The organism is Streptomyces sp. NPDC047453 (assembly GCF_040643155.1).
GTDB lineage: Bacteria > Actinomycetota > Actinomycetes > Streptomycetales > Streptomycetaceae > Streptomyces.
The window spans coordinates 1-44,708 of record NZ_JBEYTS010000057.1 but is presented as its reverse complement, the minus strand read 5'-3'; the positions used below and the strand labels follow the sequence as shown (position 1 = coordinate 44,708).

The window sequence follows — 44,708 nt, the reverse complement described above, 5'->3', positions numbered from 1 at the left end:
ATGCACCCCCGTCTGCAGGCCCGCGGCCCCTGGCTCGACCACTGCGGAGAACTCCCCCTGATCCACGGCACGTTGATCCGGCTGAAGGTCGACCAAAACCCTCACCGAACACGTCCGCCTGAAACAGCAGCGGGGATAAAAATCAAGCTTAGAAGCTGTTGTCTTTCCGATCTTGAGAGATGTGCGTCGAACGGCAGTCCCGTTCGGGTGGTCGCGGGGCGCTTGACGCATGCGAGCGGGGCCTCCTGAACAGCTCATTGGTGTCGAATCACCGAGCTGTTCAGGAGCCCCTGACGCCGCAGTGTTCCCGTGTCGATGGCCCGCCCGTCCAGTTCAGTCGCCCTGGAGTGTGACTGCCTGGCCGCGCTCGCTCTGGTCATTTGCGGCGGTGTGCTCGCGGCACGATCAGGCCGTTGGCATCATCACCGCGTTGGAAGGAGCGAGCGGCTTCGGAAAGACGACGCTCATAGAGGTCGTGTGTGCCAACCGACGGGCCGCCAAGCAGCGCAGACCCTGGCGGGACGCCCCGCCGCCGAACACCAACTGACCACCACCGTCTACCGCAACGGCGCCCGGGACCCGGTCAGGGCGTGGGCCAAGACCGCGACGTTGACGAAGTCGGCGGTGACCTACAACGCCGGCGCCCTCGACCTTGCCCACGAAGCCGGGGCGCACATGGTGGAGGTCTTCGATGGCGGAGATTGCGGCTGGACCGGACACCGAGACCCCGACAAGGCCGCCCGCACCCTGCGGACGACCGAGGACGCCGCCCGCTGGCCGATCTCCACCCCCGGTGCGGCAGAGCGTTCGGGCCGCGCCCAGACCTGATCGCCTAGTCGGTTTCCCCGACCAGGGACGCGAGGTGATCGAGGAGCCGGTCGAACTCAGGGGTACTGGTGAACTCCTGGTCCTCCTCGGCCTCGGCGAGTTCGTGCCGGATGTCGCGGACCCGTTTGCGTACGTCCTTGGTCTTGTCCTTCCCTTTCCGTCCGCCCTCAGCCAGCTTGTCCTGGGCTTGGGAGACCTTGTGTTCCAGATCGTCGGCGAGGTGCGGGTCGAGCCGACCCTCGCCGGCGGCAGTGCTCAGTTCCTGAGACACCTGGGCGAGCAGCACCCCGGGGTCGTTCGACAACGCTGCGGGTGTGTCGACGGCAGCGGACGGGCTCGGCGAAGGCGAAGCAGAAGGCGACGAGGAAGCAGAGGCGGTGGTTGACGACGTCGCTCCCTGGGTCGCGGAAGGGGAGTCGGCAGCGGAGTCCGGCTGGAAGAGGAGGTATCCCACGGTCGCGAGGGCAGCCGCTGCGAGTCCCGAGATCGCTGCCGTGCGCGAGCGGGAGTCACGCCTGCTGGATCGTCGTGTGGCAGGAGCCGGCAGCACGGCCGTGCGTCCCACCGCGGCGGCCGGTCGTGAGGACGGCGGTGGTGTGGGCTGCGCCATCGCGGCCGCGCTCGACCTTCCCGCAGCGGACAGCCAGTCCGCGACCTGTTCGGCGCCGGGGCGCGCTTCCGGTTCCTTGGCGAGCAGCGCCAGGACGAGTTGTTCGAGCTCCACCGGAAGCTCTGCCCCCATACTGCGCGGCGGTGCGGGCAGCTCCTGGACGTGCTGGTAGAGCAGTGCGGTCGGGGTGTCCGCGCGGAAGGGCGGGTGCCCCACAAGGAGCTCGTACAGGACGCAGCCGAGCGCGTACATGTCGGAGGCCGGGCCGGCGTCGGTTCCGAGGGCTCGTTCCGGAGCGAGGTAGGAGACGGTTCCCACGATCATGCCCGCGCTGGTGAGCCCTGCCGCCGTGTCGTCGGCGAGGCGGGCGATACCGAAGTCCACCACCTTGACCGTGCCGTCGGGGGCAATCAGAAGGTTGGCGGGCTTGATGTCGCGGTGGATGACGTTCTGCCGGTGTGCGGCGGCCAGGCCTGAGGCGGTCTGGCCCCCGATGGCGGCCACCTCGCGGGGCGTGAGCGCACCCGCCGAAGCCAACTGGTCGGCCAGGCTGCGCCCCTGGACCATTTCCATGACCAGGTACAGACGGTCGTCGGCCTGGCCGAAGTCGTAAATGGCGACGATGTTGGGGTGGCTCAGGCGAGCGGTCGTCTGCGCCTCCTGCCGGAAGCGGGCCGCGGCCGACGGGTCGATGCCGCCGGCCAGGAGCAGCTTGACCGCGACCGGACGGCCAAGGACCTCGTCTCGCGCGCGCCAGACCTCCCCCATCCCCCCTCGGCCGAGAAGCTCCTCGATCTGGTACCGAGCCGCCAACAGCACGCCGAACGCCCTCCAAGTGGACTGCCAGGACCGAACCCTGCCAGGCCGGTGGGCACCAGGGTTCCTCTCGCTCGCGACGAGATACCGCCCCGTCAAGGGCAGCGACCGCGCGGTAGCCGGACCGCCAGCGGACACCGACGGGGTCCCATTTCCAAGATCGCAGCAGGCTATCAGAACCCCCGCCCACCAGTTCGACGAAGCGAGCACAGAGAGTGACGTCTGGCTCACGTGCCAAGAGTGCGGACGCCTGCATCCGGGCGCCCGTGCGGTGCCCTTCATCGCGGCTTCCCGAGGTCAGGCTCTGCGACGGCGAGGCGCGCTGGGGGCGCTATCGTTCCTCATCAACATCGAACATGACGCGCCGCCGACGCCTCCCAATCTCGTGTACAGGTGCTGTCGGTTCTCGTGAACAAAGCCAGGTCTGCGCATGGTGACGCAACTGGGCAGAATCAAGGCCTTGTTCGGCCGACGGCTCGACGAACTGGACTACCGAACCATCGCCGAGCTCATGCGAGCAGGCCGTCCAAAGACGTTCTGCGCTACCCCAGGCGCGGCGGCGGCAGAACCGAGTGGCTGGCCGGAACCGACGTCGCCACCGCCTACAGGGCACGGTTCACCGCAGCCGCCGAGCGGGAGCAGCACCTCGCCGATATCGAAGAGGACCTGGTCGACGCCCTGGCGGCTCGCACCACACCGCATCTGATCGTCACCGTGGTCCCTGAGCAGGCCGGCGACATGGTGATCGATTCCGCGCCGGGCTGATACGGGCCAGGCTCGCCCTCACCGCGTGGCGGCTGTCAACGACTGAGGCAGATGAGTCCGAGCTCTGGCTCCACGCATGTCCGGAAATCACTCTACTCAGCAGGCGTCACGTTCTCTTTACTGTTGCGGACACGTCATCCGGGACCGGCCCGGACGACACATACGAACCCCAGTAGCACAAACCCCCCACGTGGTCTGAGACATCCCTGGTTTGCCTCGGCAAGGAGGAAATGTCCCATGCGACGTACACGACGAAGAACGCTACGAGCGGGACTGGTGGCAGTCCTGGCCATGTTGGCCCTGCTCGTCGGTGGCCTACCAGCCACGGCGAAGCCCGACGACACCGCGCCCACCGCACCCGCAGCCAAGCCGGCCGCGAAGGCGGACGTACGCGACGCGCTGCAACACGACCTCTCCCCCAAGCTGCGTGACATCTCCGCGAAGCCTGGCGGTACCAAGCGCAGCAGCGCCAAGCCCTCCGCGCAGCCGGCCCGTTCGCTGGAGCGCGCCGCCGTCAACCCGTCCGCGAAGGAGGGCAGCAGCAAGGTCCAGGGTGGCTTCACCGCCAGCCAGGTACCCGAGTTCAAGGCCAACTTCGAGGGCGTCGGCAACGTCGACGGGGTGCTTCCGCCGGACACCAACGGCGATGTCGGCCCCAACCACTACGTCCAGATGGTCAACCTGCACTACGCCGTGTTCGACAAGAACGGCAACAAACTGCTCGGGCCACTACCGGGCAATGCGGTCTTCGCCGGCTTCGGCGGACCGTGCGAGACCAGGAACGACGGCGACCCGGTGGTCCTCTACGACGAGACCGCCGATCGTTGGATGATCACCCAGTTCGCCCTGCCGGGCGGATCCGCCGGCAACCACCAGTGCATGGCGATCTCGCAGACTCCGGACCCGACCGGGGCCTTCTACCGGTACGACTTCCTCTACCACCAGACCCGCATGAACGACTACCCGAAGTACGGGATCTGGCCGGACGCCTACTACATGACCACCAACGAGTTCGCGCCGTCCTTTGTCGGCGCCGGAGCGGTGGCCTTCGAACGGGAGAAGATGCTCGCCGGCCAGCCGGCCCGGATGGTGTACTACCACCTCGGTCCGGACTTCGGCGGCCTGCTGCCCGCAGACGCAGAGGGTCAGGCGCCGCCGGCCGGGGCACCCAACCCGTTCGTCATGTTCGACGACGACGCCTGGGGCACCTCGCCCACCGACCGGCTGCTGATGTGGGACTTCCACGTCGACTGGACCAACCCGGCGAACTCCACCTTCGGCAACAACCTGGCCCCGAACCGGTTCCTGGAGACCGCACCGTTCGACTCGAACATGTGCAACGGCGCCCGGTCCTGCATTCCGCAGAAGGACACCTCGGCGCGGCTGGACGCGATCTCCGACCGGATGATGTACCGGGCGGCCTACCGCAACTTCGGCGACCACGCCTCCATGGTGCTCAACCACACCGTGGATGTCGGCGGCGACCACGCCGGCCTACGGTGGTACGAACTGCGCAGCAACTCGCCCACCAATTGGGCCATCCATCAGCAGGGCACCTATGCGCCGGACGGCGAGCACCGGTGGATGGGCAGCGCGGCCATGGACGTCAGCGGCAACATGGCCATCGGCTACTCGTCATCGGGCAGCACGTCCTTCCCATCGATCCGGGTGGCCGGGCGACTCTCCGGTGACCCGCTGGGCGAACTGGGGCAGAGCGAGCGGACCCTGATCGCCGGGACCGGCTCACAGACCCACTCGGCGGCCCGCTGGGGCGACTACAGCTCGATGTCGGTGGACCCGACGGACGGTTGCACGTTCTGGTTCACCTCCGAGTACCTGTCCCAGACCAGCTCCGCCAACTGGCAGACCCGCATCGGTGCGATGAAGTTCCCCAACTGCGTGAACGGCCCGCGGGGTGAGGTGACCGGCAAGGTCACCAAGTCCGGCGGCGGCGCGATCGCCGGTGCGACGGTGCGCGTCGGCGGTAGCGGCACCATTACCGACGACCAGGGCGCGTACAAGCTGACCCTGCCCGCTGGTCAGCACGAGGTGACCGCTTCGGCATTCGGCTACGCGTCGAAGACCGAGACGGTGACCGTGCCGGACGGTGGAGCGGTGACGGCGAACTTCACGCTCGACCCGGTTCCGCTGCGCAAGGTAAGCGGCGTGGTGAAGGACGGCTCCGGGCATGGCTGGCCGCTCTACGCGCGCATCGACGTGGCCGGCAAGCCAGGCGGCCCGGTCTTCACCGACCCGGCGACCGGCGCGTACAGCATCGATCTGCCGCAGGGGGCCGAGTACGGCCTGACGGTCAAGCCGATGTACCCGTCTTACCAACAAGGCACGGCACAGGTCACCGTCAGTGGCAGCGACCTGGTGCGGAACTTCGACCTGGCGGTCGAGACCTCCTGCGACGCCACCGGGTACAAGACCGGCTACGGCGATCCGGTCGTCGCCGAGCAGTTCGAGTCCGGGGACACTCCGGCCGGCTGGAGCGTGGAGAACACCACCCCCAACGGCGGCTGGAGCTTCGCCGACCCGAGGAACCGGGGCAACCTCACCGGCGGCAGCGGCAAGTACGCCATCGCGGACAGTGACAACGCTGGTTCCGGCAAGCCGGTGGACACCGCGCTGATCACCCCGGCGATGGACCTGTCCGCCGTACCGGCACCGGTGCTGCGGTTCAACAGCGACTACCGGGCACTCGGCGGGTTCGCCGACGTCGACGTGAGCGTTGACGACGGCACGACCTGGAAGAACGTGTCGCACTGGACCAGCACCAGCCGGCGTGGTCCGGTGCTGGAGGAGATCCCGGTGCCGCAGGCGGCCGGGAAGTCCGACGTGCGGATCCGGTTCCACTACCAGGCCACCTACGCATGGTGGTGGGAGCTGGACAACGTGTCGATCGTCAACCGGTCCTGCGACCCGATCCCGGGTGGTCTGGTGGTCGGCCGGGTGCTGGACGGCAACACCAGCGCCGGGGTCAACGATGCGACAGTGACCAGTGAGGACAAGCCGGCGGAGAAGGCGGTGACCGGACCGACTCCGGACGACGCCAAACTCGGCGACGGCTTCTACTGGATGTTCTCGACCCTGACCGGAAACCACCCGTTCACCGCAGCGAAAGCACAGTACAAATCGGTCACATCCACGATAGATGTGGCGGCTGACCGGGCCACGCGGGCGGACTTCGCGCTCAAGGCGGGCCGGCTGACCATCACCACGCCATCGGTGGAGGGCAGCCTGACGCTGGGCCAGACCAAGACGGCGACGACGACAATCCGCAACGACGGCACCGCACCGGCCACGTTCGAGCTGTCCGAGCGGGCCGGCAACTCCGACATCCTCGGTACGCATGGCGCGCGCCTGCAGAACCTCCGGGTCAAGGGGGGCGGCGTATCGCCCGCCTGGCGGGGTGACAGCCAGCCCGGTGACGTCCTGGAGCCGACCCCGTACGCGCCGCCGTGGATCAACACGGCCAACTACCCCATCAAGGTCATGGACAACGCCGTGGCCGCCTACGACGGAAAGGTGTACTCGGTCGGCGGAACCGACGGCGCCGCCAACCTCGCCAACAGCTACGTGTACGACCCACCGGCGAACACCTGGACGAAGATCGCCGACATGCCGGCGGCCCTGGAGAAGCCGGCAGCGACGTTCGTCGACGGCAAGCTCTACGTCTTCGGTGGCTGGAACTCGGCGGGCAACACGTCGGCAAAGGTCTATGCCTACGACCCCGGTACCAACGCGTGGGAGACCCGGGCCAGCACCAACCCCGCTCCGCGGGCCGCGCCCGGCATCGGGGTGGTCGACGGCCAGATCTACCTGGTCGGCGGCTGCGTGGACGGAAACTGCAACAAGTCCAACGTGACCGTCCGGTACAACCCGGGGGCCGACACGTTCACCACGGTCGCCGCGTACCCGGTCGCGGTCGCGTGGCAGGGCTGCGGCGGGATCGACGGCACGCTCTACTGCGCCGGCGGCAACGGGTCGACGACGCTGAAGAGCACGTACGCCTACAACCCGGGCGCGAACGCCTGGACCCAGATGGCCGACCTGCCCGTCGACTTCTGGGGGGTGGCCGCGGACAGCGCGAACGGCCTGCTGTTGGTCTCCACCGGTGTCATCAACAACTCCACCACGGTCACCAACCAGGGCTGGGCGTACGACCCGGCGGCCAACACCTGGTCGGCGCTGCCCAACGCCAACTTCGCCCGCTACCGGGCGGGTGCGGCGTGCGGGTTCGTCAAGGTCGGTGGCTCGACCGGCGGCTTCACCCCGACGCCGGACAGCGAACTGCTGCCCGGTTTCGACCAGTGCGCCACTGTCACCGACGTCCCGTGGCTGTCCGTGTCCCCGACCTCGGCGACGCTGCAGCCCGGGCAGAGCATCACGGTGAACGTGACGTTTGAGGCCTCCACGGCGGCGGGCGTGCAGCAGCCCGGCAAGTACACCGCCCAGCTGGGCATCAAGGCGGACACCCCGCCCGTGGCACCGATCGACGTGACGATGACCGTGCAACCGCCCAAGGACTGGGGCAAGTACACCGGCACCGTGCTCGGCGAGGACGGCAAGGGGGGCACCGCTCCGCTGGCCGGAGCGACCATCCAGATCAACTCCGCCGGGACAAGCCACACCCTGCGGACGGCCAAGGACGGCACCTACGCCCTGTGGTTCGACACCCGTCTCAACCCGGTCACCGTGATCGTGTCGAAGGACGACTACAAGCCGGTGACCACCACGGTGAAGCTCAAGAAGGGAGAGACGACGATCGGCAACTTCACGCTGAAGAAGAGCTCGTGACCCCGTCAGCGTGAAGACCACACGGGCCGGTCCCTCGGGACCGGCCCGTGTGCCACGGCCGGATGCTCCCCGGCGACCACCCCCCTTCCCCTCCGGCGCCCACTTGATCACTGCCGAGCTGGCGTGGGTGCGACCCACCGGCAGAATGATCCTCTACCACCTGTCCGACCTGCGACCACGGGTCGGCAGCGCCACCGATCCACCCGTCATCGCCATCACCCGCGGCATCCAACTCCACCCGCTCGACCTCCTCGGCCTGGAACCCACACACCCCCGCCGGCCAGAGACCTGAGCTGATTTCACCCTCCGTCAACGTTGAAAGACGGGGTGACTGAGACGATGCCCCGGTGAACTACTTCTCGAATTCCAGCATCGGTCCTGGTCATGATCGGCAGCGTCTCCCGGAGCCCAGGCCGGCCGAGCCCGGTCAGTGGCCGAAGTTGGAGGCCGCACTCGCTGTGGTCAATCGCGACGTGATGGCGACCCTGCCGGATCAGGAAGCACTGATTCTGATGGTTGACCCGCCCTGGCAGCCTTTGCCCCCGAGCGGAATCGACAGGGGTCAGGTCTACGTGGCGATGCCCGACGGCCGTTGGCACGGCAATTCGGTGAATGCGCGCGACCTGGAGGAGGGTGACCCGCCAGAGCCGGACGATGCGACGACGGTCCTGACTGTGGTCGCAGATGCGGCGCAGTCGACCATCATGGAGTTGCTCTGGCGGGTCTGGCCGATCTGCTCGGAACACAAGATCGGAATGCACCCTCGTCCCGCAGGGACCACTGACAACTGGGACCAGGGCGAAACGGACGCGGCCGGCCCACCGGTGTGGTGGTGCCGGGGCAGCCGGGACCGCGATTGCCACGCCGTCTCCCTGGTGGGCGAGTTGGCCTCCACCCTGCCAGGAAAGCAGCGTCGCGCACTGCGGCGCAGGGAGCGTAAACGAGATGGCCTCCGATAGCCGCGGGGCCAGACACTGCGCATTGCCGCCGGAATCCATGGCCAAGGGCGAGCGCGGCGGCCACACCTACGGCGCGCGGGTTGAGGTGCTGCGGGAGTCAGAATGCTCAGGCAGCGGCGGTGCTGGGCGACGCTTCGCTCAGCGGCCTCGGTCAGGTTGTGCCAGAGATGCCACCGCTCCGCGACCTGGACCGCCTGCGGCGCTCCGGCTGTGGCGCCTTCAGCGAAGAATGGCGCTCGGTCCCGGCAGACGACCTCGACGCCTTGCCGCTGGGCGAGCCAGGCAGCCAGGCTGGATGCCGCCCTGAGAGGCTCAGTCGTCACTCAGAGTGACCGCTGCACGGAAGCTGTGCCACAACCCGTTCTCGCGTGAACAGCCAGACATATCGCGCCGACGGCGACTGCGATCCCGGTGCCGATCAAGTCTGTCAGCGCAGAGCCGCGAGGAGGGTGTTGAGTTCAGCTTCCTGTTGTGCCGGCGACATCGGCGGGTTCGGGTGGTCGATGCCGAAGGTCTTCAGGACGCGGTCCATCTGGGCGTCGACGGACGTCCAGCCGGTGTTGTCCAGCGGCTGCAGCGAGGCCTGGTCGGCATCCCAGAGATCACGCAGGGACTGGGCAGCGGCGTGGGCCCCGGTCGCGTTCCCCGACCGTGTGTCCTTGAGCGAAGTCGATGCGAGTGCCCTCAGTGCGTCGACCTTCGCGGGCGGGAAGTTCTTCACGGCCTGGCCAGGGGCGAGTTGAACGGTGGAGGTGGTGTCGGTCTCCGGCGCCGGGCCGACGTGCGGTTGGCTGTGAGCCCAGACCAGCAGGCCTCCGGTGGCGACGGCGAGAAGGCCGAAGCCGGCCAGCGCGATGCGCTCCCGGCGCGGGCTGGCGGTGACCTGCGGGGCGTGCGTGGCCTCGTAGGTCTCGGTCACGTCGGAGCGCGTCACCGTCAGGTAGATGACAGTCGCCAGGATCAGGCCGAGGAAGATCAGACTGGTGGTGAAGGTGCCCAGCGCAAGACCGGTGGGGTCGCCCGGGTTCTGAGCGACCTTCGGGGAGGCGAGCCAGTCGCCGATGTTGGCGCCCAGCGGGCGGGTCAAGATGTAGGTGAGCCAGAAGGACAGCACCGGGTTCGCGCCGAACTTCCACAACAGCGTGATCGCCACGATGAGGCCGAGCGGCAACAGGACTGAGACTCCCGGGCTCCAGCCGGTGAGTTCGAGGGTCCAGTCGCCGGTCGCGGTGCCGAGCGCGAAGGTGACGAGGACGGTGAGCCAGTAGAACGACTCACGCGGCAGCGTCGTGACCGAGTGGATCGAGAGGGTGCGCTCGCGCAGCCACCACACGCCGAAGACCACAGCGAGCAGGACCGAGAACACGGCGGAGCTGATCCACAGCGGCACGTTGAGCTGGTCGGTCAAGATGTCGGTGTACAGCGTGCCCGTGACGCTGACAACGACCACGGTGAGCCAGTACGGGAATGGGACGTACCGCTTCAGCCGCAGCTGGACGCCCAGAACCACCACGAAGACCGCGGTGAAGATCCAGGCCGTGTTCACCAGGCCGACGCCCAGCTGCGTATTGATCCAGTCGGCGAAACTCTCACCGACGGTCGTGCACAGGATCTTGATCACCCAGAACCAGATGGTGACCTCGGGAACCTTGTTCAGCAGGAGCCGCCGGCTGCGCGTGCGTACCTCGCTTGTCGTTGTCATGCAACGAGGTTGGCTCGACCAACCTGTACACAACCTGACTGCGTAGTCGCCTGTGGCGTGGGGAATGTCACCTCGACGTGACCGTGACCATCCGCGATCGCACGGGCTTCCACTCCAGCGGACGCGGCGAGACGCCCGGCTCCGTCCGGGTCATCAACTAAACAAATCCTTGACTACTCAAGCTCCTGATATGCTTGAGCAGTCAAGGAGGTGGCAATGAGTGATGCGTTGGACGCGTCGCTGCGTCTCGTGAGGGCCCAGACGGCCCTGGTGAAGCGGTTCGACGCGAGTCTGGGAGGGCTGCACGGGGTGAGCCTGGCCGACTTCACGATGCTGCTGCGTCTGGGGCAGGCGCCCGGCGGCCGGATGCGCCGGGTGGACCTGGCCGAGGCGCTGGGTCTGACTGCCTCCGGGGTGACCCGGGGGCTGGCGCCGCTGGAGCGGATCGGGCTGGTGACGCGCGAGACGGACGCCCGTGACGGCCGGGTGGCCTACGCCACGCTGACCGACACCGGCCGCGCACGTCTGACCGACATGCTCGCCACGGCGGAGCAGATCGCCGCCGAGATCTTCGCCGCGCCCCCGTGGAGCAAGGAGGACATCGGCCGGCTGTCCGCGCTGCTGACCCACCTGGGCGGCACCGGCCTGCCCGGCCACACCCTCGCCCCATAACCCCCGGCACGCCTCCCGACGGATGTCTCATCCGCACCTTGGAGCAACCACATGAATCCAACCCCCGCCCCCGCACCGCCCCTCGCCCCGGCCGCCCCCACGGCCCACGCCCCGACAGCCATCCGTACGGAGGGCCTGCGTAAGGTCTATCCGCGCGCGCAGGGCGGCCTTGTCGCCGTGGACGGCCTGGACCTCACGGTCCACCAGGGAGAGTTCTTCGGCCTGCTCGGCACCAACGGCGCCGGCAAGTCCACCACCATCGGCATGCTCACCACCCTGGTCGCGCCCAGCGCCGGAAAGGCGTGGGTCGCCGGGTACGAGGTGAGTGCCGACCCGGTCGGCGTGAAGTCCCGCATCGGTGTGGTCTCCCAGGCCAACACCCTGGACCGCGCGCTCACCGTCGCGGACAACCTCGCCTTCCGCGGCCGCTACTTCGGCATGCCCGCCCCAGCTGCCCGCCGCCGCGCGCTCGAACTGCTGGAGCAGTTCGGCCTCGCCGACAAGGCCGGCGCCAAAACCCACCAGCTCTCCGGCGGCCAGGCCCGCCGCGTCATGATCGGCCGGGCCCTGATGCACCTGCCGGAGGTGCTCTTCCTCGACGAACCCACCGCGGGCGTCGACCCGCAGGCGCGCGAGGACCTCTGGCGGATCATCGCAAGCCTCCACGAGACCGGCCAGACCGTGGTGCTGACCACCCACTACCTCGACGAGGCCGAGGCCCTGTGCCAGCGCCTGGCCGTCATCGACCACGGGCACCTACTCGCCTGCGACACCCCCGGGGCGATCAAGGCGTCCAGCGGAGCGCAGACGGTCATCACCGTCCACTACGACGGCGATGCGACCCCGGCCACCGACACTCTCCACAGCATCCCCGGCGGCGCCCACGACGTGGCCGTCGACGGCCCGACCGTACGGGTTCGCACCACGCATCCCGACGGCGTCCTGGGCCAGCTGCTGCGAATCGGCAGCGCGGCCGGCCTCACCGTCCGCGACGCCACCACCACACCCCCCAGCCTGCAGACCGCCTTCCTCACCCTGACCGGACGTGACTACACGCCATGACCACCGCGAACCCCCTCGCCGCCACCCCCGGCCCTCTGTCGTCCCGCCGGGCCGCCTGGCACGCCTACCGCGCGCTGACCACGCGCGACCTCCACGTCCTGGGCCGCAGCCTGCCCGCAGTGCTCATCCAGGTCGGCCTCCAGCCGCTGCTGTTCACCTTCGCCTTCGCCTACGTCATGCCCAGCATCGGCAGCGGGCTGGGCGGCGCGACCTCGTTCTCCACGATCCTGCTGCCCGGCCTGATCGCCAGCACCCTCACCCTGCAGAGCATCATGTCCGTCACCGGGCCCCTGGCCGCCGAACTCGGCCCCGGCCGCGAGATCACCGACCGCGCCCTGGCGCCCCTGCCCGTCTGGGCCCTGGGCCTGCAGAAGATCACCTCATCCGCGATCTTCGGCCTCGTCTCGACCCTCGTCGTCGTCCCGATCGTCTGGCTCGTCCACGCCCCCGGCAACGCGCCCCGAGCCCACATCGACAACTGGCCCCTGCTGCTGACCACACTGGTACTCAGCGCGCTGCTCGCCTCCGCCCTCGGGCTGCTGCTCGGAACCGCGGTCGACGCCTCCGCCTTCGGGCCGCTTCTCGGCCTGCTCCTGGCTGCCGCCACCATGCTGGGCTGCGTCTACTACCCGTGGACCGCTCTGCACCCGATCCGCTGGGTCCAGGTCCTGACCCTGGCCAACCCGCTCGTCTACATGAGCGAGGGCCTCCGCGACAACCTCACGCCCTCCACCGGCCACATGCCCACCTGGGCCTACCTCACCGCCCTCACCCTCGGCACCGCCGCTCTGAGCTACCTCGCCCTGCGCCGCTTCACGCGGCGAGTGCAGACCTGACTCCGCTGCTGCCGCAGTGAATACCGGAATTACCGCGGCAGCGCCGGAAGGGCCCTGGGGGACGACGACCGGATCCACGAACTGCGCCGCTCGATATTCCAGCACCTGATGGACGACCGCTGGCATCACGGAGCAGAGACTGCGGTAGACGTCACCCTGCTCGGCCGCTCCGACGAACGGCTCGCCGACCACGCCGTCTCCGTCACCCGCCACGTGGTCTTCCCGATCACCGGCGAACACGCCGACGATTGGGAATACCGCGCACCTCAAACCGGAAGGCCAGCGTCTCCCTCCCGCCTGACGTCGCCGCTACCAGCAACGCGGCGGCCCCGGCCGACACGCAACCAGGCGAGGTGCCCCGGTCCCCCGCTGCGTCCGCGCCACCCATCCCGCCCCCTCCTCTTCACACCAGCGAGGGCCAGGGCGTGGCCCGGGTGTACTGGAGGCACCCGGACCTCGCACTCGCTCTCGCTGAAGGCCGGCGGCGCGACAACGGCCAGTAAGCGCCCTGACAGCAGCAACCGCCGGGGGCCAGGCACGACCAGACCCATGCTGTACGTCGACGATCAGGCCTCGTCCGGTGTCCTGTGACAGCAAAGGTTGAGCGTGTGCCATCGATTCCTCACGCCGTTTGTCAAGCAACGTGCGTCACAGCGATGTTGGACCAAGCGGGTGATGGAGGGCGGGAGCCGACCTCACCAGTGTGACTGCCTCCAGTAGTCGCGTTGGGGCAGCTGGACCCACAGATCGTGGGGCCCAATGACCGCGCGCGCATCAGTCAGGCGTAGCCCTACGAAGGAGCAGGAGAAAGCCACCGGGTTGTACAGGTAGAGGTAGGAGGCCAGGACCTCTTCGGAGGTGGCGCCCCCGTACAGCCCACCGCCCGGGTTCAGATCCCAGTCCTCAATGGACCCGTCGCGGGCGACGCTACCCTGGTTGCCGCTCTTGGGGTTGGCGTACAGGCCGTAGCAGACGGTCCCGGCGGACAGCCGGGTCAGCACGCCCGGCATTGTCGGCGCGTACCCCCATGGCTGGCTCACGACGCAGCCGCCCGGCACGGATGTCACACCGACGACATGCAGGCTCTCGTCCATCTCGCACGCATACGGATCCTCCAGCACCTCATCGACAACCTCGTCCTGCACCGGCGTCGCCTTCAGGCGGCGTACCGCTTCGGCCGCGTCGATCCCAGCCACGCAGGCTAGACCCGTGCCCTCGTAGTGGAGGCTGCCCAGCGCCCCGATGAGTCGCATGGCCTCCTCAGCCGCCGCGCGCTCCGCATCGGTCAGGTGCTCACCGGCCGGCACGGCGAACAGGCCCGGTGTCGGCCCAGCCAGGCTCAGCCGCCCCGGCGACCAGCCACCGATGGACTGCCGCCACGGATTGGCCCCGGCGGCAGCGAGAGCCCGTGCGTTGTCCGGTTTCCTGGACACGACTGCCTCCCACAACGCCGTCACTCCGTTCTCCAGCGCGTCCACGTCTTCAACCCGCCGTGCCAGCTCCGCGACAACCTCCGGAGAGCCGAACACCGCCGCACGGTGCAGGGGCCGCCCCCCGCTCCATGCCTCTGGGTCGGCACCCTGGTCGAGGCGCCGACGGATGTCGTCATAGTCCTTCCAGTCCCAGCCGATACCGGCCCAGCCGTCATCCTGTGCTGTCACCATGCCGCCTCCAACAACGATCCGAATGGCTCCAGACGAGCCCCCATGCCCACAGGCTCGCACTCAGGTCTGACAACAACCCCGCCACACCGAAAGACTTCAGATCAAACGACACGAGATCAGGATCCGCCTACGCGCGCGATCACACGGCCCCCAGCAGCCCCGACGCTGCTCAAGCTTCGATGGCACGAACTTAGTGATCACCAAGGGATCCGGTCACTGCCCGCGGGCATCGCCCCGAGCCGACTTGGTCTTCGTCCCACGGGCGGGCGCCACTCAGCGGCCCGGAACGCGGGGTCGGCACGGCATCGCGCGCCGACCAAGTCACCGTCTGTCGAGGGGTGTCCGTTTCCTTCAAGACCCGATGCCCGTCCCCTGCCTACGCTGCCGGCCATGAACACCGAGCTGTCACCCCAATTCGATGTCATCGGCATCGTCGTCTCCGATCTGGCCGCGTCGCTCGCCTTTTACCGGCGCCTTGGGATCGCGTTCCCCAAAGGCTCCGAGGACCAGCCGCACGTCGAGGGCGCACTGCCGGGCGGGCTACGCCTTGCTCTCGACACCGAGGACACCGTCCGCTCGTTCCACCCGTCGTGGCGTCCGCCGACGAGCGGCGGCCGGGTGGGGCTGGCGTTCCGGTGCGCAAGCCCCGCACACGTTGACGCCATGTACGAGGACCTGGTCGGCGCCGGGTACCACGGCGAGCTGAAGCCGTGGGACGCCGTCTGGGGCCAGCGGTACGCCGTGGTGAACGACCCGGACGGCAACGGCATCGACTTGTTCGTGCCGCTCGCGGACGACAGCGCTTGAGCTACCGTCCCACCAGCTCCGTCAGCGGCGCTCCCGCCAGCTCCCGCACCTCGCGCGACAGATGAGCCTGGTCCGCGAAGCCCGCCAGTGCCGCCGTCTCCGCGAAGGGGACGCCGGCGCGGGCCAGGGCAAGGGCGCGCTGCAGACGGAGGATCCGGGCCAGGGTCTTGGGGCCGTAGCCGAAAGCGGTCAGGGAACGCCGGTGGAGGTGACGCGCGCCCAGGCCCACCGATTCGGCGGTCGCCGTGACGGAGCGGCCGGCCGTCAGCGACGCCACGACCGCCCGCAGGAGCGGGTCGAAGGGATCCGCGTCGGCCGCGAGACGCAGCGCCAGATCTTCGAGGGCAGCGGCCGGGTCCGGTGCCTCGTCGACGCGTTCCGTAAGGCGGCGCGTCTCGGCACCGGGCCATAGGTCTACAAGGTCCACACGTCGGTCCCGCAGCTCGTATGCGGGCACACCGAGCAGGGCGGGGGCGGTGCCGGGGAAGAAGCGGACGCCCGCCCACGGACCCTGCTCACCGGGGCCAGGGCGGTACGCGCGGGTGTCGGGCCCGGCAACAAGGAGCCTGCCCTCGGTCCACAGCAGATCCATGCAGCCATCGGGCAGGACAGCCGCCCCCTCGTCGACTCCCGGACGCCTGACGGCTCCCCGCGTCCACACGACCGCCCCCGGCAGCCGGGACGCACGCTCTCCATACTCGGCGGACACGTCACGAAGGCTACGCCAGACGGGTGCGATACCCAGGGAGCCGAACTCGGACATCAGCCCGCAGGCGGTGGTATCGCTTCACACCGCAAGAGCCAGACCACATCATTCGAGACGCGGACCGGCAATCACGCGCGACGGACCACATCTACCGGAAAACCAGGCGCCGACGACAACCGTTGGTACTGCTTCTATCAGTAATCGAACTGCGGATACTCGAAACGTTGCGCGGGTCGCCGGTTACTGAGACAGGCTCCTAGCCTCTTGCTTCGCACTATCTGCACCTTGGGCGCCCGCCGTAGCGAGCTACAGCCGATGGAGAGGAGACATAGACGGCGACGGTCGCCGCTAGAACAAGCCTCCACGCTTGGGATGGGCAGGGCGCGGATCACGAACGACAGGCTGTTCCTCAGGCAAACGCAGACCGAGCGACGACCTGAGAGCCCCGTGAGCCCCGTGCAGCGGGCGGGTCATCATCGGCTGAGCCGCACGTCCTTTCCGGTCAGCTGGGCCCGGATTCCGTCCTTCGCCACCGAGATGTCGCGCAGCCGGATATCGCCCGGGAGGTCGTCCGGCAGCTGCGCCGAGAACTCCATCTGTTGCGCGACCTTCGGCTCCTGGAGCTTCTGCAGTCCCTGGATCAGCGACGGATCGATGCCGGTGGGCTTCAGCACCGACGGATGGTGCACAAGCGCGTCCAGCACCAGGCCCTTCATCTTCTGCTGCGGGCGGACGTCCTTCCCGGCCGCCTGTCGCAGTTCGTCCTCGTCCATCCGGTCGGCGGCCGCCGCGGTCAGCTGCAGGCCGCCGCCCTTGCCCGGCACGTACGTGAGCAGGCCGGGCACCACCACGCGCAGGTCCCGCACGCTCATGGCGAGGCCGCGGTCACCGACCCGCCGCAGCTGCGCCCGCCCGCGGACCTGGGCCTGCCGGCCGCCCACCGGCAGTTCGCCGCGGGCCAGCACCGTGTTCTTCCCCGGACCGGGGCTCAAGTGGACCTGCGACGCGCCGACTTCGCGGTTCAGGTCCTTGAAGTCCAGCAGGATGTCGCCGCGCACCCGGCCCAGCACCACACCCTTGACCGAGGACGGCAGGCTGCCGACGATCCGGATGTCGTCGACGTTCACCCGCACCTGCGCGACGGAGACCGGCCCGGCGTCGACGTGCGGCACGCTGACCTCGACGTGGTCGACGCCGCCCGCGAGTACCTGCCCGAGGAACGGGAAGCTGTCGATGTGCACCTCCGGCGCGGCATGCAGCCTCAGCGCCTTCTGCACCTGCTGTGCCGCCAGATCCTGGGCGTAGAGCACGGCCCACCGGTCGCCGAGCGCGAGGAACGCGAGCACGACGACGAGCACGGCGAGCGTCTTGACGGCCCGCCGGACGATGCGGCGGGGCTTGCGCCCGGCGCGCGGGCGGTCCTTCCTGCCGTCCTTGCCGTACTCGCCGTACTCGGGGGCGGGGGCGGCGGTGTCCGTGCCGCCGGTGTCGTCGGTGGCGGTGGCGGCCTTGGCTTCGGTTTTGGCGCCAGCCTCGGCCGCGGGGCCGGCCTCGGCGTCGTCGCGGGTGTCCGCGCCTGCATCCGTATCCGAGTCGGCGCCGGGACCGGCCTCGTCGTCGTGTGCCGATGGCTGGTCCGGTGTGTCGCCGTCGTCGGCACCGGCCTCAACGTCGGTCACGGGGGCCGTGCCGTCCTGGGCAGCACGGCTCACCGGTACTCGTGCTGCGGAGACTGCGGAAGGTCTGGAGGTCATCGCCCCCATGCGACCACAGCGCGAGCGTTCCGCTCAAGTCGCGCGCTGGCCCGGGTCGTCGCCTGGATCGCCCGTGGACGGCACCGGGAAGCCGAGCGGCGCCGCGGCGAGCAGCCCTCTACGCCGCCGATGCCGCCCTGGACAATCGAGCTGGGCATCGGCCAAGGCCGACCGCCGACCATAGTGCACGTCGGCCGATGCCACATGGCCGGCACCCGGCAACGGCCGTCTCCCGCGAGCAAGCACTCCGGGTCTCCGCCCCGGCGGGGGCGGCCCACGGCCGCTGCGCGACCCGGCTACCGCCCGCGAGGAGGAAAGCGTTTCGCGACCCTTGAAGAAGGGCCCGGCCGGCGCCGTCAGGATTCCCGCCGGGCCCCACTCGGACACCCCATTCCACTTCCGGCAAAGCGGACCGCGCTCCGACGCCGGATCTCGGTTGGTTTCTGTCGCTCGTATCCCCGGGGATGTCACTCCCGTTACGGGAGCGTGACCAAGGCCCCTTGTCGCACCCGCTGGGCCTGCCACAGGGTGACGTATGCGCTTATGGACAACGCGTACGTCCCGGGAACTGACCCCCGATGGGAGGCCCACTGTGTCCCTGTTCAGACGACTGGTCAGCCGCCGCAGACGGCGGATCGGTCTCACCACCGCGCTGGTCGTCGCCGCGGCGACGCTCCTCGCGGCGGGGCCCGCGGCCGACGGCGGCCAGGACCGTCTCGCCGTCACCTCCGTCTCCACTCACCCCGGATTCGTCACCGGCGGGGACGTACTCGTCCACGTGCACGTGCCCGGTGGTACCCGGCCCGGCGAGGTCCGTGTCTCCCGCAACGGCACCGATGTCACCGGACAGTTCACCCCCGACGCCGACGGTCACGGGCTCACCGGCCTGGTCACCGGGCTCGCGGACGGCCGCAACCGCATCGCCGCCACGGTCGGCGACGCGCCGGGCGCGCGGGCCGTGCGCGACGTCCTCGAGGTGCGCAACCATCCGATCACCGGACCGGTCATCAGCGGTCCGCACGAGCGCCCGTACCTGTGCGCCACGGAGTCGTTCAAGCTCGTCGACGGGTCCACCCTGGGCCCTGCCCTCGACAAGGACTGCTCCGCGAAGACACGGGTCGACTACGCGTACCGTTCGACCGACGGCTCCATCAAACCGCTCCCGGACCGCGACGTCCGGCCCGCGGACCTCGCGCACACCACGACGACGACCGGCGCCACGGTTCCGTTCCTCATCCGCATCGAGACCGGCACCGTCAACCGGGCCATCTACCAGATCGCCATGCTGCACGACCCCGCGCGGCCCGAGCCCGACCCGGTCACGCCCAGCGAGGGCTGGAACAGCCGCCTGATCTACACCTTCGGCGGCGGCTGCCGCGCCGGCTGGTACACCCAGGGCGACGCCACCGGTGGCGTACTGGACCCGGAGATGCTGCGCCGCGGCTATGCCGTCGCGTCGTCCTCACTCAACGTCTTCGGCCAGAACTGCAACGACCTGCTGGCCGCCGAGTCCACGATGATGGTCAAGGAGCGCTTCATCGAGCGGTACGGGACGCCGCGGTTCACCATCGGCTGGGGCTGCTCCGGAGGCTCGTACCAGAGCCACCAGATCGCCGACAACTACCCGGGCCTGCTGAACGGCATCGTCGTCGGCTGCAGTTTCCCCGACGTCGCCTCCGCGACCAACTTCACACTGCTCGACTCGCGGCTGCTCGACCACTACTTCACCGACACCGCACCCGGCAGCTTCAGCGCCGAGCAACAGCGGGCCGTCTCCGGCTTCGGCGTGCGGGAATCCATCCCGAACCTCAGCGACGGGGCCAAGCGGCTCGACCCCGACGCCGAGTTCCCCGCCGGCATGCCGACCGACCAGCGCTACGACGCGGAGCACAACCCCGGCGGCGCGCGGGCCACGGTCTACGACCACACGGTCAACGTCTACGGGCGGGAGCCCCGCACCGGCTTCGCGCTGCGCCCCCTGGACAACGTCGGCGTGCAGTACGGCCTCGACGCCCTCAACAAAGGCACGATCACCAAGGAGCAGTTCCTCGACCTCAACGCCGACATCGGCGGCATCGACCGCGACGCCCGGCACACCGCAGAGCGGACCCGGGCCGACATCACGGCCACCATGGCGGCGTACAGGACCGGGCGCATCCTGTCGGGCGGCGGCGGTCTTGCGAGCACGCCGATCATCGACTATCGCGCCTACACCGACCACGCGTCCGGCGGCGACATCCACATGGTGGTGCACGGCTTCTCCACCAGGGCGCGGCTCATCGCAGCGAACGGGAACGCCGACAACCACGTGATGCTCGAAGAGGACGACCGCTACGGCTACTTCAGCCTCGAGAGCCCGGTGCTGCGGCAGGCGCTCACCGCGATGGACGCCTGGCTGACGTCGGTCACCGCCGACCACTCCGACCGGCCGCTCGCACGGAAGGTGGCTGTCGGCAAGCCCGCCGACCTGAACGACGCCTGCTGGACCCGCGACACGCAGCCGCGGAAGATCACCGAGCGGCTGACGTACGACAACCGGGGACGGTGCGGCAAGCTGTACCCCGCGTACCCGACGCCGCGGCTGGTCGCTGGAGCGCCGCTGACCGACGACGTCGTCGCCTGCCACCGCAAGCCGGTGAACGCCGCCGACTACGCGGTCGACTTCAGCACCGCGGAACTGCGCCGGCTGCGAGAGATCTTCCCGACCGGCGTCTGCGACTGGTCCAAGGCCGGATACGGGCAGCGCCCGCTGAACGGCACCTGGCAGGCCCTGAGCGGCACGCCCTGAGGACAACGCCGGTCGCTCACTTTTGAAGCGCTCTCCCCCGTGAACGGGGGAGATTCCGCCCTATCTTGCGGTGGGAGGCTTGGCGCGACGAGCGCGGCTGGCGACCGCTCTTCCAGCAGCCGGGATCGCCACGAGGTGGATCCGGTACAGGTGCAAGATGTTCCGGACTGCGTTGTGGTCGGCGTTGCCCGACCACAACGCAGCCCGGGTTCTTGCACACGAACACGGCCTGGGACTCCCGGCTGCCCGCAGGGGTGGAACTGCAGGCCGAGCAGCGCTGGGAGGTGCCGGGGGCGGGCACCTTGACCAGGATGCCGCCCTCGCAGGCGAGTCCCGCCTCCTGGGCCAGGGCGTCGTTGGGGACGACGTCGATGGCCACGAGCACGGTGTCACAGGCGAGCACCCGGCCGTCGCCCAGTTCCACGCCGCTGACCCGTCCTGCGGTCCCGTGCGGTCGCGTCACCTGTGCGCCGGTGTGCAGCACGACGCCGTTCTCCCGGTGCAGGCGTGCCACGGCTTCCGAGACGAGGGCCAAGGCGGCGCGGGAGAGCAGCCGCTCGCTCCCCTCGACCAAGGATGCCGGTACGCGGCGGAAGGCCGATGAGGTGGTGCGGGGCCCGTGACTCCTCGTCGGCGCCCCGCACCACGGCTCAGCTCTCGGGCACGGCCTCCTACTTCTGGGGCGCGAGGTCCGGGCCCAGGGAGGAGAACTTCTCCTGGGAGACGATCCGCTGGGGCGGCCAGGTGATGTTCTTCGGGGGCCACTTCTGGCCGGTCTTCTTCAGGAACCACTCCGGGGGCTCGTACATCGGCGGCTCGTACCCGTCGGGCAGTGCCGTCTTCCACTGCACCCCGCGCGTACGCTCCTTGAACTCGTCCTTGATCTCCTTGAGCCGGTCGGGCTGGGTGACGAGGTCGACGGCGGTGGCCGCCAGATAACGCGCGGCCGCGAGCACGGCGGCCTGGCCGGGGGCAGCAGCGGCGCAGGCCGCGGTGGACCAGGTGTGCATCTTGGTGCCGATGGGGGCGAGCGCGGCGCCCATCGAGACGGTCGGCACGTTCCAGCTGATGTCGGCGACGTCCGTGGAACCGCCGCCCAGGAAGGCCGGGTTGGGCGGAGCGAGGTCGCCTATCGTGTCGTGCATGCCCTTCTGCGGCAGCCCCAGGGATGCCTGGAGGTCCTTGGCGAGCTTATGCGCTTCGTCGGTGAACTGGGGCGGTCCGATCTGCCGCATGTTCTCGTGCAGCAGCTCCGCGAACGACTTGGAGGGCAGCTGGTTCCAGCAGGCCGAGGTGATGCGGTGGCGCACGCTGGTCTGGCTGGCCTTGGCGGCGGCCTCGGAGACCGCGATGACCTTGTCCAGGAGCACCTGCACGCGCGCGGGGCTGCCCTCGCGTACGTAGTAGGAGATCTCGGCTATCTCAGGGGTGACGTTGGGGATGTCGCCGCCGTTGTTGATCACCCAGTGGAGCCGTCCCGAGGGGGCCAGGTTCTCCTCGCGCAGGAACTCCGACATGGTCGCCATCATCACGGCCGCGTCCAGCGCGCTCTTGTTGCCCAGCGGGGTGCCGCCGTGGCCTGCGACGCCGAGGAAGGTGAAGGTGACTGCGGTCATCGCGGTGGTGGAGCCCCACCCGGTGGCGTTGGCGGTCGACGGGTGCCAGTCGAGGAAGGCGTCCAGGCCGTCGTACACGCCCTTGCTGACGGCGTAGGTCTTGCCGATCAGCGCCTCCTCGGCTGTTGAGCCGAAGAACTTCACGGTCACTGGGAGCTTGTGCTTCTTCGCCGCCTGCGCGACGGCGGCCGCCGCGGCGGCTGCGGCCGTGCCGAGCGCGCTGTGCCCGCAGCCGTGACCGGGGCCATAGCTGGGCGCGAAGGGGTCATGGATGTACTCGCGCGGGTCGTGGTGGCCGACGCCCTTGTTCTGTGAGAGGCCGGGCAGCGCGTCGTACTCACCGCTGAAGCCGAGCACTGGTCCGCCGCCGCCGGAGGTGAAGGTCGCGGTGAACGCGGTCGGGAAACCCGCGGTGCCGAACTCGACGCGGAATCCGGCCTTCTCCAGGAACGCCGCCTCGGCGAGCGAGGAATTCCACTCGCGCAGCGAGAGTTCGGAGTTCTCCCAGATCTCGGAGTTGAGCCCGGTGACCTGGTCGGCGTTGGCGGTGATCCAGGCGAGCGCGGAGGCCTTGGCGGGGCTGTCCTGGGCGAGTCCCGTGGGGGCGTGGTAGCCGGCGGCCGGGCTGTCGTCCGCGGCGGCTGCCATTGCGGGGTCGGCTTCCGCGGTCATCGCGGCGGCTGTCACGCCGGCAGCGCCGAGGAGTTGCATGATGCGTCGTCTGCTGAGCGTGGGGCCGCTCGAGTTCAGAGGTTCGTGCTCGTGCTCATGCTGATCGTGCAGGTCACACACAAGGACCTCCGGAGGTGAGGTTAGGTGTAAGCGGCAAACGTTCAGCAACATTGGCCCCAGAACTTTGCTTCGTCAACATCCCAGGACCACAAAGTTGTTACTCAGAGGACACGAACGACCGCGTGGAGCTGTGGGACGGGGGTGCACGGCAGCCGGGAAGGGTGAACAGCGAGCGGGCCTGCCACGCCTGGCGGGGAAGCTTCCCAGGCGCGTGGGCAGGGGTGAAAGAGGGCTGGGGACCGCACCCGGGCGAGCTCAGCCGACTCCAGCGCGCGGATGATCGGCCGGGTACCGCACACGCGGTACCTTCGCGACTCCCGCAGCGTCCGCGGTAGCCGGATGCGGCATCGGCGGCAGCGCGAATTGTCTGCGCCCGCCGGACGACCAGATGCGGGTCCGGCAGACATGATCGGGCGACGTCCAGTCGTAGGAGGAGCACCCTATGTCAGTCCGATTTGCGCTTGCCGCGGCGGCGGCGCATGGCTCGGCCCAGTTGGCCGCGGCTTACAGCGTGACCACCGGGCGACTCGTGGGCGGCACGGCCGCTCTGGTGGCGCTGGCCGGCGTGGTCATCGGTGGCCTGGCTCTGACCCGCCCCGCCGGTCGTGCCGGCGCCGGCAACAGGCGAAGCAGGGCCCTTGTGGCCATGGTGGCGGGGCTGTTCGGCATGGTCGTCGGCGCGCTGAATCTTGCCGTCGCCGATGGTGGTCCCGGCACCGGCAACGGAGTAGTCGGTGGCGCGATGGCCCTGTTGCTGGGGCTGATCGCCGCGGTCCTCGGCCGGCTGGCTCTGGCCCGCTCCCGCCGCACCGCCCAACCGGTTGACCGGTTGACCGGCTGACCGGCTGACCGGCTGACCGGCTGACCGGCTGACCGCAACGAACGCAAGCACGCGTCCAGGTCTGCCTGTCAGGCACCGGCTACCCGGCTGCCGTACCGGTGGGGTACTCATCCCAAGTCCCGCCGTCCAGCAGGGGGCCGCGGGCCTTCGAGGTGAGTCCGCTGAACTGCTTGAAGCCCTGGACCCGTCCGCCCGGTGACGGTGTCTCACAGGCGTGCCTATGAAACACCGTCACCGACAACAGCCCCGCTACCGGGGCCTCTGTACGGAGAACTCGTTGCCGTCGGGGTCGAGCATCAGCGCCCGGCTGCCGTCGCCCTCGCCGGTGTCGGTGCGCGTCGCGCCGAGCGAGATCAGGCGGTCGACCTCCGCCTCCCAGTCGGCGTCGGTGGGGAGCGCCAACTCGAAGTAAAGCCTGTTCGTACCCGTCTTCGGCGCCACCGGAGGACCACCCCACGTGATCTTCGTACCGCCGTTCGGCGATTGGATGGCGGTCTCCTGGTCCTGGTCCCAGACCAGCGGCCACCGCAGCGCCTCGCTCCAGAAGTAACCGACCTCCTGCGTACCGTCGCAGGCCAGCGCTCCGATGAAGCCGGTGTCGGCGAGGAACTTGTTGCCCGCCTCGATGACGCAGAACTCGTTGCCGTCTGGATCGGCGAGCACTACATGTCCCTCTTCCGGGAGTTGGCCCACGTCGATGTGTTTCCCGCCGAACTCCAGGGCCCTGGCCACCGTCTGCTGCTGATCCTCCGGGGAGGTGCTGGTCAGGTCGAAGTGCGCTCGGTTCTGACCGATCTTCGGCTCCTGGCTCGGCAGGAAGCGGATGCGGAACCCGGCGGTATCAGGGGGCAGGATCGCGATGTCGTCGTCCGGACCGTCAGCCAACTCCCAGCCCAGGAGCCCGGACCAGAACCGCGCCAGGCCCGACGGCCGGGTCGCATTGAAGCAGATCGCGAACAGTTGACTGGTCATACCCTGTGCATCTCCGATCCACTGACGGCCGATACGGTTCCTCGCCCTCCACGCGAGCGCAGCCTAGGGTGGCCGTGCGGCACCCGCATCCGAGTTTCCGTCGCGGGGGAGCCCGGTCCTCCACAAGATGACGATCGTCCGGATCTCGCCCAGCATGTCCTTCTCCGGCCCGGTCACCGTCAGCTCGTAGGTCGCCTTCACCGAGACCCAGGAGCGGGCGTAGGGGACCGGGTTCGGTGCTCGGTCCGGTGGTGAGCGCGAGCGGGGCTGGTGATCTGCGCGACACGCGGGACCGGGTCGGCGCGCCCTGGCTCGCGGCCGCCGCCCGCCTGGGGCAGCGACCGCGAGACGAGAGGAGCCGACGGCACTCAGCCGCAGCAGCCTCCTTCCTGGGCCGCTGCTTGTTTCCATGTGCATCTCACCGATGCGGTCGACCTGGTCCTACGACTCCGCGCTCACCGTCTTCCGAGGCGAGACCACCCACAAGCCGCTGGTGGACTGGCAGCCGTCCGTGCTCCATCCACAGCTGACGCAGGGCCAGTCGCTGGAGACCGGCCACGCGAAGTCGCCGGACGTCGTGGTGGTCGACCGCAACGGGAAGCAACTCGACGCCGGCAACTACCCGTCCCTGAAGGCCGTCCTGCCGCAACTGCGCGAGCGCTACGCCAGCAAAGTGAGCGGCGGCAAGCCGAGCATCGAGACCTGGATCAACGATCCTGACGGCGGCCTCGGCGAGAGCCTGCACGTCATCGCCCGTGGCACGCCTGCCGACCTTGCCACGACTCTGGACTCGCGCCTTCAGGCCGCGGCCGAGCAGGCGGTCACCCAGCGCGCCCAGTCGTCGGTCGCAGCGGTGGACACCACCACCGGCGGCATCACATCGACGGCACTGCTCGAGGCCGGGGTGCGGCCCTCCCAGCCGGCACCATGCCCGGCGACCACGAACTTCGATAACCGCAAGATGTTCCGCAACGTCGAGAACTCCTCAGACCTCTCGGCAACCTTCCAGTGGGACTTCGCGATCTCCTGCAACACCGGCTTCATCAAACTGGCAGGCACCCTCGCCGAGTCATCGGTCCCCGCCGCGGCGAAGACGTACTACGGCTTCGGCCGGACCTGGAACGTGGGCGTGCCGGCGTACGACGGCAGCGTGCCGGGCGGCAGCGGCGACGAGATGACGAGGAGATGATCGGGCAGGGCCAGATCCAGATGAGCCCGCTCAACATGGCCGCTGTCGCGGCGACCGTGCAAAATGGCACGTTCCATCAGCCGAGGATCGTCGCGGCGAAGCTGATCGACAGCCCGCTCGCCGCGGCCGGCGCCGGCCTCCCGTCCGGCATCCGCGCCGACCTGAAGTCGATGATGAGCCTCACCGCCCGCTCGGGCACCGCCTCGGGCGCCATGGGTGGCGTCTCCGGCTCCGACGTCGGCGCGAAGACCGGCTCCGCCGAGATCGACGGCCAGGCAAAGCCCAACGGCTGGTTCACCGCCTACCGCGGCGACGTGGCAGCCGCCGGCCTGGTCCTGCAGGGTGGCCACGGCGGCGACTCGGCGGGGCCCATCGTGACCGCGGTGCTCAAGGCGTCGTGAGGCGTCGCGGAGCCCGCGCGACGAGGACCAGGCGGTGAAGACCGTGCAGGACGTCGTTCGCCCACACGAGCACCGTCTTATCGGCGAGCATCGTGTACAGCTCGTCTCCACGTGAAATGTGACAGCGTGTACGAGGTCACAGCAATTGGGCCCCACAGGTACGGCTGTCGAGGAGAAGCACGATGTCGAAGCCTCCGCTTGCCCCCGATGCGATCGCCATGATCAAAAAGGCCAATCCGGCGGTCATCACCACGCTCCGGCCGGATGGCCAGCCCGTCTCCACCGCCACCTGGTACCTATGGGAAGACGACGGCCGCGTCCTGGTCAACATGGACGAGGGCCGCAAGCGCCTGGAGCATCTGCGCAACGACCCACGAGTCACCCTCACCGCGTTGGACGAAGTCAACTGGTACAACCACATCAGCCTCATCGGCCGGGTCGCTGAGATCCGGAACGACTCAGACTTCGCTGGCATCGACCGGCTCAGCCGGCAGTACCTCGGCACGCCCTACGCCCAACGAGACCGGCCGCGGGTCAACGCCTGGATCGAGATCGAGCGCTGGCACGGCTGGGGCGCGTACAAGGACAGCAGCCAGGCAGGCTGACCAGTGTCCGGGCCGTCCTGAGGTACACAGATTCCTGCAGTGCCGTGTCGTCGGACCCGACTCGCCGGCGCGGTCCGTCCGGACCTGTCAGCTCTCCCGTTCGATCCAGTCGCTGCCGCCCAGCGGGTAGTCGTAGCCGGGGCGGCCGACGTCGGCGCTGGTGCGGAACGGGGTGCTGTTGCTGCCGATGTGGACGGTGCCGTGACGGCTGCCGCTGGACCAGTCCAGGGTGAGGTCCCAACGGACGTCGTGGGCCTTGGTGTGAGCGGTGACGTAGAAGACCTCCGGATCGGACTCGCTGACCTTGTACGGGAAGTCGCGCTGGCCGTTCTTGACGGTGACCGTGGGCCTGCCGTTGTCCAGGTCGATGTCGAACGACTTGGTCTCGACGCCCCCGCCGCAGCCGACGCCCATCGAGTAGTCGTTCCAGGCGAGCGGCACTCCTTTGGCGACGACGCGTACGTGCAGCGCCTCCAGCACGACGGTGTCCGCGCCGGTGCCCTGGATCGTCAGGGCGACACGCTGTTCGCCCGAGGAGACCGCCATTGCGCTGCGGCCCAGCGCGGGGCGTCCTGCTCGTTCGCGGGCGGGCCGACCTGCTCGGGTGCGCTGTCGACGAGGAAGTGCTGGCTGCACGAGTCGTCGTAGACGTAGGGGCGGGTGCCGACGGTGAGCGGGGTGGCGTCGGTGCCGCTGCCGCCGGTGGGCTCTGCCGCCGCACTCTGCGTGCCGCTGCCCCGCGAGGCACCTGAGCCGGTGGCAGAGGCGGAGGCCGACGCGGACGACATGCGGCTCTGCCCGCTCGCGGACGGGGCGGCGGCCGGTGTGGCGTCGGCCGTGCCGCTGATTGCGGTGGGACCGGCTGCCTGCTCGTCCCGCGCGTCATTCCCGTTTCCGCCCGCCAGCGGATGGACGACGGGCACCACGGCCCCCAGCACGGCGGCCACCGCGGCGGAGGCGATCAGCGCGATACGGCGGCGCCGTGGCACCGCGGGTCCTCGCACCACACCGACGACAACCGGCTCGCCGTCCCCGCCCCGTCCCCGCGATGCCGCTGTGCGGGCCGAGTCCGTTCCCCGGGCCGGGGCCGCGGCGGAGCCCGGCAGCGTTGCCGAGCCCGGCTCCGTCAGGCATTCCGCGCCCACCCGTTCCGCCGAATCCGCCGAATCCGCCGCCGGAGCGGTGTCAACCGCCTGCGGCGAACCGGCCGCAGGAGCTACCCCGGCCGAACCGGCCCCCTGGGGGGAATCCTTCGCCGGGGTGGGATCCACGGTGGTACCGCCCTTCCCCCGCGTCGCCGGGACCCGGTCCTCCCTGCGCCCCCGTGCCGCGTCCGCCAGGATCCAGCGCCGGTGCAGTTCCACGAGTTCCTGTGGCGTTGCCCGGCACAACCGTGCCAGGCGTTCCACCGGCGCGTACTCGTTCGGGACCGCAATGCCGTTGCAGTAGCGGTGCAGTGTCGAAGTGCTCATGTGCAGCCGCTTGGCCAGCGCCCCGTAGCTCAGTTGCGATCGGTCCTTGAGCTCCCGCAGCAGCGTCGCGAACTCCTCCGCCTCCCCGGCCCTTGCAGCCCCTGCCACCCGTTCCTCCATCCCCCGCGTCCCGTTCACGCATTCCAGGGGCACTGTGTCCCACCTGGTCAGAGCCCGTTTCGGTGTTCCAGTGTCCCCAACTCCGCGCCGTGCGTGGCGGCTGGGACGGATCACCCCACAAGCTCCAGTCATCCAAGCACCACACCCACCCCAACAGCGAAAGGGCACAGCTGCATGAGGGTGCAGGCGATACTGGTGAAGGCGAGGAAGTGTTCGGCCTTGCGCTCGTAGCGGCGGTGAAGGCGGGGGCAGCCTGCCAGCCAGGAGACAGTCCGTTCAACGACCCAACGGTGGCGGCCCAACCGCTGAGAACCTTCCATTCCCCTGCGGACAATCCAGTGCCGGATGCCACGATCCGATAACCATCGCCACAGGTGGGCGTGGTCGTACCCCTTGTCTGCATGCAGTTTTGCCGGGATCTCGGCGAGGATCCGTGCACCTGTGAGGGTGGCCAGGCCAGGGAAGCTCGTGATGATCTCCGCGTCGGGATGCTGCAGGAACAGCTCCTCAGTGTCGTGAGCCAGGTCGTCGCAGGCCTGGCAGGCAGCGTCAAGCTGGGCGAGGAGGGCAAGCGTCTGCCGCCCCATCGCCTTCTCGATCAGGGCGGGTTGGCGGAGCCAGGTCCGGCGGAACACCATCCCGGAGCCGAGGGACCAGAGGGCCAATCGCCGGACGCCGTGGCAGCGGAGGCAGCTGGCCCACCGGCTCCGACAAGGAGCAGTACAAACGCCACAACGAAGTCGAGCGGACGATCAACCGCCTGAAGAGCTTCCGAGCCGTCGCGACCCGCTTCGACAAACCTGAGCACACGTACCTCGTTTTCATGGCCCGGGTCCTCGTCATCGCGAACGTGGAGGAGCCCGTAGGAACCAGGGGTAACCACTGCCACATGCTCCACGCGCGCAGGGAGGTTCCAGGCGAAGGCGCTCGTCTCGCGCACCCCGTAACGGGCTTGGCAGCGACTGTCCGCCGGCGCAGGAGCGAAAGGCGAGCTGGGGCGACCGCGGACTCCACACCCTGCCCGTCGCCGACACTCCACTCCCCTACGGGCATCCCGGCGGGCGGCCGGCGAACCTGGACCTCGGTGGCGTCCAGGCGGAGCTCGATTTCCTCGGCCTGGGCGTAGCCGAATGCCCAGGTCGAGCTTGCTGCCGTCGACGACGCACGGCAGTGCACGGGCTCCAGCCAAGGCGCAGGAGTTTTCCCTTGCGCGGCGGGAACAGCCGATCCGGTCAGCACTGTTGCACCAGCCGAGGGACCGGCGCCGCGCGGGGCGGGGAGCAGAGAGGCCAAAAGATCGTCCGCCGCGACGTGATCCGGGGGCTCCCGGGTCCGCGGTACGCCCGGTCACCCGATACCGGGGCGACCCCTCATACACCTGCCGCAGACTCGGACCGCGGCCTTTTCATACAGGAGGACTGTTTCATGAATGACCGGCCCTTGACGCTCATGGCGGTGCACGCCCACCCCGACGATGAGGCCACTGGAACGGGAGGTGTCCTCGCACGGTACGCGGCGGAGGGCATCCGCACGGTCCTCGTGACGTGCACCGACGGTAGTTGCGGCGACGGACCGGGGGGTGTCAAACCGGACGACCCCAGGCACGATCCGGCAGCCATCGCCTTGATGCGGCGCCAAGAGCTTGAGGCGAGCTGCAACATCCTGAAGGTCAGTCATCTGGAGACGCTGAACTACGCCGACTCCGGGATGATGGGCTGGTCGACCAACGACGCGCCCGGATCCTTCTGGCAGACACCCGTGGAGGAGGGCGCTGCCCGACTCGCGGAACTCTTGCGCCGCTACCAACCCGATGTGGTCGTCACCTACGACGAGAACGGCTTCTACGGCCACCCCGACCACATCCAGGCAAACCGCATCACGATGGCGGCGCTGGCGATGACCATGTCGACACCGAAGGTGTACTGGACGACGGCGCCCCGCTCGATGATGCAGCGGTTCGGGGAGGCCATGCGCGAGTTCGGTGCGGACTGGGAGGAGCCGGATCCCGCCGAGGCCGCCGCGATGGCCGAGATCGGACTCCCCGACGAGGAGATCACTACCTGGGTGGATACCACCGGGTTCGGCGGTCAGAAATTCGATGCGCTGGCCGCGCACGCCAGCCAGGGCGAGAACATCTTCTTCCTGAAAATGGGCCAGAAGAGGTTCACCGAATTGATGGGCGTCGAGACCTTCGTACGTGTCCAGGACACCACCGGCGCGGCCGTGCCCGAGAACGACCTCTTCGCTGGTCTGCGCTGATCTGCCCGCCTTCCCGGGCCTCAGAAAGCTCATGGTCCGTACGGCTCGATCGGCGTGCTCGCACACCCGGAAGCTTGTTCACGTGGGTTCCGCTCCGGCGGCCCCTGATCATCAGGGTGGCCCTGATCTGGGGCGCTTCTGACTCTTGTTAAGGCCACTTTTCGGGAGCCAGAGGATCAAGCGGTCCGAGGTGCTCTCGCCGCACGGTGGCGGCAGATTGCCAGGGGCTGCAGCCTCAAGCTGTGGCGCCTGGCGTTTCTGCCCACGCCCAGGCCCAGGGCGTAGGTCCACGGTTTACGATCGCGGTGCTTCGGAGGGGGTGCCGCGTGGGGCAAGTGGGAGATCCCGGGGTCGCGCGTCGGCGGCGGATTCGGCGTGCCGCGGTGAGTAGCGGTTCGATGGTGGGCTGCATGGTGGTCGCGCAGCTGCTGGTGGAGGGGTTCGGCACGCCGCTGCGGTGGTGGCTGGTCGTCCCAGTCGCCCTGGTGGGCGGCGCGTTCGCGGGGTGGCGGGCGGCACGAGCGGGCCGGATCACCCGAACCCGCGGCGAGGTGATCCGGCGCCGCGAACTCCTGCTGAGTGCGTACGAGGTGCGCTCCCCGTACGACATGAGCGCGCCCACGTCACAGTACGATGCCGCCCGCTTCGAGCTGCGGGTGACGAACCGCGGACTCCAGATGTGGGACGGCACCACGCAGTTGTGGAGCCACCCGTGGCGGACACTGCACCTGACCGCCGAAGGCAAGGTCCTCGTCATTTACCACGAGGGCGAGACGATCGGCCGGATGCTGGTGCGCACACCGGACGGCTCGCCGAGCGAACTCCTGTTGGCCGCACGACGGTTGCAGGCCCGCGGCGCCCAGGCCGACAGGGCCTAGGTGTATTGGTCACGAGCGTTGTTGACGCCGATCAGGCTTGATCATGGCGAAGACCTCCGGTGTGGCGGAGCTGTCCAGGACTGCACCGCACGGAGATCTTCGTGTCCCGAGGCGTGATCAAGCTGCCTGCCACATAAGCCGGTGGCGGCCGATTGCGGCGACTCGCGTGAGATCATCTGTCCATGAGCAGCGACCTGGAAGTGAGTGCTCTGGCGATCAATGTCACGATCCCGCAGGCGCTCCGCTGGACGGACACTCGACGTGGTGAAGCGTTCACGCTGACCACACTCAACGTCCGGCTTCTCCCGGACGGTCACCTCGCCGCAAAGGCCTATGGCCGACCAGTCGGTGGTGGTCGGGGCGCATACGTCTCGTTTCCTGTCCCCGACAAGCCCGAACTGGCGGCTCTGATCGCTGGCGCTGCCAGCCGTGCCGGGGCGTTGTGGGCCGCCCATCGTGGTCTCGGCTGAGCTTGGTTCGGCTCGAAGGCCGACGGTGGGAGTCCCGGACTTCGCCCTCGCGGCGCGGCCCAGGAGGGTAGATCTTCTTGCGTGACGCGAGTGCAACTGACGGATGAAAGGGGGCTGCTGCGTCGAACAAGCACACCCGAAGGAGCCCAGTCAGGTACGGATGAACGTGCTCAGTCTGTGAGGTGTGGGAAGCCCTTGCTGGACAGCCTGCTGTGCATGGTGGTAGACCCACCGCTGCTGTTTCCGCATGGATTTCTCGGGTGTGTCAGTGGCGGCTGCGATCCTGTGCCGCATGGACGAGAAGACCTTCTGGGCGCCCATGGACGAATTGAGCCGTCGCCCCGGTGACCGGAACGAGCGGCTGGATTGGCTGCGCGGGGAGTTGCTGCGCCGGCCGGCCGCGGCGGGCGTGGAGTTCCAGGCGCACCTGGAGGCCGCGTGCGAGGCCGTCGCCACGGGCGCGCTGTGGCGGGCGGTGAGCCGGATCGAAGGCGGCTCGTGTACCGACGACGGCTTCGACTATTTCGCGGTTTGGCTGGTGGCGCAGGGGCGGGGGACGTACGAGGCGGTGCTCGCTGATCCGGACGCGCTCGCCGACGTTTCCGAGGTGCGGGCCCTGGCGGGCCGGCACCTGCGGGAGTGGCACGACGACGAGTGGCCGGAATGGGAGGAGCTCGACTACGTGGCGCAGGATGCCTTCGACGAGCTGACCGGCCAGGAGGACGACTGCGGGGACGCGTTCTACGAGGCCCTGGGCGCCGTCCAGGAGGCGCCGGCGGAGTGTGAAGAGGGGGACGAGACCGTGAGGGCCACGACGAGGGGTGCGATACTCCGGCTCGCCGCGGGGGCGGGGACACCTCGGCTCGACGCCCTCTTCCCGGTGGAGGCACGCGCGCCTAGTCAGTGACGCGGCGCCGTGTCAGAAGGACACTACCCGCGTCGAACGCGGCCGGGGCGTCGGCGTCCGCGAGGGGGACTCCGCGGTGTTGACGGACATCCGACTGAGCAAGTTCACCCGTACCAACCTGGGCGCTTTGACAAGGACGGCGACAGTCGCGTCCATTGTCGCCAGGGTGCGCCCGCCGGGGGCGAACTGCAGGCCGGCCTCGCGTCCGCAGGCGGCCCGCCTGTACCAGGTTGTGTCGATCCGGTGGTGCAACCTGACGTCCCAGATATTGATCCTCCCCTGGGTGCACAGGGCCACCGCGTCGGGGGATGTGAGGGATGCAGTTCCCCCGTGACCTCACCCCACGCGCCCGACTCCCCCATCCCACACCCATCCCCAGGCGGTGCCGCTGCTCACCACGCATCTGCCGGCGGTCCCGCCGGCCCGGTGGCCCGCCGCGGTGCTGCGTGATCACGAGCGGGTGCTGGTCCTGCTGCGGGGCGCCGGTATCGACGAGGCGGGCGCGTCGGCCGTGTTCCGCGCCTTCACCGCCTGGCTGCTGGGCTATGTGTCCGTGAAACTGCGGCCCATGGTGGACAACCCGGAGGAGCCCGACCCGACCTTCCGGCTCGGGCTGCACCGGCTGTCCGCGAAGGAGCTGCCGACCCTGCGGGAGATGGCGGCCGCACTCGCCGAGCAGGGCTGGCCGGAGGGCCCCGCGGCCGGGCTCGACGCCCTGCTCGACAGCTTCACGTGCGGCTCCCCTTCAGCATCCGGCTGAACGGCGTGTCCGGGCGCTCCAGGCGCTCGCCGTCGAGAGTGATGTCGACGACCTCGTTGAAGAAGGCCAGCCGCCCCTGGATCACCGCCACCGCGGGCAGCGGCTCGGGGTAGCTCCAGAGGATGTTGGGCGGCACCTCGCCCCCGCCGCGCCAGGACCAGTACTCGGCGGTGCCCTTGTAGGGGCAGCCGGTGTGGTGGTCGGTGGCGTCGAACAGGTCGAGGCGGACGTCCGCGAGGGGGAGGTAGTAGCGGGTGGGCAGGGCCGTCTCGAAGAGCAGGACGGGGGCCCGGGTGTCCGCGACGGTCTGCCCGTCGATCTCGACCCGCACGTGCCGGCTGCTGGGCAGCGCGTCCACGCGTTTGTGCGGGTCGCGGGGGTGGATGAAGATCTCCTCGTCCTCCTCGTACCAGTGGTCGAGGCCCGTGTCGGTGCGCAGGAACCACTCGAAGGCGATGTGGCCGGCCAACTCCTCGGCGGGGAACGTCCAGGCCGCGTTGTCGCGCACCTCGCCGTCGGCGTCGAGGTCGTAGAAGACCTGGGAGCCGGTGTGCGTGCCGGTGGGCGGGGCCTTTGCCGGGCGGAGGAGGTCCGTGCGGACGTCCTCGCGCGGGAAGGCGTACTGCGGCACGGGCAGGTGAGGTTCCCAGACGAGCACCGGGTGCCGGCTGTCGACGACGGTGACGTCGCCCTTGCGGCCGCGCACCCAACGCTCGCTGGGCTCCCACTGGAGTCCTTCGGGGGTGGTCCTGATCGAGCGGGCGGCGGGGTGGGCCGGGTGGGTGGTCATGGCCGGTGCTCCTTCCAGAGGTCCGGATGCCGGTTCCTCTCCACGGTCCCACGATGCCGTGACGGGTGAGGTGACGTCGCCTTCGCAGGCCGCCTCCCGCGAAGGCCCCCGCCGGTCAGGCGCGGCAGTAGCGGCGCGGGTACTCGCCGGGCACGGAGATCCCGGCTTCGACGCGAGGGCGATCGGGTTCAGCCGGACGCCCTGGCATGCCGTGCAGTCGCCCAGAGTGATGAACCTTCGATGTTGGCGCGGCCGCGTCCGCTGAGCGAGCTGCGGTCGCGCTTGAGGTTGGTCCGGGCGAAACACGCCACCAGGCCTTCGTAGGAAGTGGCCCGAACTGACGTACTGCTTCCAGTCCATGCTCCCCACCTTGCGGGTGGGAAACTGGATGGCGCACTCGCCCAGTGACTTGGAGCGGTCGAGCATCCGGTCGACCTCGCCGACGGCGAGCCGGCACCGGTGCGCGACTGGCTGCCGGAGCCGGCCCACGCGTTCGGCGCCAAGACGCCGCGCCGCGTCCCGGCCTGGCTCGTCCGCTTGCTGACCGACGAGTCTGCGGTGGAATGATGACGCGGGCTCGCGGGATCTCCAGCGAGAAGGCAAAACGCGAATTGGGCTCCGGTCACGGGGACTGCTTGATCGGGTCCCGCAGCGTCTCGCGCACCCTCGGATTGTTCCGTACGAACTGCGGCGACGCGCGATATGAACGCGCGGCGACTGTTATGACGTAGGCGTGCCGGGGCTGCGGCCGAAGGTGCGGCGGTAGGCGGCCGGGGTGGTGTGGACCGCTGCGTGGAAACGCCTGCGGAGGTTGGTGGCCGAACAGAGCCCGACCTTGGCGGCGATCGCCTCCACGGGCAGGTCGGTGTCCTCCAGGAGGATCCGGGCCGCCATAACGCGCTGGTGGAGGAGCCACCGTCCCGGAAGGGTGCCGACTTGCTCGGTGAACCTGCGGGCGAGGGTACGTGGGGAGAGGGCCGCCTGGGCGGCAAGGTCGTCGACGGTGAGGGGCTCCGCGAGGTGTTCGACGGCCCAGTCCAGGACGGCGGCCAGTGTGTCCGGCGGGGCGTCGGGTCGGGTGGGCGCAGCGTACTGCAGTTGCCCGCCTTCCCGGTGCGGCGGCATGACCATGTGCCGGGCGATACGCGCGGCGTGGGCGGCGCCGTGGTCGGTGCGGACCAGGTGCAGGCACAGGTCGATGCCCGCGGCGGTCCCGGCGCTGGTGGCGACGTCGTCCAGGTCGATGTAGAGCGTGTCGGCCTCGACATGGACCTTTGGGAAGCGGGCGGCAAACTCGGCGGCCATCCGCCAGTGGGTGGTCGCCCGCCGGCTGTCCAGCAGCCCTGCCTGCGCGAGCAGGAAGGCGCCGGAGCAGATCGCGACGATACGGGCGCCGCGGCGGTGGGCCTGACGCACTGCGTCGAGCACAGCGGGCGGGGAAGATTCGTGGCGGCGCTGCAGGCCAGGGATCACCACGGTGTCCGCGGTCTGCAGTGCGTCGAGTCCGTGCCCGACCGCCATGTCGTAGCCCGCCAGCGTCGCAACACTGCCGGGTCGTTGGGTGCACACGCCGAAGTCGTAGCGGCTGGGGAGCCCGTGGCGGGACAGGCCGAAGACCTCTGCGGCGCACGCCAACTCGAAGGTGGACTGCGGCGGCACCACCAGGGCGACCACACGATGAAGAGACACGGCAGAAAAGTACCCTCTCGCGTCTTTCTGGACACTGGGACGTGGTGATCGGGGCCGCGACAGTGGACACATGAGTCACGAACCCATGCAGATCCAGGTCCTCAACGCCCACGACGTCGAACCGGTGGAGGTCGCTCCCGGAATCACCCGGCGGCGTCTGCCCGCCACGGAATGGGCGCGGGGATGGATGTACGACTTCGCCCCGGGGGCGGAGTGGCCCGAGGTGGACGTGCACGAGGACGAGGAACGCTACTACGTGGTCTCAGGGGAGTTCATCGACCGCGGGCACCGCCTCGGACCGGGCAGCTATGTGGTGTTCGCGCCCGGGAGCACGCACCGCCCGCGCACCGAGACCGGCGCCCGCATGCTCGGAATCAGCATCCTCGGTCACTGACCGGCCCGTTGCGCACCGGCCGGCGTGCGGAGCACCGCCGCTGCTGGGCAGGCCCGGCATGCCCCCCCGGCCTGTCCTCCACCTGCTCGGTCACATGTCGTGAGCCATTCGATCACGCGGGGCTGAACGCAGCCCTGCGGAACGTCCACCGCGCGGGAATGTTCGCGGAAGTACGCGACGGCGACCGCCCGTCGGTGAGTTCTACCCCGCGGAGTGCCCCGCCGTCGGCGAGCAGTCCGGGCACCGGCCCCTCCATCACTTCGACTCCGCGGGCCCCGAGACAGCTCCGTCGCCGCTGGGAGCGACATGTCAACGAGCAACGCCCCCGCCATCGGGCAGGGACGGTGCTCGAGATGGTCTGTTTCAGGATGCCTTTTGGTCGGCGGGCTTCTCGATCTCGGTGGTCACCCGTGCCCCTCGGAAGAGCACCGGGAGCCACAGGAGACATGCCAGCAGGGGGGCCGCGGCGTAGGTGGCCATGCCCACACTGGAGCCCAACCCGTCCATGAGCGCGCCGAGGACGAGATAGCCGATGCCGATGAGCGCCGACTCCACGAATGCGATCATCGACAGCAGGCTCGCCCGGTGGCGCGACGGCACGGCCTCGTTGAACACGTTGTCCACGATCACGGCGGTGATCTCGGGAATCCCGACCAGGACCAGGAACGCGGCGATGGTGACCCAGACAAGGCCGAGGCCGCTCAGGCGGAGCGCCACGGCGAGCGTCTGCACCTGGCCGATCACGATGCTGGCACGCCTGCCGATTCGGTCAGCGATGACTCCCGTCGGCAACTCCGCAAGTCCGCTGACCAGGTAGAGCAGTGTCTGAAGTAGGGCCACTTGCCCGGCGGAGAAGCCTCGCTGCTGAAGGAAGAGGACGAGTACGTCGCGCTGGAACACCGCCAAGGGCCTACGTGGTGCCGGTCATGCCGCGGGCTCCCCCTGGTGACTCCGCTGATCAGTTTCGCGAGCTTCTTGTAGCAGGTCAGGGCGGCGGCCATGACCAGGCCTCGGCTCTGCCAGTCGTTGCGGACCGCGTATGGGATCTTGAGACCACGAGCAGCCCATGGCAGGCTCATGCCGCATGATCGATGAATTCGCGAAAGACAACCTGCACGGGAGACTGCGGCGGGACCGCAAGGCGCTGCTCTGGAAACTCGACGGCTTGTCCGAATACGACGCCCGCCGACCTTTGACAACGACCGGGACCAACCTCCTCGGCCTGGTCAAACACGTGGCCACCGTCGAGGCCAGGTACTTCGGCGAGGTCTTCGACCGCCCTTCCCCGGAACCGCTGCCCCGGTGGCAGGACTCCAACGGCAGCGATCTGTGGGCGACCGAGGACGAGACCCGCGATCAGATCATCGGGTTCTACCGGCGCACGTGGGAACACTCGGACGCGACGATCAACGAGCTTCCCCTCGACGCCCCCGGCCACGTGCCGTGGTGGCCGGATCCTTATGCCGACACGAACCTGTTCGCCGTCATGGTCCATGTCCTCGGCGAGTCCATCCGGCATGCCGGGCACGCCGATATCCTGCGCGAGGGCCTCGACGGCCGGACCGGGCTGCGCGCCGAACACGAGAAGCAGATCGACGAGGAAGCCCGTGCAGCCTACTGCGCGAAGATCGAGCGGGCCGCCAGGTCGGCCGCACCAATCAAGGCTTAAAGGTTGTCTCACGTGACTTGATGTTCGTGCGGCATGATGCCGGTCGTGGGTGCTGATCTATCGGAGCGTCTGGTTCCTGATGAACTCCGGGAGCTGGCCGCCCCGTTGCTGCCGTCGTTCGCTGCCCGTCCGCAAGGTGGTGGGACCGCTCCGCGCGACGAGCGGGCCGTGTTCACGGCAGTGGTGTACGTGCTGACCAGCTGCTGTGCCTGGCGGCATCTGCCGTCGACGTTCGGCACGTCGCCCGCCACCACGCATCGCCGCTTCACGGTATGGACCGAGGCCGGCCTGTGGCGTCGGCTGCACCGGGCGGTGCTGGACGAACTCGGGACCCGGGGCGAGGCGGACTGCACCTCGGCGATCGTCGACGCGGCCTCCGTTCGCGCCAAAAGGGGGGATCGCTGACCCGGCCGAACCCGGTCGATCGCGGCAAGAAGGGCAGCAAGCTGCACGTGCTGTCCGATGCCCAGGGCATCCCGCTCACCGTCGCCGTGTCCGGCGCGAACATGCCCGACAGCCTCGCCCTCAAGCCGCTCATCCGCGGCATACCCGGTCCGGTCCCGCCGGGGACCACGGCGGCGCCAACCCGTCAAACTCCGCGCGGACAAGGCGTACTTCTCCGCCGAACACCTGGCCTGGCTGCGCGAGCGCGGGCTCGTCGCGCGCATCGCGCGGCCCGGCATCGAGTCCGGCGAACGCCTCGGTCGACACCGCTGGAAGATCGAGCGGTCGATCGCCTGGCCCTTCGGCTACCGCCGCCTCACCGTCCGATACGAACGAAAGGGCTCGCACTTCCTCGCCTTCCTCGGCCTGGCCGCCGCCCTGACCTGCTACAAGAAGCTCGCAAAACTTGCCACGTGAGACACCCTCTAAAGCGTGTTTCGAAAGTGCCTGGTGAGGGATGACTGAGAGCCCATTTGTAATCCAGAATGATTGGATGGTCACGCTTGAGACTCCCCGTTTGATCCTGCGTCGCTGGCGCGAGGAAGACGTTGCGCCCATGGCTGCCGTCAATGCCGACCCCGAGGTCATGCGGTGGATCCGTGACGGCAGCGTCCGTGACGAACAGCAGACTCGCGACGGGGTCCAGGCATGGGAGAGCGAGTGGGAGTCACACGGCTTCGGCCTGTTCGCCGTGGAGATCCGGTCCACTGGCGAGCTGGCCGGGTTCACCGGCCTTTCAGTGCCCAACTTCTTGCCGGAGGTACTGCCGGCGGTTGAGGTCGGCTGGCGGCTGGGACGTTCCCACTGGGGGCAGGGCTTGGCCACCGAGGCCGCTGCGGCCGCTGTACGGTTCGGGTTCGAAGAGCGAGGGCTGGAGCGGATCGTCAGCATCGCTCAAGTGGGCAACGACGCCTCCGAACGGATCATGAAAAAACTGGGGATGCATCCGGTCCGAGAGACCGTCAATCCCACCTGCGGTCGGCGAGTACGGGTGTTCGAGTTGTCGTCGGACCAGTACGTGACAACCACTCGTTGATGGCGGCAACGAGGACGGTAGCGTCGTAGCGGACCGCGAGTTTGTCGTACCTGGTGGCCACGGCTCGATGTCTCTTGAGGCGATTGATGCCGCATCCCCTTTTTACGCGCACCGGCGGCGTGCTGGTGGCGCACACGATCGTGGAGTCTACGTTGAGGTCCCAGGTGATCAGCTCCTTGGCATCCGCCCGGGCCTGCAACGCGGTGAAGATCCGATGCCAGGCGCCGTCCCGCTGTCATCGACGGAACAGGTCGTACACCCGACCCCAGGGTCCGTACTCGGCGGGCATGTCCCACCACGGGACACCGGTGCGGACCCGGAACCGTATGCCGTCGATCAGCTGTCGCCGGGCCCACGTCAACGGACGGCCGGGCTTCTTGCCCCTCGGCAACAACAGCTCCAGCACCGCCCATTGCTCGTCCGTCAGATCTCCACGTGCCACGAACCAAGATCATCCCACGACCAAGATCTACTTTCGATATACGCCGTAGCCCGCTTCACCGACCTTGTCAGTGGTGGCAGGCAGACTCTGGTGCATGACTTCGGTGACCGCGCATGACTACGCCTGGATACGTTCCTCCCTGTTTCTCCGCTACGCGCTGGAAACTGGGTACACCCTGACCCTGGTACGCGGCGTTGCCCCAGAGGAGGTGCTGCGGGTGATGGAGGCGGAGCCGCAGGGCACGTGCACGGGGGTGGACGCGCTGATCGAGCAGCAGGAGGAACTGTTCGAAGCGACGGACTACTCCTACGAGTCCTTCATCGCGGGCGCGTTCACGGTGCCAGGCGCGGGCGGCGACTGGGCACTTGTCCTGCACTTCGACGGCGGCGTGGCGATGCAGCCGCGCTTCCTGGAGGCCCTGTCGGCGGGCGGGCGCGCCGTGGTGCACTCCAGCAACGGAGGCAAACCATCCACCTGTTCCACTGGTACGAGGACGGGGAGCTTCGGACCTCCTTCGAGTGGCCCACAGCCAGAGAGGGCAGCACCCCCGACGCCCTCAACTCGGTGATGCGTGAGGCCGGTTTCAATCTATCTGACGACGAGGGCGACACCGACGTGTACGTCAAGAAGGCCTCGGTCTTCGCCCTCACCGAGCGGCTGACCGGTGTGCGGGTGACGGAAGAACTGCTCCACGATGCCGAATACCAACTCGGCCATGTGCTTGATGAGCCCGCCGAGGAGTGAACCGGCATCGACATCACCGACGCCAGCGGTTCCTGCGCCGACCGCGGCCCGTTCCGTCTCCTCCACCTGCCCGGGGCGGCGGACCTTCTCCGGCTCGAGGATCAGGAGGTCGCCGATCTCGCAGCCGAGGACGACGCAGATGACCAGATGCCCTTGTTCGCGGCTCTCCGCCGACACCACATGACGGTCCCGTCCCGGCCCCGGTGGGGCGGTCAGACAGAGATGGTGCCGCGGATGCAGACGGTGGCGGCGCCTGTGACCCAGATGGCGCCGTCCGCATCGGCGGTGATCTCGATGCTGGCGGCCCGTCCCAGCCTCGTGCCCTGGGAGACCCGGTAGGTGGAGGGTGCGGCACCGGTGGCCGTGAGCCATTGCCCGACGGCGGCGTTCATGCTGCCGCACGTGGGGTCCTCGGGCACGCCGGCACCGGGGGCGAAGTTGCGGATCTCGAAGTTGTGCCCGGATCCCTCGGGGTAGGCCCCGATCGCGCCGACCATCGCGGCCGGGATGAGGGACAGGTCTGGTTCGAGAGCGAGGACCTCCTCGGCGGTGCGCAGCTGGAGCACGGCCCAGCCGGGACCGTTGTCGACCCACTGGTGGGCCACGACCTGGTCACGCGTGATGCCGAATGCGGCGACGATCTGGTTCAGATAGGTGTCATCGAGCGCGCCGTCGCGGACGCAAGGGGGCGCGGCGAAAGACAGAGTGCCCTTGCCGTGGCGCACGGTGACCAGGCCGGCGGCGCACTCCTGCACGATGCGGTCGGCGTGTTTCGGCGTGCCGCCGCCGTCCAGCCAGGCGCGTGCGGAGCCGAGGGTGGGGTGGCCGGCGAAGGGCAGTTCGCCCTGGGGCGTGAAGATGCGCAGCCGGTAGTCGGCTTCGGGGGCGGTGGGGAGAAGTACGAACGTGGTCTCGGACAGGTTCGTCCAGCGCGCCAGACGCTGCATCTCCTCGTCGGTCAGGTCCGTCCCATCCAGGACGACCGCAACCGGGTTGCCGCTGCAGGGGACCGTGGAGAATACGTCGACCTGGGCGAACGAGCGGGTGCGCGGCATGGTCATCAAGGGTCTCTCGGTAGCGGCTGCAGCGGATTCTGCGCGTCCCACCCTTCGGCGGAAGCAGGTCCATCCCAACCGGAGCACGGGCGGGCAGGACAGGGCCAGTGGCGACAAAGTGGCCTGATCATCCCTGCCTTGAGGACGAGCCGTACACCAGGCACCCGTTGGATCCTTCACTCGGTCGGCAGGTTCAAGGGCGGCGGTTCTCTCGTATGGCGCATGGTCGGCTTGCGGAAGATGCGCTTCATGACGGTCCCCTGTCTCAGTCGAAGTGGCGGATGTGGACGGCGGTTGCGGGGCATAGGGCAGCCAGTCACTGGCCGTTCCGACGGTGACGAACTCGGCGACGGCGGTCGCGGATTCCAGGGCGGTGGTAGTGGTGAGGTTCTGGATGCGGGGGTCGAAGGCGAAGAACGCCGTCGCCTCGTCGCGAGTGGTGCCGATCAGCAGCGCCTTGCCCTCCAAGGCGCCGTCGGCAAGGGCCTGTTGCCGGGTGAGTGGCATGCGAGGGGGCGCCGAGGACCGGATACATCGGCGGGGCGGCGTTACCCGGAGCTGCGCGGCGAGCCGGCCGTAGGTAGGTGCCGGCCGCGGCCCCGGATCCCCGGCGCCCGGTACCGCGGGCGGAACCTCCGTCCCGCCCGCGGTGTCGTCACGCGTAGTGGTACTGGACGGGGGCGGAAACCTCGCCGCCGAGCTCGGCGGCGGCGTGACGCGCCCAGTACGGGTTGCGCAGGAGCTCACGGGCCAGGAGGACGGCGTCCGCCTTGCCGGAGGTGATGATGTCCTGGGCCTGGGCCGGTTCTGTGATCATGCCGACGGCCGCCACGGGCATTCCGGTCTCGTTGCGGACCCGCTCGGCAAAGGGCACCTGGTAGCCGGGGCCGACCTCGATCCTGGCGTCGGGGGCGTTGCCCCCGGTGGAGACGTCCATCAGGTCCACTCCCCGTGCCTGGAGTTCCTTGGCGAAGCGGACGGTGTCGTCCGCGGTCCAGCCCTCGCGGTCGTCCTCCGGGTTCTCCGTGAGCCAGTCCGTGGCGGAGATACGGAAGAAGACCGGCAGCTCCTCGGGCCACGTGGCGCGGACCGCCTCGACGACGTCCAGGGCGAACCGGATCCGGCCCTCGAACGAGCCGCCGTACTCGTCGGTGCGTCGGTTGCTGTGAGGGGAGAGGAACTGGTGGATCAGGTAGCCGTGCGCACCGTGGATCTCGGCGACTTCGAATCCCGCCGCCGCCGCGCGCCGGGCGCCGTCGGCGAACTGCTGGACGATCTCAGCGATCTGCTCCTTGCTCAGCTCGTCGGGCGTCGTCGACGACTCGGCGAAGGGAATGGCGCTGGGGCCGACCGGCTTCCAGCCGTAAGGCTCGTCCAGGGTGATCTGACGTCCGCGGTCGACCCAGGTGCGTTCGGTCGAGGCCTTGCGCCCGGCGTGCGCCAGCTGGATGCCGGGAACGGTGCCCTGTGCCTTCAGGAACGCGGTGATGCGCTGGAAGGCGGCGACCTGCGTGTCGTTCCAGATGCCGAGGTCGTAGGGGCTGATCCGACCCTCGGGGCTCACCGCCGTGGCCTCCGTGATGATCAGACCGGTGCCGCCGGAGGCACGGGCGGCGAGGTGGGCGAAGTGCCAGTCCGTCGGGGCGCCGACCGTCTCGCCCTCCGGGGCCGCGCTGTACTGACACATCGCCGCCATCCAGATGCGGTTGGGGATGGTCAGCGACCTGACGGCGTAGGGGGTGAAAAGGGTACTCAAGTCCAACTCCTCGTAAGCGACCTCGGGGTCTGCGGTGAGCGCCGGCGTTCAACTCCTGTTGACCCGGTCCGACCTCGCCCACATTTAATTGCATCCGCCGTCATTCTACCCTAGCCACATACTTGCGCGCGCAAGTAGTCAGGAGTGCGCCTCCTGCCGTCGCCGCAGAGCCAGACGTGGTGATCCCCGCGTCGAAGCCGGGGCGCGAAAAGGGACGCCGGCCATTGCGGGCTCTGGCCACCGACGACCCGACGGCCGGGCTGTAGGGGGGCGGCCCGGCCCTCGGAATCACAGGTGAGGAGGTGCGTCGCCGCCGAGGAGGGTGATCAGCCGAGCGAGCAGCGTGTCGAGTTCGCGGCCGACGTCGGCGATCCGCGGGTTGCCGTAGCTGGCGAACAGCAGGCTGGGCTGGTCGACGGCGAGTTTGGTGTCGCCGTCGGGGTCCGCGTAGAGCAGGGTCCGCAGAGGCGCGTGCAGCATGACCGACAGGTCGTGGCGGAACATGCGCTCCGCGATGGTGTGGTTGCCCATCAGGTACTGAGCTTGATTTTTATCCCCGCTGCTGTTTCAGGCGGACGTGTTCGGTGAGGGTTTCGGCTCGTTTCACGGTCTTCCCGGGTTCGTGCCGCGGTGCT

At 69.1% G+C, this 44,708-nt stretch carries 36 protein-coding genes and 10 pseudogenes; 26 read left to right on the top strand and 20 right to left on the bottom strand.

Features of this window, described 5'->3' with window-relative positions; genetic code table 11:
* The first annotated feature begins 477 nt into the window (after positions 1-477).
* Positions 478-828 (top strand): hypothetical protein, encoded by a 351-nt coding sequence (locus ABZ818_RS32410; protein WP_361422543.1) that lies wholly within the window; start codon positions 478-480, stop codon positions 826-828.
* Positions 829-832: 4 nt separating this feature from the next.
* On the opposite strand, the gene ABZ818_RS32405 is transcribed toward ABZ818_RS32410, so the two are convergent.
* Positions 833-2,257 carry a serine/threonine-protein kinase gene (locus ABZ818_RS32405; RefSeq protein WP_361422540.1) on the bottom strand — a complete coding sequence of 475 codons (1,425 nt, stop codon included), beginning with the start codon at positions 2,255-2,257 and terminating at the stop codon, positions 833-835.
* Positions 2,258-2,647: 390 nt separating this feature from the next.
* On the opposite strand from ABZ818_RS32405, the gene ABZ818_RS32400 reads away from it, so the two are divergent.
* The 4 genes from ABZ818_RS32400 to ABZ818_RS32385 all read left to right on the top strand — a co-directional run bounded on the left by ABZ818_RS32400 (position 2,648) and on the right by ABZ818_RS32385 (position 8,781).
* On the top strand, positions 2,648-3,019 hold the full coding sequence (locus ABZ818_RS32400; protein ID WP_361422537.1) for a hypothetical protein: 372 nt from the start codon (positions 2,648-2,650) through the stop codon (positions 3,017-3,019).
* 237 nt (positions 3,020-3,256) lie between these two features.
* Entirely contained in the window at positions 3,257-7,822 is a 4,566-nt protein-coding gene (locus ABZ818_RS32395; RefSeq protein WP_361422534.1) for a carboxypeptidase regulatory-like domain-containing protein, read from the top strand.
* A 145-nt stretch (positions 7,823-7,967) separates the two neighbouring features.
* Entirely contained in the window at positions 7,968-8,114 is a 147-nt protein-coding gene (locus ABZ818_RS32390) for a hypothetical protein (protein WP_361422531.1), read from the top strand.
* A 55-nt stretch (positions 8,115-8,169) separates the two neighbouring features.
* Positions 8,170-8,781 carry a hypothetical protein gene (locus ABZ818_RS32385; protein WP_361422528.1) on the top strand — a complete coding sequence of 204 codons (612 nt, stop codon included), beginning with the start codon at positions 8,170-8,172 and terminating at the stop codon, positions 8,779-8,781.
* A gap of 125 nt (positions 8,782-8,906) precedes the next feature.
* Here the strand turns inward: ABZ818_RS32385 and ABZ818_RS32380 are convergent.
* Both ABZ818_RS32380 and ABZ818_RS32375 read right to left on the bottom strand, forming a co-directional pair.
* Positions 8,907-9,104: pseudogene (locus tag ABZ818_RS32380) on the bottom strand (transposase); the annotation flags it as partial.
* Positions 9,105-9,208: 104 nt separating this feature from the next.
* On the bottom strand, positions 9,209-10,483 hold the full coding sequence (locus tag ABZ818_RS32375) for a hypothetical protein (protein WP_361422525.1): 1,275 nt from the start codon (positions 10,481-10,483) through the stop codon (positions 9,209-9,211).
* A 216-nt stretch (positions 10,484-10,699) separates the two neighbouring features.
* Here ABZ818_RS32375 and ABZ818_RS32370 point away from each other — a divergent pair, with 216 nt between their 5' ends.
* From ABZ818_RS32370 to ABZ818_RS32355, 4 genes and pseudogenes are all read left to right on the top strand, one after another.
* Positions 10,700-11,155: a MarR family transcriptional regulator gene (locus ABZ818_RS32370; RefSeq protein WP_361422522.1), complete on the top strand. Its 456-nt coding sequence runs from the start codon at positions 10,700-10,702 to the stop codon at positions 11,153-11,155.
* A 51-nt stretch (positions 11,156-11,206) separates the two neighbouring features.
* Entirely contained in the window at positions 11,207-12,217 is a 1,011-nt protein-coding gene (locus ABZ818_RS32365; protein ID WP_361422519.1) for an ATP-binding cassette domain-containing protein, read from the top strand.
* Entirely contained in the window at positions 12,214-13,053 is an 840-nt protein-coding gene (locus ABZ818_RS32360; RefSeq protein ID WP_361422516.1) for an ABC transporter permease, read from the top strand. The genes ABZ818_RS32365 and ABZ818_RS32360 overlap by 4 nt, the downstream gene beginning before the upstream one ends.
* A 60-nt stretch (positions 13,054-13,113) precedes the next feature.
* Positions 13,114-13,302 (top strand): annotated as a pseudogene (locus ABZ818_RS32355) (phosphate transport system regulatory protein PhoU); the annotation flags it as partial.
* A 446-nt stretch (positions 13,303-13,748) separates the two neighbouring features.
* On the opposite strand, the gene ABZ818_RS32350 reads toward ABZ818_RS32355, so the two are convergent.
* Positions 13,749-14,717 (bottom strand): ankyrin repeat domain-containing protein, encoded by a 969-nt coding sequence (locus tag ABZ818_RS32350; protein ID WP_361422513.1) that lies wholly within the window; start codon positions 14,715-14,717, stop codon positions 13,749-13,751.
* A gap of 402 nt (positions 14,718-15,119) precedes the next feature.
* Here ABZ818_RS32350 and ABZ818_RS32345 point away from each other — a divergent pair, with 402 nt between their 5' ends.
* Positions 15,120-15,524, top strand: a complete 405-nt coding sequence (locus ABZ818_RS32345) for a VOC family protein (protein ID WP_361422546.1) — start codon at positions 15,120-15,122, stop codon at positions 15,522-15,524.
* Between the two features lies 1 nt (position 15,525).
* On the opposite strand, the gene ABZ818_RS32340 is transcribed toward ABZ818_RS32345, so the two are convergent.
* Positions 15,526-16,233: a helix-turn-helix domain-containing protein gene (locus ABZ818_RS32340; protein WP_361422510.1), complete on the bottom strand. Its 708-nt coding sequence runs from the start codon at positions 16,231-16,233 to the stop codon at positions 15,526-15,528.
* A 470-nt stretch (positions 16,234-16,703) separates the two neighbouring features.
* Positions 16,704-17,909, bottom strand: a complete 1,206-nt coding sequence (locus tag ABZ818_RS32335) for a DUF2993 domain-containing protein (RefSeq protein ID WP_361422507.1) — start codon at positions 17,907-17,909, stop codon at positions 16,704-16,706.
* A gap of 667 nt (positions 17,910-18,576) precedes the next feature.
* Here ABZ818_RS32335 and ABZ818_RS32330 point away from each other — a divergent pair.
* A complete protein-coding gene (locus ABZ818_RS32330; protein ID WP_361422504.1) occupies positions 18,577-20,772 on the top strand; it encodes a DUF6351 family protein in 2,196 nt (731 codons plus the stop codon).
* A 60-nt stretch (positions 20,773-20,832) separates the two neighbouring features.
* On the opposite strand, the pseudogene ABZ818_RS32325 reads toward ABZ818_RS32330, so the two are convergent.
* The 3 genes and pseudogenes from ABZ818_RS32325 to ABZ818_RS32315 all read right to left on the bottom strand — a co-directional run.
* A pseudogene (locus ABZ818_RS32325) lies at positions 20,833-21,091 on the bottom strand (zinc ribbon domain-containing protein); the annotation flags it as partial.
* A 45-nt stretch (positions 21,092-21,136) separates the two neighbouring features.
* Positions 21,137-21,307: pseudogene (locus tag ABZ818_RS32320) on the bottom strand (FAD-dependent oxidoreductase); the annotation flags it as partial.
* 136 nt (positions 21,308-21,443) lie between these two features.
* Positions 21,444-23,060: an amidohydrolase gene (locus ABZ818_RS32315; RefSeq protein WP_361422501.1), complete on the bottom strand. Its 1,617-nt coding sequence runs from the start codon at positions 23,058-23,060 to the stop codon at positions 21,444-21,446.
* 562 nt (positions 23,061-23,622) lie between these two features.
* On the opposite strand from ABZ818_RS32315, the gene ABZ818_RS32310 reads away from it, so the two are divergent.
* Positions 23,623-24,021, top strand: a complete 399-nt coding sequence (locus ABZ818_RS32310) for a DUF6223 family protein (RefSeq protein WP_361422498.1) — start codon at positions 23,623-23,625, stop codon at positions 24,019-24,021.
* A 249-nt stretch (positions 24,022-24,270) separates the two neighbouring features.
* On the opposite strand, the gene ABZ818_RS32305 is transcribed toward ABZ818_RS32310, so the two are convergent.
* Positions 24,271-24,993: a VOC family protein gene (locus ABZ818_RS32305; protein WP_361422495.1), complete on the bottom strand. Its 723-nt coding sequence runs from the start codon at positions 24,991-24,993 to the stop codon at positions 24,271-24,273.
* Between the two features lie 424 nt (positions 24,994-25,417).
* On the opposite strand from ABZ818_RS32305, the gene ABZ818_RS32300 reads away from it, so the two are divergent.
* The 3 genes from ABZ818_RS32300 to ABZ818_RS32290 all read left to right on the top strand — a co-directional run bounded on the left by ABZ818_RS32300 (position 25,418) and on the right by ABZ818_RS32290 (position 27,188).
* Positions 25,418-26,182 carry a hypothetical protein gene (locus tag ABZ818_RS32300; protein ID WP_361422492.1) on the top strand — a complete coding sequence of 255 codons (765 nt, stop codon included), beginning with the start codon at positions 25,418-25,420 and terminating at the stop codon, positions 26,180-26,182.
* Positions 26,179-26,583 (top strand): penicillin-binding transpeptidase domain-containing protein, encoded by a 405-nt coding sequence (locus tag ABZ818_RS32295; RefSeq protein WP_361422489.1) that lies wholly within the window; start codon positions 26,179-26,181, stop codon positions 26,581-26,583. The genes ABZ818_RS32300 and ABZ818_RS32295 overlap by 4 nt, the downstream gene beginning before the upstream one ends.
* Before the next feature lie 182 nt (positions 26,584-26,765).
* Positions 26,766-27,188 carry a PPOX class F420-dependent oxidoreductase gene (locus ABZ818_RS32290; RefSeq protein WP_361422486.1) on the top strand — a complete coding sequence of 141 codons (423 nt, stop codon included), beginning with the start codon at positions 26,766-26,768 and terminating at the stop codon, positions 27,186-27,188.
* Positions 27,189-27,275: 87 nt separating this feature from the next.
* On the opposite strand, the pseudogene ABZ818_RS32285 reads toward ABZ818_RS32290, so the two are convergent.
* A pseudogene (locus ABZ818_RS32285) lies at positions 27,276-28,780 on the bottom strand (helix-turn-helix transcriptional regulator).
* A gap of 128 nt (positions 28,781-28,908) precedes the next feature.
* Positions 28,909-29,196: pseudogene (locus ABZ818_RS32280) on the bottom strand (transposase); the annotation flags it as partial.
* 214 nt (positions 29,197-29,410) lie between these two features.
* On the opposite strand from ABZ818_RS32280, the pseudogene ABZ818_RS32275 reads away from it, so the two are divergent.
* Positions 29,411-29,579: pseudogene (locus ABZ818_RS32275) on the top strand (IS5/IS1182 family transposase); the annotation flags it as partial.
* Positions 29,580-29,833: 254 nt separating this feature from the next.
* On the opposite strand, the pseudogene ABZ818_RS32270 reads toward ABZ818_RS32275, so the two are convergent.
* A pseudogene (locus ABZ818_RS32270) lies at positions 29,834-29,911 on the bottom strand (DDE transposase family protein); the annotation flags it as partial.
* Positions 29,912-30,205: 294 nt separating this feature from the next.
* Here ABZ818_RS32270 and ABZ818_RS32265 point away from each other — a divergent pair.
* The 5 genes from ABZ818_RS32265 to ABZ818_RS32245 all read left to right on the top strand — a co-directional run bounded on the left by ABZ818_RS32265 (position 30,206) and on the right by ABZ818_RS32245 (position 34,054).
* The gene (locus ABZ818_RS32265; RefSeq protein ID WP_361422483.1) at positions 30,206-31,039 is read left to right on the top strand and encodes a PIG-L family deacetylase; all 834 of its coding nucleotides are present in this window, start codon (positions 30,206-30,208) and stop codon (positions 31,037-31,039) included.
* Between the two features lie 410 nt (positions 31,040-31,449).
* Positions 31,450-31,917, top strand: a complete 468-nt coding sequence (locus ABZ818_RS32260) for a hypothetical protein (protein ID WP_361422480.1) — start codon at positions 31,450-31,452, stop codon at positions 31,915-31,917.
* 182 nt (positions 31,918-32,099) lie between these two features.
* The gene (locus ABZ818_RS32255) at positions 32,100-32,387 is read left to right on the top strand and encodes a hypothetical protein (RefSeq protein ID WP_361422477.1); all 288 of its coding nucleotides are present in this window, start codon (positions 32,100-32,102) and stop codon (positions 32,385-32,387) included.
* A gap of 292 nt (positions 32,388-32,679) precedes the next feature.
* Positions 32,680-33,294 (top strand): DUF4240 domain-containing protein, encoded by a 615-nt coding sequence (locus ABZ818_RS32250; protein ID WP_361422474.1) that lies wholly within the window; start codon positions 32,680-32,682, stop codon positions 33,292-33,294.
* A 382-nt stretch (positions 33,295-33,676) separates the two neighbouring features.
* Positions 33,677-34,054, top strand: coding sequence for a hypothetical protein (locus ABZ818_RS32245; RefSeq protein WP_361422471.1), 378 nt, complete (start codon positions 33,677-33,679; stop codon positions 34,052-34,054).
* Here the strand turns inward: ABZ818_RS32245 and ABZ818_RS32240 are convergent.
* Entirely contained in the window at positions 34,023-34,844 is an 822-nt protein-coding gene (locus ABZ818_RS32240) for a DUF427 domain-containing protein (protein WP_361422468.1), read from the bottom strand. The genes ABZ818_RS32245 and ABZ818_RS32240 overlap by 32 nt on opposite strands.
* A gap of 720 nt (positions 34,845-35,564) precedes the next feature.
* Positions 35,565-36,533 (bottom strand): helix-turn-helix domain-containing protein, encoded by a 969-nt coding sequence (locus ABZ818_RS32235; RefSeq protein ID WP_361422465.1) that lies wholly within the window; start codon positions 36,531-36,533, stop codon positions 35,565-35,567.
* A 70-nt stretch (positions 36,534-36,603) separates the two neighbouring features.
* Between ABZ818_RS32235 and ABZ818_RS32230 the strand changes: the two genes are divergently transcribed.
* Positions 36,604-36,927: a cupin domain-containing protein gene (locus ABZ818_RS32230; RefSeq protein ID WP_361422462.1), complete on the top strand. Its 324-nt coding sequence runs from the start codon at positions 36,604-36,606 to the stop codon at positions 36,925-36,927.
* Positions 36,928-37,290: 363 nt separating this feature from the next.
* On the opposite strand, the gene ABZ818_RS32225 is transcribed toward ABZ818_RS32230, so the two are convergent.
* Complete coding sequence (locus tag ABZ818_RS32225) at positions 37,291-37,833, bottom strand: MFS transporter (protein WP_361422459.1); 543 nt, start codon at positions 37,831-37,833, stop codon at positions 37,291-37,293.
* Positions 37,834-38,011: 178 nt separating this feature from the next.
* On the opposite strand from ABZ818_RS32225, the gene ABZ818_RS32220 reads away from it, so the two are divergent.
* The 3 genes and pseudogenes from ABZ818_RS32220 (at position 38,012) to ABZ818_RS32210 (ending at position 40,076) form a co-directional block, all read left to right on the top strand.
* A complete protein-coding gene (locus tag ABZ818_RS32220; RefSeq protein WP_361422456.1) occupies positions 38,012-38,596 on the top strand; it encodes a DinB family protein in 585 nt (194 codons plus the stop codon).
* A gap of 36 nt (positions 38,597-38,632) precedes the next feature.
* A pseudogene (locus tag ABZ818_RS32215) lies at positions 38,633-39,457 on the top strand (IS5 family transposase).
* Positions 39,458-39,533: 76 nt separating this feature from the next.
* Positions 39,534-40,076 (top strand): GNAT family N-acetyltransferase, encoded by a 543-nt coding sequence (locus ABZ818_RS32210; RefSeq protein ID WP_361422453.1) that lies wholly within the window; start codon positions 39,534-39,536, stop codon positions 40,074-40,076.
* A gap of 235 nt (positions 40,077-40,311) precedes the next feature.
* Here the strand turns inward: ABZ818_RS32210 and ABZ818_RS32205 are convergent, their stop codons facing one another.
* Positions 40,312-40,518 (bottom strand): transposase, encoded by a 207-nt coding sequence (locus ABZ818_RS32205; protein ID WP_361422450.1) that lies wholly within the window; start codon positions 40,516-40,518, stop codon positions 40,312-40,314.
* A 94-nt stretch (positions 40,519-40,612) separates the two neighbouring features.
* Between ABZ818_RS32205 and ABZ818_RS32200 the strand changes: the two are divergent.
* Positions 40,613-41,262: pseudogene (locus tag ABZ818_RS32200) on the top strand (DUF6461 domain-containing protein).
* 212 nt (positions 41,263-41,474) lie between these two features.
* On the opposite strand, the gene ABZ818_RS32195 reads toward ABZ818_RS32200, so the two are convergent.
* The 3 genes from ABZ818_RS32195 to ABZ818_RS32185 form a co-directional block, all read right to left on the bottom strand.
* Positions 41,475-42,317: a PhzF family phenazine biosynthesis protein gene (locus ABZ818_RS32195; protein ID WP_361422447.1), complete on the bottom strand. Its 843-nt coding sequence runs from the start codon at positions 42,315-42,317 to the stop codon at positions 41,475-41,477.
* Between the two features lie 655 nt (positions 42,318-42,972).
* Positions 42,973-44,073, bottom strand: coding sequence for an NADH:flavin oxidoreductase/NADH oxidase (locus ABZ818_RS32190; protein WP_361422444.1), 1,101 nt, complete (start codon positions 44,071-44,073; stop codon positions 42,973-42,975).
* A 288-nt stretch (positions 44,074-44,361) separates the two neighbouring features.
* Complete coding sequence (locus tag ABZ818_RS32185; protein WP_361422441.1) at positions 44,362-44,604, bottom strand: DUF302 domain-containing protein; 243 nt, start codon at positions 44,602-44,604, stop codon at positions 44,362-44,364.
* Between the last annotated feature and the right edge of the window lie 104 nt (positions 44,605-44,708).

Coding starts and splice junctions, on each gene's coding strand:
- ABZ818_RS32395 (WP_361422534.1), top strand. CDS start 3,257: ATGCGACGTACACGACGAAGAACGCTACGAGCGGGACTGGTGGCAGTC.
- ABZ818_RS32390 (WP_361422531.1), top strand. CDS start 7,968: ATGATCCTCTACCACCTGTCCGACCTGCGACCACGGGTCGGCAGCGCC.
- ABZ818_RS32375 (WP_361422525.1), bottom strand. CDS start 10,483: ATGACAACGACAAGCGAGGTACGCACGCGCAGCCGGCGGCTCCTGCTG.
- ABZ818_RS32370 (WP_361422522.1), top strand. CDS start 10,700: ATGAGTGATGCGTTGGACGCGTCGCTGCGTCTCGTGAGGGCCCAGACG.
- ABZ818_RS32365 (WP_361422519.1), top strand. CDS start 11,207: ATGAATCCAACCCCCGCCCCCGCACCGCCCCTCGCCCCGGCCGCCCCC.
- ABZ818_RS32360 (WP_361422516.1), top strand. CDS start 12,214: ATGACCACCGCGAACCCCCTCGCCGCCACCCCCGGCCCTCTGTCGTCC.
- ABZ818_RS32350 (WP_361422513.1), bottom strand. CDS start 14,717: ATGGTGACAGCACAGGATGACGGCTGGGCCGGTATCGGCTGGGACTGG.
- ABZ818_RS32315 (WP_361422501.1), bottom strand. CDS start 23,060: ATGACCGCGGAAGCCGACCCCGCAATGGCAGCCGCCGCGGACGACAGC.
- ABZ818_RS32310 (WP_361422498.1), top strand. CDS start 23,623: ATGTCAGTCCGATTTGCGCTTGCCGCGGCGGCGGCGCATGGCTCGGCC.
- ABZ818_RS32305 (WP_361422495.1), bottom strand. CDS start 24,993: ATGACCAGTCAACTGTTCGCGATCTGCTTCAATGCGACCCGGCCGTCG.
- ABZ818_RS32300 (WP_361422492.1), top strand. CDS start 25,418: ATGCGGTCGACCTGGTCCTACGACTCCGCGCTCACCGTCTTCCGAGGC.
- ABZ818_RS32295 (WP_361422489.1), top strand. CDS start 26,179: ATGATCGGGCAGGGCCAGATCCAGATGAGCCCGCTCAACATGGCCGCT.
- ABZ818_RS32290 (WP_361422486.1), top strand. CDS start 26,766: ATGTCGAAGCCTCCGCTTGCCCCCGATGCGATCGCCATGATCAAAAAG.
- ABZ818_RS32265 (WP_361422483.1), top strand. CDS start 30,206: ATGAATGACCGGCCCTTGACGCTCATGGCGGTGCACGCCCACCCCGAC.
- ABZ818_RS32260 (WP_361422480.1), top strand. CDS start 31,450: ATGGTGGTCGCGCAGCTGCTGGTGGAGGGGTTCGGCACGCCGCTGCGG.
- ABZ818_RS32255 (WP_361422477.1), top strand. CDS start 32,100: ATGAGCAGCGACCTGGAAGTGAGTGCTCTGGCGATCAATGTCACGATC.
- ABZ818_RS32250 (WP_361422474.1), top strand. CDS start 32,680: ATGGACGAGAAGACCTTCTGGGCGCCCATGGACGAATTGAGCCGTCGC.
- ABZ818_RS32240 (WP_361422468.1), bottom strand. CDS start 34,844: ATGACCACCCACCCGGCCCACCCCGCCGCCCGCTCGATCAGGACCACC.
- ABZ818_RS32230 (WP_361422462.1), top strand. CDS start 36,604: ATGAGTCACGAACCCATGCAGATCCAGGTCCTCAACGCCCACGACGTC.
- ABZ818_RS32220 (WP_361422456.1), top strand. CDS start 38,012: ATGATCGATGAATTCGCGAAAGACAACCTGCACGGGAGACTGCGGCGG.
- ABZ818_RS32210 (WP_361422453.1), top strand. CDS start 39,534: ATGGTCACGCTTGAGACTCCCCGTTTGATCCTGCGTCGCTGGCGCGAG.
- ABZ818_RS32195 (WP_361422447.1), bottom strand. CDS start 42,317: ATGCCGCGCACCCGCTCGTTCGCCCAGGTCGACGTATTCTCCACGGTC.
- ABZ818_RS32185 (WP_361422441.1), bottom strand. CDS start 44,604: ATGGGCAACCACACCATCGCGGAGCGCATGTTCCGCCACGACCTGTCG.